Origin of the sequence: Anaerovorax sp. IOR16 (genome assembly GCF_017168145.1) — a bacterium.
Lineage (GTDB): Bacteria > Bacillota > Clostridia > Peptostreptococcales > Anaerovoracaceae > IOR16.
Map to the genome: position 1 here is coordinate 230,686 of NZ_JADQTL010000008.1, position 57,671 is coordinate 288,356.

At 37.0% G+C, this 57,671-nt stretch carries 59 protein-coding genes, 1 tRNA gene and 2 pseudogenes (2 of these 62 only partly in view); 8 read left to right on the forward strand and 54 right to left on the reverse strand.

What is annotated here, in order from left to right; all coding sequences use genetic code 11:
- The 5 genes from I2490_RS03085 to I2490_RS03105 all read right to left on the reverse strand — a co-directional run.
- A protein-coding gene (locus I2490_RS03085; RefSeq protein ID WP_206458311.1) for a DUF6809 family protein crosses the window boundary here: on the reverse strand, nucleotides 1–177 show its 5' portion. The gene continues 126 nt to the left of window position 1, outside the view; the window shows 177 of its 303 coding nt (coding positions 1–177); it begins with the start codon at nucleotides 175–177; its stop codon lies beyond the left edge, outside the window.
- Between the two features lie 109 nt (nucleotides 178–286).
- Entirely contained in the window at nucleotides 287–598 is a 312-nt protein-coding gene (locus I2490_RS03090) for a 4-oxalocrotonate tautomerase (protein WP_206458312.1), read from the reverse strand.
- 191 nt (nucleotides 599–789) lie between these two features.
- A complete protein-coding gene (locus I2490_RS03095; protein ID WP_206458313.1) occupies nucleotides 790–1,101 on the reverse strand; it encodes a YbjQ family protein in 312 nt (103 codons plus the stop codon).
- Nucleotides 1,102–1,106: 5 nt separating this feature from the next.
- Nucleotides 1,107–1,769, reverse strand: coding sequence for a GNAT family N-acetyltransferase (locus I2490_RS16975; protein WP_206458314.1), 663 nt, complete (start codon nucleotides 1,767–1,769; stop codon nucleotides 1,107–1,109).
- Entirely contained in the window at nucleotides 1,762–2,340 is a 579-nt protein-coding gene (locus tag I2490_RS03105; RefSeq protein WP_206458315.1) for a TetR/AcrR family transcriptional regulator, read from the reverse strand. The genes I2490_RS16975 and I2490_RS03105 overlap by 8 nt, the downstream gene beginning before the upstream one ends.
- A 316-nt stretch (nucleotides 2,341–2,656) precedes the next feature.
- On the opposite strand from I2490_RS03105, the pseudogene I2490_RS17140 reads away from it, so the two are divergent.
- The 3 genes and pseudogenes from I2490_RS17140 to I2490_RS03115 form a co-directional block, all read left to right on the forward strand.
- Nucleotides 2,657–2,908: pseudogene (locus I2490_RS17140) on the forward strand (helix-turn-helix domain-containing protein); the annotation flags it as partial.
- Between the two features lie 42 nt (nucleotides 2,909–2,950).
- Nucleotides 2,951–3,439 (forward strand): AraC family transcriptional regulator, encoded by a 489-nt coding sequence (locus tag I2490_RS16980; RefSeq protein ID WP_330634542.1) that lies wholly within the window; start codon nucleotides 2,951–2,953, stop codon nucleotides 3,437–3,439.
- A 75-nt stretch (nucleotides 3,440–3,514) separates the two neighbouring features.
- Nucleotides 3,515–4,852 (forward strand): MATE family efflux transporter, encoded by a 1,338-nt coding sequence (locus I2490_RS03115; RefSeq protein ID WP_206458316.1) that lies wholly within the window; start codon nucleotides 3,515–3,517, stop codon nucleotides 4,850–4,852.
- A gap of 61 nt (nucleotides 4,853–4,913) precedes the next feature.
- On the opposite strand, the gene I2490_RS03120 is transcribed toward I2490_RS03115, so the two are convergent.
- The 26 genes from I2490_RS03120 to I2490_RS03245 all read right to left on the reverse strand — a co-directional run bounded on the left by I2490_RS03120 (nucleotide 4,914) and on the right by I2490_RS03245 (nucleotide 29,661).
- Nucleotides 4,914–5,069: a DUF3852 family protein gene (locus tag I2490_RS03120; RefSeq protein WP_330634544.1), complete on the reverse strand. Its 156-nt coding sequence runs from the start codon at nucleotides 5,067–5,069 to the stop codon at nucleotides 4,914–4,916.
- A gap of 54 nt (nucleotides 5,070–5,123) precedes the next feature.
- Nucleotides 5,124–6,797 carry a reverse transcriptase domain-containing protein gene (locus I2490_RS03125; protein WP_330634546.1) on the reverse strand — a complete coding sequence of 558 codons (1,674 nt, stop codon included), beginning with the start codon at nucleotides 6,795–6,797 and terminating at the stop codon, nucleotides 5,124–5,126.
- A 725-nt stretch (nucleotides 6,798–7,522) separates the two neighbouring features.
- Nucleotides 7,523–7,780: a DUF3852 family protein gene (locus I2490_RS03130; RefSeq protein WP_330634547.1), complete on the reverse strand. Its 258-nt coding sequence runs from the start codon at nucleotides 7,778–7,780 to the stop codon at nucleotides 7,523–7,525.
- A 22-nt stretch (nucleotides 7,781–7,802) separates the two neighbouring features.
- The gene (locus tag I2490_RS03135; RefSeq protein WP_206458318.1) at nucleotides 7,803–9,491 is read right to left on the reverse strand and encodes a hypothetical protein; all 1,689 of its coding nucleotides are present in this window, start codon (nucleotides 9,489–9,491) and stop codon (nucleotides 7,803–7,805) included.
- Nucleotides 9,492–9,553: 62 nt separating this feature from the next.
- Nucleotides 9,554–10,084, reverse strand: a complete 531-nt coding sequence (locus I2490_RS03140) for a DUF6550 family protein (protein ID WP_206458319.1) — start codon at nucleotides 10,082–10,084, stop codon at nucleotides 9,554–9,556.
- Between the two features lie 97 nt (nucleotides 10,085–10,181).
- Nucleotides 10,182–10,730, reverse strand: a complete 549-nt coding sequence (locus tag I2490_RS03145) for a hypothetical protein (protein ID WP_206458320.1) — start codon at nucleotides 10,728–10,730, stop codon at nucleotides 10,182–10,184.
- Entirely contained in the window at nucleotides 10,730–11,134 is a 405-nt protein-coding gene (locus I2490_RS03150; protein WP_330634548.1) for a DUF4320 family protein, read from the reverse strand. The genes I2490_RS03145 and I2490_RS03150 overlap by 1 nt, the downstream gene beginning before the upstream one ends.
- A gap of 14 nt (nucleotides 11,135–11,148) precedes the next feature.
- Entirely contained in the window at nucleotides 11,149–12,021 is an 873-nt protein-coding gene (locus I2490_RS03155) for a secretion protein F (RefSeq protein WP_206458321.1), read from the reverse strand.
- An 8-nt stretch (nucleotides 12,022–12,029) separates the two neighbouring features.
- Entirely contained in the window at nucleotides 12,030–12,959 is a 930-nt protein-coding gene (locus tag I2490_RS03160) for a type II secretion system F family protein (protein WP_206458322.1), read from the reverse strand.
- Nucleotides 12,956–14,473 carry a CpaF/VirB11 family protein gene (locus I2490_RS03165; protein WP_330634549.1) on the reverse strand — a complete coding sequence of 506 codons (1,518 nt, stop codon included), beginning with the start codon at nucleotides 14,471–14,473 and terminating at the stop codon, nucleotides 12,956–12,958. The genes I2490_RS03160 and I2490_RS03165 overlap by 4 nt, the downstream gene beginning before the upstream one ends.
- Nucleotides 14,467–15,276, reverse strand: a complete 810-nt coding sequence (locus tag I2490_RS03170; protein WP_206458323.1) for an AAA family ATPase — start codon at nucleotides 15,274–15,276, stop codon at nucleotides 14,467–14,469. Before I2490_RS03170 ends, I2490_RS03165 begins: the two co-directional genes overlap by 7 nt.
- A complete protein-coding gene (gene cpaB / locus I2490_RS03175; RefSeq protein ID WP_206458324.1) occupies nucleotides 15,276–16,064 on the reverse strand; it encodes a Flp pilus assembly protein CpaB in 789 nt (262 codons plus the stop codon). The genes I2490_RS03170 and cpaB overlap by 1 nt, the downstream gene beginning before the upstream one ends.
- Nucleotides 16,061–16,507 carry a prepilin peptidase gene (locus tag I2490_RS03180; protein ID WP_206458325.1) on the reverse strand — a complete coding sequence of 149 codons (447 nt, stop codon included), beginning with the start codon at nucleotides 16,505–16,507 and terminating at the stop codon, nucleotides 16,061–16,063. Before I2490_RS03180 ends, cpaB begins: the two co-directional genes overlap by 4 nt.
- Nucleotides 16,508–16,518: 11 nt before the next feature.
- A complete protein-coding gene (locus tag I2490_RS03185; RefSeq protein WP_206458326.1) occupies nucleotides 16,519–20,226 on the reverse strand; it encodes an S-layer homology domain-containing protein in 3,708 nt (1,235 codons plus the stop codon).
- Nucleotides 20,227–20,238: 12 nt separating this feature from the next.
- A complete protein-coding gene (locus I2490_RS03190; protein ID WP_330634550.1) occupies nucleotides 20,239–20,490 on the reverse strand; it encodes a DUF6133 family protein in 252 nt (83 codons plus the stop codon).
- A gap of 17 nt (nucleotides 20,491–20,507) precedes the next feature.
- The gene (locus I2490_RS03195; protein WP_206458327.1) at nucleotides 20,508–20,849 is read right to left on the reverse strand and encodes a SpoVG family protein; all 342 of its coding nucleotides are present in this window, start codon (nucleotides 20,847–20,849) and stop codon (nucleotides 20,508–20,510) included.
- 48 nt (nucleotides 20,850–20,897) lie between these two features.
- Nucleotides 20,898–21,455 carry a YodL domain-containing protein gene (locus I2490_RS03200; RefSeq protein WP_206458328.1) on the reverse strand — a complete coding sequence of 186 codons (558 nt, stop codon included), beginning with the start codon at nucleotides 21,453–21,455 and terminating at the stop codon, nucleotides 20,898–20,900.
- 13 nt (nucleotides 21,456–21,468) lie between these two features.
- Nucleotides 21,469–22,206 carry a DUF3849 domain-containing protein gene (locus I2490_RS03205; protein ID WP_206458329.1) on the reverse strand — a complete coding sequence of 246 codons (738 nt, stop codon included), beginning with the start codon at nucleotides 22,204–22,206 and terminating at the stop codon, nucleotides 21,469–21,471.
- Nucleotides 22,199–22,678 carry a hypothetical protein gene (locus I2490_RS03210; RefSeq protein ID WP_206458330.1) on the reverse strand — a complete coding sequence of 160 codons (480 nt, stop codon included), beginning with the start codon at nucleotides 22,676–22,678 and terminating at the stop codon, nucleotides 22,199–22,201. The genes I2490_RS03205 and I2490_RS03210 overlap by 8 nt, the downstream gene beginning before the upstream one ends.
- A gap of 13 nt (nucleotides 22,679–22,691) precedes the next feature.
- A complete protein-coding gene (locus I2490_RS03215; RefSeq protein ID WP_206458331.1) occupies nucleotides 22,692–23,654 on the reverse strand; it encodes a DNA adenine methylase in 963 nt (320 codons plus the stop codon).
- 88 nt (nucleotides 23,655–23,742) lie between these two features.
- The gene (locus I2490_RS03220; protein WP_206458332.1) at nucleotides 23,743–24,480 is read right to left on the reverse strand and encodes a BRO family protein; all 738 of its coding nucleotides are present in this window, start codon (nucleotides 24,478–24,480) and stop codon (nucleotides 23,743–23,745) included.
- A gap of 84 nt (nucleotides 24,481–24,564) precedes the next feature.
- Nucleotides 24,565–25,758, reverse strand: a complete 1,194-nt coding sequence (locus tag I2490_RS03225; protein ID WP_206458333.1) for a hypothetical protein — start codon at nucleotides 25,756–25,758, stop codon at nucleotides 24,565–24,567.
- Nucleotides 25,755–26,036, reverse strand: a complete 282-nt coding sequence (locus I2490_RS03230; RefSeq protein WP_206458334.1) for a DUF4314 domain-containing protein — start codon at nucleotides 26,034–26,036, stop codon at nucleotides 25,755–25,757. Before I2490_RS03230 ends, I2490_RS03225 begins: the two co-directional genes overlap by 4 nt.
- Before the next feature lies 1 nt (nucleotide 26,037).
- Nucleotides 26,038–27,726, reverse strand: a complete 1,689-nt coding sequence (locus I2490_RS03235) for an antirestriction protein ArdA (RefSeq protein WP_206458335.1) — start codon at nucleotides 27,724–27,726, stop codon at nucleotides 26,038–26,040.
- A 36-nt stretch (nucleotides 27,727–27,762) separates the two neighbouring features.
- On the reverse strand, nucleotides 27,763–28,269 hold the full coding sequence (locus I2490_RS03240; protein WP_206458336.1) for an SLOG family protein: 507 nt from the start codon (nucleotides 28,267–28,269) through the stop codon (nucleotides 27,763–27,765).
- Nucleotides 28,270–28,485: 216 nt separating this feature from the next.
- A complete protein-coding gene (locus tag I2490_RS03245) occupies nucleotides 28,486–29,661 on the reverse strand; it encodes an IS110 family transposase (protein ID WP_206458337.1) in 1,176 nt (391 codons plus the stop codon).
- Between the two features lie 259 nt (nucleotides 29,662–29,920).
- Here I2490_RS03245 and I2490_RS03250 point away from each other — a divergent pair, with 259 nt between their 5' ends.
- Entirely contained in the window at nucleotides 29,921–30,163 is a 243-nt protein-coding gene (locus tag I2490_RS03250; RefSeq protein ID WP_245157071.1) for a helix-turn-helix domain-containing protein, read from the forward strand.
- 37 nt (nucleotides 30,164–30,200) lie between these two features.
- On the opposite strand, the gene I2490_RS03255 is transcribed toward I2490_RS03250, so the two are convergent.
- The 6 genes from I2490_RS03255 to I2490_RS03280 all read right to left on the reverse strand — a co-directional run bounded on the left by I2490_RS03255 (nucleotide 30,201) and on the right by I2490_RS03280 (nucleotide 35,948).
- Nucleotides 30,201–30,890, reverse strand: coding sequence for a hypothetical protein (locus tag I2490_RS03255; protein WP_206458338.1), 690 nt, complete (start codon nucleotides 30,888–30,890; stop codon nucleotides 30,201–30,203).
- A 113-nt stretch (nucleotides 30,891–31,003) separates the two neighbouring features.
- Nucleotides 31,004–31,774 carry an HNH endonuclease gene (locus tag I2490_RS03260; protein ID WP_206458339.1) on the reverse strand — a complete coding sequence of 257 codons (771 nt, stop codon included), beginning with the start codon at nucleotides 31,772–31,774 and terminating at the stop codon, nucleotides 31,004–31,006.
- A gap of 165 nt (nucleotides 31,775–31,939) precedes the next feature.
- Nucleotides 31,940–33,379, reverse strand: coding sequence for a 23S rRNA (uracil(1939)-C(5))-methyltransferase RlmD (gene rlmD / locus I2490_RS03265; protein ID WP_206458340.1), 1,440 nt, complete (start codon nucleotides 33,377–33,379; stop codon nucleotides 31,940–31,942).
- A gap of 236 nt (nucleotides 33,380–33,615) precedes the next feature.
- A complete protein-coding gene (locus tag I2490_RS03270) occupies nucleotides 33,616–35,232 on the reverse strand; it encodes a DUF4153 domain-containing protein (protein ID WP_206458341.1) in 1,617 nt (538 codons plus the stop codon).
- Nucleotides 35,233–35,275: 43 nt separating this feature from the next.
- On the reverse strand, nucleotides 35,276–35,488 hold the full coding sequence (locus tag I2490_RS03275; protein WP_206458342.1) for a helix-turn-helix domain-containing protein: 213 nt from the start codon (nucleotides 35,486–35,488) through the stop codon (nucleotides 35,276–35,278).
- Nucleotides 35,489–35,501: 13 nt separating this feature from the next.
- Nucleotides 35,502–35,948 (reverse strand): DUF2975 domain-containing protein, encoded by a 447-nt coding sequence (locus tag I2490_RS03280; protein WP_206458343.1) that lies wholly within the window; start codon nucleotides 35,946–35,948, stop codon nucleotides 35,502–35,504.
- 250 nt (nucleotides 35,949–36,198) lie between these two features.
- Between I2490_RS03280 and I2490_RS03285 the strand changes: the two genes are divergently transcribed.
- Nucleotides 36,199–36,897 carry a tRNA threonylcarbamoyladenosine dehydratase gene (locus I2490_RS03285; protein ID WP_206458344.1) on the forward strand — a complete coding sequence of 233 codons (699 nt, stop codon included), beginning with the start codon at nucleotides 36,199–36,201 and terminating at the stop codon, nucleotides 36,895–36,897.
- Nucleotides 36,898–36,901: 4 nt separating this feature from the next.
- Here the strand turns inward: I2490_RS03285 and I2490_RS03290 are convergent, their stop codons facing one another.
- The 7 genes from I2490_RS03290 to I2490_RS03320 form a co-directional block, all read right to left on the reverse strand.
- Entirely contained in the window at nucleotides 36,902–37,666 is a 765-nt protein-coding gene (locus I2490_RS03290; RefSeq protein ID WP_206458345.1) for an N-acetyltransferase, read from the reverse strand.
- 46 nt (nucleotides 37,667–37,712) lie between these two features.
- Nucleotides 37,713–38,348: a GyrI-like domain-containing protein gene (locus I2490_RS03295; RefSeq protein ID WP_206458346.1), complete on the reverse strand. Its 636-nt coding sequence runs from the start codon at nucleotides 38,346–38,348 to the stop codon at nucleotides 37,713–37,715.
- 124 nt (nucleotides 38,349–38,472) lie between these two features.
- A complete protein-coding gene (locus I2490_RS03300; protein ID WP_206458347.1) occupies nucleotides 38,473–39,369 on the reverse strand; it encodes a helix-turn-helix transcriptional regulator in 897 nt (298 codons plus the stop codon).
- Between the two features lie 215 nt (nucleotides 39,370–39,584).
- Nucleotides 39,585–40,241: a peroxiredoxin gene (locus tag I2490_RS03305; RefSeq protein WP_330634552.1), complete on the reverse strand. Its 657-nt coding sequence runs from the start codon at nucleotides 40,239–40,241 to the stop codon at nucleotides 39,585–39,587.
- A 155-nt stretch (nucleotides 40,242–40,396) separates the two neighbouring features.
- Nucleotides 40,397–41,086 carry a DUF4489 domain-containing protein gene (locus I2490_RS03310; RefSeq protein WP_206458348.1) on the reverse strand — a complete coding sequence of 230 codons (690 nt, stop codon included), beginning with the start codon at nucleotides 41,084–41,086 and terminating at the stop codon, nucleotides 40,397–40,399.
- Between the two features lie 223 nt (nucleotides 41,087–41,309).
- The gene (locus I2490_RS03315; RefSeq protein ID WP_206458349.1) at nucleotides 41,310–43,112 is read right to left on the reverse strand and encodes a M56 family metallopeptidase; all 1,803 of its coding nucleotides are present in this window, start codon (nucleotides 43,110–43,112) and stop codon (nucleotides 41,310–41,312) included.
- A 1-nt stretch (nucleotide 43,113) separates the two neighbouring features.
- Nucleotides 43,114–43,485, reverse strand: a complete 372-nt coding sequence (locus I2490_RS03320; RefSeq protein ID WP_206458350.1) for a BlaI/MecI/CopY family transcriptional regulator — start codon at nucleotides 43,483–43,485, stop codon at nucleotides 43,114–43,116.
- 196 nt (nucleotides 43,486–43,681) lie between these two features.
- On the opposite strand from I2490_RS03320, the gene I2490_RS03325 reads away from it, so the two are divergent.
- Both I2490_RS03325 and I2490_RS03330 read left to right on the forward strand, forming a co-directional pair.
- Complete coding sequence (locus tag I2490_RS03325; RefSeq protein WP_206458351.1) at nucleotides 43,682–44,158, forward strand: SAM-dependent methyltransferase; 477 nt, start codon at nucleotides 43,682–43,684, stop codon at nucleotides 44,156–44,158.
- Nucleotides 44,159–44,304: 146 nt separating this feature from the next.
- On the forward strand, nucleotides 44,305–45,066 hold the full coding sequence (locus tag I2490_RS03330; RefSeq protein ID WP_206458352.1) for an MBL fold metallo-hydrolase: 762 nt from the start codon (nucleotides 44,305–44,307) through the stop codon (nucleotides 45,064–45,066).
- Nucleotides 45,067–45,190: 124 nt separating this feature from the next.
- Here the strand turns inward: I2490_RS03330 and I2490_RS03335 are convergent, their stop codons facing one another.
- The 7 genes from I2490_RS03335 to I2490_RS03365 form a co-directional block, all read right to left on the reverse strand.
- Entirely contained in the window at nucleotides 45,191–46,468 is a 1,278-nt protein-coding gene (locus I2490_RS03335) for an amidohydrolase (RefSeq protein ID WP_206458353.1), read from the reverse strand.
- Nucleotides 46,452–47,957 carry an aminotransferase-like domain-containing protein gene (locus tag I2490_RS03340; protein WP_206458354.1) on the reverse strand — a complete coding sequence of 502 codons (1,506 nt, stop codon included), beginning with the start codon at nucleotides 47,955–47,957 and terminating at the stop codon, nucleotides 46,452–46,454. The genes I2490_RS03335 and I2490_RS03340 overlap by 17 nt, the downstream gene beginning before the upstream one ends.
- 100 nt (nucleotides 47,958–48,057) lie before the next feature.
- Nucleotides 48,058–49,362, reverse strand: coding sequence for an MFS transporter (locus I2490_RS03345; RefSeq protein ID WP_206458355.1), 1,305 nt, complete (start codon nucleotides 49,360–49,362; stop codon nucleotides 48,058–48,060).
- Between the two features lie 160 nt (nucleotides 49,363–49,522).
- Complete coding sequence (locus I2490_RS03350; protein ID WP_206458356.1) at nucleotides 49,523–50,191, reverse strand: DUF3885 domain-containing protein; 669 nt, start codon at nucleotides 50,189–50,191, stop codon at nucleotides 49,523–49,525.
- 185 nt (nucleotides 50,192–50,376) lie between these two features.
- The gene (locus I2490_RS03355) at nucleotides 50,377–51,210 is read right to left on the reverse strand and encodes a prenyltransferase (protein WP_206458357.1); all 834 of its coding nucleotides are present in this window, start codon (nucleotides 51,208–51,210) and stop codon (nucleotides 50,377–50,379) included.
- A gap of 148 nt (nucleotides 51,211–51,358) precedes the next feature.
- Nucleotides 51,359–51,988: a helix-turn-helix domain-containing protein gene (locus I2490_RS03360; RefSeq protein ID WP_206458358.1), complete on the reverse strand. Its 630-nt coding sequence runs from the start codon at nucleotides 51,986–51,988 to the stop codon at nucleotides 51,359–51,361.
- Between the two features lie 127 nt (nucleotides 51,989–52,115).
- The gene (locus I2490_RS03365; RefSeq protein ID WP_206458359.1) at nucleotides 52,116–52,640 is read right to left on the reverse strand and encodes a GNAT family N-acetyltransferase; all 525 of its coding nucleotides are present in this window, start codon (nucleotides 52,638–52,640) and stop codon (nucleotides 52,116–52,118) included.
- A 913-nt stretch (nucleotides 52,641–53,553) separates the two neighbouring features.
- Between I2490_RS03365 and I2490_RS03370 the strand changes: the two are divergent.
- Nucleotides 53,554–54,917: pseudogene (locus tag I2490_RS03370) on the forward strand (IS1182 family transposase).
- A gap of 137 nt (nucleotides 54,918–55,054) precedes the next feature.
- Here I2490_RS03370 and I2490_RS03375 read toward each other — a convergent pair.
- The 3 genes from I2490_RS03375 to trxB all read right to left on the reverse strand — a co-directional run.
- Nucleotides 55,055–55,141: transfer RNA gene (locus I2490_RS03375), tRNA-Leu, on the reverse strand.
- A gap of 217 nt (nucleotides 55,142–55,358) precedes the next feature.
- The gene (locus I2490_RS03380; RefSeq protein ID WP_206458360.1) at nucleotides 55,359–56,738 is read right to left on the reverse strand and encodes an NAD(P)/FAD-dependent oxidoreductase; all 1,380 of its coding nucleotides are present in this window, start codon (nucleotides 56,736–56,738) and stop codon (nucleotides 55,359–55,361) included.
- Nucleotides 56,739–56,757: 19 nt separating this feature from the next.
- On the reverse strand, nucleotides 56,758–57,671 hold the 3' portion of the coding sequence (gene trxB, locus I2490_RS03385; protein WP_206458361.1) for a thioredoxin-disulfide reductase. Its footprint extends 25 nt past the window's final position; 914 of the gene's 939 nt are visible here — the last part of the coding sequence; its start codon lies beyond the right edge, outside the window; the stop codon is at nucleotides 56,758–56,760.

The following is a 57,671-nucleotide window of genomic DNA, read 5'->3' on the forward strand; positions in this document are numbered from 1 at the left end:
TGTTACAAAGTCTTGCAGTTTTTCTTTGCCTTGTGCATCTAACAGCTTGTTGAGTTGTTCTTCAAGTTCAGCTATTTCATTCAGACTCTTTTGGTATTCACTGCCATGAACCACTTCCTTTGCTATGGGACACAGATTTCCGTTGTACAACTCGCTAAGTAAATTTTCTTTCTGCATTTTCTCCACCTCCTTCAAGCACAACACAATAGCACAACAAATTGATTTAAGCTATACACAGAAACCAACAAACTTGACATAAAAAAAACAAGGACATTTTCTATCCTTGCTACTGATTATTATTTTCTTGCAACTCAGCTTCATCTAGTGCTTTTATAATTAGTTCAGTGATGAATGCCTTTTGGGTTAAGTTCGGGTTCTTATCAAGGTGTTTTTTTATCCTTGCAAAGATTTCTTCTGATATTTGCAAGGCAAGTGTCCTTGTTTGTGCCATGTTTTTCATCTCCTTCATTTGATAGTATTCAATAATCAGCTTTTCTACATATTGATTTAGGGTAAGTCCGCTTTTTTCTTGGTTTGCTCTTACTTTATTGTGTAATTCGATAGGAATTTTGGCACATAAACTTTTGGTTTCTTCCATCACTTTTTCCTCCTGATTTTTATTTGCAAGCAAAGCATACCCCAAAGTCTAAGTTAAAGCTATACCTAATACCAACAAGAATTGAAGTAAAAGCCAAACAATATTTACTTCGCTACATACCCAATATAGTCCAGAGTATCCTCGGATAAGGGCGGTGAAAAAGCGACAACCAAATGATTGTCGCTTCAGTGTTATTTGAATTTTACCGCTGTGCCATATACAACCGTTTCGGAAACACCTTCCCAAATAGCAGTTGAAGAATATCTAACGCCAATAATGGCATCAGCACCCATTTCCTTTGCCTGTGCTATCATACGCTCTTTAGATATTTCTCTCGATTTATTTAGCATATCTACATACTCTTTAAGTTCACCACCAACGGCACTTTTTACACCTTGAAAAAAATCCTTCACAGCGTTTTTGTTTTGAATGCTGTTTCCTTCAACCAAACCCAGCATTTCAATTTCTTTGCCTTGCATATATTTTGTTGTTACTAATATCATAAACTTTACTCCTGTTCAATTTTAAAACAATATACAAATCCATTATCTTTTGATTTTTTGCCATCGGTCAATGACTTATCATGAAAGGTACTATATCTTTGAAACCCATATCTCTCGTAGAATGTGTATGTGCAGCTAAGCTCCGTCCACAAGAAAATACTTTTCATCTGATTTACCTTGCAAAATTCCACATAGTCATTCATGAGCTGGTAACCATATTTCTTGCCACGCAATTCCTTGCTTACAATAAATAGATTAACCTCACCATCAAATAAATCTGATTGTTCTTCGCCCAAGCAATCCACTCGCCTATGTGTAGCAGCAATTTGACGTGCTACTTTTCGATTTCCGAATTTTCCCAAACCCCAAAGGCTAAGCTGATACATACTGGTAAACAACGAAGATACTTTACATTTCATATTCTCAATTATGCCATTATTCTCAATACTACCAAACAGCAATCCGCACACCTCGTCATTTTCATTGACGATTATTTCTCGATGAATACTATAATCCAAACATTCCTTTACATAAGTGATATAAATATCCAAATTATCTTTTACACCAACAAATCCAGAATGAAAATCCCATGTATTAAGGACTAATTTTGCACATGATTTTAAATATTTTTTACTGTATTTTTTGATTTCGTACGAGATCTCACTCACCTCCAAGTACTTTCATGATTGCCATAGCCCAAACCTCTTTGCAATCAATCTGATAATGATAAAGCAATGCATCATCAATTCCTGTCTGCACGATAAATAGGTAATCTGCAAAGCTTAGGCTGTTTGTTTCCTGCGGTACTGCATCAATTGATTTTCCATATTCTATAATGCTACGCCATTTTTCTTTTTCTGCAAGAATATAACTATCCACATATTCTCGCAAGGCTGGAATTCTGTTTGTTTGTATATCTATTTCAGCAAATACTTTTCTTGCTGTAACATTGGTTTCAAATGCATCAACAAGGGAATATCCCTCATTCAAAAGATATTCACGAAATTCATTTTGTGTTTCGATTTTGTGAAGGGATTGTTCCACATTATCATGTACATAAAGATTTTTTACAAGCTCCACCAATATTTCTTCTTTAAATCTAAAATAATAGTAAACGGATGCCTTTTTTATCCCGATGGCGTCTGCCAGTTGCCCAATGGAGGTTTTATCATATCCCTGCTTAGCAAGCGATTCATACATAGCTCTGAGCAATTTTTCTTTTGTTGACATTTCTTTCATATTATCCACCTACCTATCGTATGGTAGAATAGCATATTTAGATTAGCTTGTCAAATGCAAAAAACAAAATTTTGATTACTATATTCCTAATATAGTCCAGAGCATCCTTGCAAAAGGATGGTCAATCAATCCCTTTTGCTGTTGTTCATATTTGGTTACTTGAAGATGTTACTTTGCTATGATAAAATCATACTGCAAATATCTATTAACCAAGCCCTCTTAGGCTTATTACTATCTATTGAGATAAAGACAGGAGTGAGAAGTCATAATAACCAACGAATCTATCAATCGTGCAATAGACTACATCTTAAATAACATAAGCGAAGACCTATCGGTTGATGAGGTTGCTTCTCATTGCAACTTTTCTAAATATTATTTTTCCAGATTATTTAAGGCAGAAACTGGTGAAAGCATCTATGAGTTTATTAAACGTCTGAAACTGGAGCAAAGTGCTTTTCGCCTAAAGGTTGAAAAAAATAAAAACATCACTGATATTGGCTGGAAATATGGTTACAGTTCATCAAATTACAGCTCCGCTTTCAAGCAGTATCATGACCTATCTCCTATTGAATTTCGTCGAAGCATTGTACAGAAATCCTTATCAAACCCTATGTTTTGCGTTGCTAATATCAGTTTAGAGTCATTTGAAGAATGTAACAAAAAAATCTCTATAAATACTCTTGAGGATTGCAGGGTAATCTATGAGCGATATAAGGGAAGTTATCGGGATTTATCGACCCATTGGTGCAACTTCCAAGAAAAGTATCAGCAATACATCGCCAATGAAACATTGCTGATTGAGCGCACCTATGATGACCCTTCTATTACCCATATTGATGAGTGTTTGTATGATCTGTGCATCACTGCACCGCAAGACTATGCCCTTGAAAACACCTATACACTAATAGGTGGCAAGTTCGCTGTCTATCACTTTAAGGGGACAGTGGATCAGATCTATACCGCTTATCAAAGCATCTTTAATGTATGGCTACCGAAAAGCAGTTTTGAAATTGACGACCGATACGGCTTTGATATTTACAGAAGAATTGATTGCAATACCATGTATATGGAAATTGATTTTTTTATCCCTATTCAATAGAGCACAAATACAGAAGTTTATTTTTGCTTCCTCTGCTATCCTTAGGTTGTGAACAAAGGATTGGAGGAAATGAATATGAATTTAGAAAACATCAAGAATAACAAAGTAAAAACCATTCTACAATTCTCGATTCCATCGATTATTGCTATGGTACTAACCTCTCTGATTACTGTAGTAGATGGCTTTTTCATCGGAAACTATGTGGGTTCAGAGGGACTTGCTGCGGTAAACTTAGGTTTACCGATTATTTATTTGTACCTTGCAGTAGGATTAATGGTTTCAGTCGGTGGTGTGGCAATCGCAGGAATTGCACTGGGCGGAAAAGACACCAAAAAATGCAACAGCGTCTTTAATCAAACAATGTTCACCTCAACACTTGCAACAATTTTGCTGAGTGTGATTGTCTGGTTCTGCCTTGACCCAATGCTTTATCTTTTACATGCCGATGGGCAGGTATCAGGATTTTTCAAAGACTATTATGGCATTCTGCTGTTAGAGCTTCCCGTTATGGTGATAAACGCATCCTTTGGTATGTTTATCCGAGGAGAAGGAAAACCGCAATATTTTATGCAGGTTAATATTTTGAACGTACTACTCAACATCTTGTTAGACTATTTATTTGTTCGCTGGATGGGGTTTGGCGTGAAAGGCATTGCAGCAGCATCACTTCTTTCAGCTATTGTTACATTTCTATGCATACTTTACTTCTTTATTAAAAAGTCATGTGTGTATAAACTCCATAAATTTACTTTTTCAAAGGATGTGCTTAAAAATACACTTCTTAATGGCAGTTCAGAGTTTATCGGAGAAATGTCCCTTAGTATTTCGATGTTTGCTTATAACTTTGTGATACTAAAGTATATCGGCGTTGATGGTGTTACTGCATTTACTATCGTAGGCTATGTGGCGTATATCTTTAGCATGGTGCTGATTGGTTTTGGGCAAGGAGCCAGTCCTCTGATTAGCTTCACTTATGGTGCCAAGGAATATCCTCTGTCAAAGAACCTGCGTAAAATCACCAACACAATGGTGTTGATTGCAGGAGTGTTGGTCTTTTTACTGGTATTGGTTGGGGATGATTGGTACAGTGGTCTATTCATAAAGAATGATTTGGTGCAACAGATGGTACATTCCGGTGTAGCGATTTTTGCTATTTCGTTTCTCTTTTCAGGAATCAATACAATCACTTCTTTTTACTTTACCTCTATAGGTAGGGCAAAAGAGTCTGCTATTATTTCTTCAGCACGAGGATTAGTTGTTCTACTCATTTGCATTTTCACACTTCCAGCATTTCTGGGGATGATGGGTGTATGGCTGGTTGCCCCAACTACAGAAACAGTAACACTATTTTTGACATTGTTCTTTATCGGAAAAGAAACTACTAAGAAATCTCACGGATTTGCCACAGAATAACTGGCATCTTATGAGACGATAGCCACTACACTTTAATCTTGTGTAGTGGCTATCTCTTTACCTATAATCCGAGAATAGTCCAAATATATAGCGGTGCTGTTAAGGTGAACACCAAACATGAAAAAAGGATTGCCGGTGCCGCCCACTCAAATTGACCATGTTTCCGATGTAGGCTAAGTACCCAACGCCTTGCCGTATTACTACGGTAGGTTTTCAAGCACTCGCCCCCGAACCGTACTTACACCTCTCGATGTATACGGCTCTCCATTTGTTAATTCAATCTGCCTAAATGCAAGTCAGAATGGCATTGTCTGCACAACGCTATTGTTTTTCTGTTTCTTGCAATCATAAAAGTTTCCAATCGACTTTTACCTTTTAAATCCTTTAATTTACGAACGTGATGTATTTCAATCATTTCATTTTCATTACCGCAATATTCGCATTTGCCAGCTTCAAGCCTTTGTTTTAAGCTTGTTTTTGCTGTATACATAATGGTTTTTGGAATAATGTCCACATTTTGCGAATATTTCAACTTCTTCCGTGAAAATCCCTCATTGTAAAACAGACGTGTTTTTGTATTGCCTTTCTTGTCTTTGTATCGTATTCCAAAGCCTTTGTCTATACGCAATTTCTGCGTAATTTTTCGTACAGAAGTCCTGTACTTGGTAGCAAATGTTTTGAACATACTATACTGCATAATGTAACCGAACGAACTTACGATTGATGAATTGTTTGCTAAGCTGTAAAAATTTCTAAACCCACGGATTTCACTGTTGTATTGCTCTAAGATTTCAAGGTCATCATTATCTTTAAGGTAGTACCTTGACTTGGGTTTAAAATTTTCTTTTCCGTATACAGTAGTTTCAATGCTCATAGCCTTGTATTCAAACAGTTTATCTCTGATAGTTTGCATAGATACCGATAGGCAAACTGAGCCATTCAAATATCGGCTTTTAACTCCGTTTTTGTTTGTTGTAACGGCATTTGTTTTTCTTACATAAATTTCATATCCTAAAAATTTTGCTCTATCAGAGGAGTTTGTTATCAGCGTTTTTTCTTCCGACAGCTGTAATTTCAAGCTATTTTGAAGATACTCCGCTATCTTGCTTTTAAGACTTTTTGCATCTTCTTTACTGCCCACAATTCCAATAATAAAGTCATCTGCATATCGAATATATTGCAAACGCTTAAAATCATTGTCCATTGGGTCACTATATGGTGTTTGATATTTTTCTCTTTGGATTTCTGTTATTTTCTGCAAAATCGCTTTTCGTTCGTTCTCGTCTGTTGTTACGCTGAGTTTTCTTCTAAGCCTTTGTAAATGACTTTCAAATTTAATTGCTTGCGATAATGGTTTTCTGCCTTTTCCTTTGTCAAATTCAGATTTTAGTTCTTGCATATATTTATCAAATCCATCAAGATAGATATTGGCGAATATTGGACTAATAATGCCACCTTGCGGTGTCCCTGAATAGCTATTGTGATATTGCCATTCCTCTAAATATCCTGCTCTTAAAAACTTATTTATCAAACGCAAAAACTTTTCATCTTTAATTCTTTTTGACAAAATACCAATCATTATTTTGTGGTCGATATTATCGAAAAAACCTTTAATATCTCCCTCGATAAACCATTTTACTCCAGAGAATGATTTTTGTATGCTATCTAAAGCTGTATGGCAACTTTTCTTTGGTCTAAAACCGTGAGAGGATTTTTCAAAATATCCCTCATAAATTGCCTGTAACATCATTCTTATAATTTCCTGTATTAGCTTATCGTCAAATGACGGTATGCCAAGGGGTCTCATTTTTCCATTTTTCTTTGGAATATATGTCCTCCTTGACGGATTAGGTTGATATCTTTCGGATTTTAGGCTTTCAATGAGTTTATCAATTCTTTTCAAACTCATTGCGTCAATTGTTTTGCCGTCTGTTCCTTTTGTCATATTACCCTCATTTGCATATATATTTTGGTATGCAAGCAAGTAAAAATCACGATTATATAGATTTCTGTACAATCGTTCATAAATGTATGACTTGTCGGAACTGTGTTGTTGCAGACTGCTTAACACATTGATTGGATTTCTCATAATGTATCACACATTATCCTTTCTTTTAATGTTAAGATAACAAACTGCCACCCTTCGCCACGTGCAAGGCTTTCCCTTGCTCAAACTACTACGGTGGCTCCGTTGCCATACCGAATATTCAGTGTCATCTTTCTTGCTTTTTACACTTGAAATTTATCACCCAAAGGCATTACACATAGCCAAGTTATTGGCATTTCGGGTTAGGCAATCCCCATTTAACTAACTAATAATAGCGTGAATGATTGTCGGATACCGTTTTCGTCCTTTAATGTTTATCCATTTTGGTTGCATATAGCTTTGGCTGTATCTACTCGACTAACATAGTACAGATATGCAATAAAACACCTATAGTTATCTTGTGTTTTAGCTCTTACATAAGCCCATCAGACTGCGGTTCAAGTAGTTTAACTTTTATCCTCATGTCACTCTTTTCATCTTGCCATTCAGTCGTGAGATGATAACTTCTCAACTTATGACGTTACCGACGTGCTATGTTCCTCGTTATTGGTTTCCCTCACGAGTAAGTCGGTTGATGACGGACATTAAAGCACAAGTCCGTTAGGTTGCTAAACCTACAATTATTAGAGAGCCTTTATGGGCGCACAATCAAAATAAGCAAGACCTAATTTGGCAAAGAAAAATACCGCAAGAATTAAATCAATGGCTGGGAAAACCACCTTATTGACTACCGTTTTAATCTGACTTGATGCATCTTTCCATGTGCCTTCAATGGCTCCAGCTACATCACCAGTTCTGGCTGCAAAAACAGTAGTGCTAAATAACAGACACATAAGCAATGCTGCTATGAGAATGAATGCAATTTTCTTGTGTTTATTCATATATTTATCCACCTTCCTTTTCTTATGGTTTTAATGGTGCAACGTGCCAGTCATCCCAAAGTGAGCCACGAATTACTAAACTATCGCTTAGATTTTTAGACATCATTCCTACGGGGGTCCAGCTGTCTATCGCCCAAGTATTCACTTCATACTTTCCGTTTGGCATCCAAATTGGTGTAAAGTGAGTTCGGTTTTTATAGGTAGAATACTTATTTTTTTGAAACTCAAAACGAGAATTACTTCCATTCTGAACTTGTTCCAATAACCGCCAATAGGTGTTGTAATTAAATTCCGGAAAGTAGCTTACCGCATTTTGTGGGTTGGTCACTGCCGAGAATTGATTACTGCTTACCGATGCAAATACTTGTTGATTAACACCATATCCAGACTTCATTGTCCTACCATTTGCAGTTGGATTCTTACCGTCGCAAAGTAACTTCATGTTTGCTGAAAAGACAGCATAATATTTGTTAAGATCAAACTCCCACCATCCGTGGTCGCACCAATATCCACTATTTTCACCTGTACTATGCCATACCAAATATTCATGCCACCATGGATCCCAAACAGTCCATTCTGCCCTTGCTTTTTCTGCTTTTTGAGGAATGGGTGATAATGAAAAGTCATCATTTCTATCATCAGCAACAGGGTTTGGTGGGGGATTTTTATCAAGGTCAACAATTTTGCAATGAATGGTGGTTTTATCTGTTCCTCCCGGACCTTTTACAGTTACATCTATGTTCATATTCTGTTCTGTGTCGGGAGTAGTCCATTTTACCCATGCAAGCTGACTGTCACCTTCGGGATAATATATATTACCTACATTATAGGTTTTACCATTAATATGAAAACTGACACGAGTCGGATTGTCGGGATCAGACTGCCCACCGCTGATCATAACGGAGGTAATTACCTCTGTGCTTACACGGTATTCATAATCATACGTTGAAACAACAGGTGGTTCCGGTTGTTCCGTAAAACGTACGACCCCAAGTCCAAGCGATGATTTAATATCCGCATTGGTTGCCGCCTTTGTTGTACTGCCATTCCACGCAGGATATCCTAAGTCAGATACTTCCAAAAACATTGCAAGAGGTAGGTTTTTGTGAGATAAAGAAACCATTCGCTTTCGCAGCAATCCACTGACCTTTTCATCATACATGGCCGCCTCAGTTGCAGTGGTTGCAATCATACCTCCCTCAAACTTGTAATAGGCTATTGGTTCAAGCAATAGCTTATACTCTCCGCCAATTAGCACATCGTAATTCATGCCTGTTATTTCTGCAATTCTTTTAATTATATATTCTGAGCAGAAATATTTTTTAATGGCATCAATATTACTTCTACCATTGGTACTGACTATTCTTGGTATTGCTTGTGCTGGGTTTTTATAACTATACCCTCCCTGTACGGGAGATAGCCCTCTACCATTGTTGTATTGTAGTTTGCTTATCTTTCCAAAATGATAAATCTCTGAGGGCGGTTTTTTATTTGTTAAATCAATGGGAGTTGTAACTACAGCGTGATCACTTGCTCTGACTGCTGTTACACGCACACCATCCATTCCTGGTGACCATACATTGTTACTTGTTCCGCTGCCCATTCCTCCACCTCCGCCATCAATATTTCCATCCCCAACAGCAAAAACAGATATGGAATAACAACAGACAATGATTAGAGAAATACATATTGTTGTTAATAGCTTTTTCATTAAGGCTCCTTTCCCCAAGAAAAAATGCACTGCTTTTGCAGTGCACTAACCTTGACTATTTTTTATTGTCCCATATTTCCTACTTGCTTATTGATATCTCCGTCACCATCTACATACTCACCATGATTTTCACCACCATTGGGTACATTATCGAATCCAGGTAACCCACCAGATGTTTTTTGCGTTGGTGCAGTTGGTTTTTCCACTTTATCATGTTCAACAGGCTTATCATCTACTGTTACCTTATCGCCATTTGGCTTTTTATTTGGATTTGTAAGCTGTTCTTCCGTATATGTAGGCTTTTCAGCATCTCTTTGAATTTTCTGTTCTGTACCTGTATCTACTGCTCCGTTATCCGTTTCCGTCTTCTGTGGAACGTCAACAGTCGGTACCTTAATTTCATCTTCTTTTTCTGAAGTATCGGGTGTTTTTGTCACCACATCTTGAACCTCACTGTTTTGAGAGGAAATATTGACATCCTTAACAGGAGGTTTCTGAAATCTTACTCCTATTATAACTATCAACGCAATGCTTATTACTATACCGCCTGTTATGATGAGCCACTTTTTGGTTTTATCATTTATGTTTTTCATAAACCGATGCCTCCTTATATATAAATTCATCTATTAAGTCAAACCGTATCACAAGGTTTTTAAAAAGTCTACTAAATATTTAAGAGTTATCATAAAGTTAAAATTTAGGTGTATATCCCGCACTGTTTTCCACCTTTATATGCATTGGTGGCAACAGTTTTCCGCCAAAGGATACTGGGACTTCTAAGTTCACAGAACTGTTTATTTTAAATCTTCGGCTATCCTGATCACCGCTTGCAAAAGGTGCATTTTTAATATCCACATCAAGATTCCAAATTTTAAACTGGATATTATTTTTATCATCTGTGACTTTTTTGTGATAGTCATTTTCCACTGTTAAACCAAGTATTGTATCCATTTTATTATAAATATCACCATAATCAATGGACTCTTTAAAGTCATCAAGGTTTGGCTGATAACCACCCGAATATCCTTCTCTAACTCCGTGATATACATCATCATAATTCTCTGTAACCGTAGAAATGACTGCATCTTGCATTGCATCACGAACTCCCTGTGCAACGATTAAAAGGCGAAAATATTCAGATATGCCAGTAAAAATCATTACAAGACATAGGGTAATGGCAACAGCTAAAGGATAACCGTTGCCATGATTGTTTTGTAATGGTTTTATTCGTTTTTTCATCACTTCCAATACACCTCACTTTTACCCATTGCTTCACCTCGTAATGTAACAGGAAATGAACCGAAACCACCAAATAACCCGATATCCATATCATAGGTAACTATAACAGAGACTTCCTCGTTTAGCTGTATTTTGCCTGTTGTTGACCAGTTAACCTTTGGATGAAGTCCTGTTTTTTCAATAAGCACTTGCTCTCGTCTTTCAGTTTCCGTTCCTACTCGGCCTGCAATTTCTGCTTCACGTACAAGTTCTGTCGCAAAAGTATCAACCTGCTGTTTGGCAATATAAGCAGGGAATACCTTAACTGCAACTGCAATTATGAGCATTGCACAAAGGACAAGGACTACTACATCAATGTATCCCTCACCACGATTGTTCCGGAGAGAATTTATCATTTTCTGCATAAAAGGCACCTCCCTTATAACATTGCACTGAGTGAATGAATGATTTCAGAAATGATAATGACAATATAAGTCATTAGGAAACACATGAGCATCAAAAAGCTGAATACACGGATTTTTGAAGGTATCTTCATCGCCTGTGCTTTCAGCCTTTGCAACTCCAACTGTTTCATATCATGGCTTAGCATTTGAAAATACATTGCACCATCATCGCCACGTAGCACACCAATTAACCCTCGAGTAATATCCGACAGCATTGTTGAATTGATTCTCGCCTCAAACCTTGTAAGTGCCGCTTCATAAGAAGATGACCGCATGTCTGCTGTTACAATATCCAACTCTTTAGCAAAGTCAGCACCTGCATTTTTCTTAAAGTTTTCAAGAATTGAAAGCACATCACGGCTTGCTTTTAGCTCCTGTGTAATAGTTGCCACAAACCTTGGAAGTTCTATTTCAATTTTCTCTCTCTTTGCATTTAGTTTTTCATCAGCCGTGCGGATTTCTTTAAAATAAACAATCACGGCAAGAATTAATACTACAGGAGCAAGCAGAGGAAAAAGTATAAGTGCGGGAATGATTCCAAGGAGAATGACACCTGATTTTACAAGTGCGTTTGCCATAAATTCTTCGGGGGTTTCTTTCATTCCTGCGGCATTTAAAGTGTTTCTCATACGAATTTTCTTGTACTCATCTATTGGCAGATATTTTGCAATCCTTACTGCAAATCCGTTAAGCAGAACCTCTATATTTTTAGTTTTTTGACTACTTTCCTTAACTGCAGAAAGCATTGCTTTTTCTGCGGCTAAGCTTGGGAGTTTCAGAAAATCTGCAAGGATAAAGAACAATCCCATTGCAAAGAAAACAGCAAATAGCATCATTAAAATTTGCATATTACTTTTCACCTCCTGTACTCAACGGGTTGTGTCAGTTTAATCACAAATGCCATAGATACAAACATTATGATAAAACAAACCGCAAGCACAATCTGTCCTGGGATGGTGTGTATTAGAGTGTGATACCAATCCTTGTTTAGAAAATACAGCAGAGGAATATTGCAAAGCACCAACATCTGCATCGTAATAAACTCTTTTCTTGGCTCAAATACCAAATTTTCAAGTTCGCCGTTTACTACCCGCATATCAGAAAGTTTTGATACAATCGGTGTCAATGTGCTTTTAAGACTTCTATCATGCTGACACGCAATTAACGCATCGCACCATTCTCGAAAGACAGCGTTGTCAATCTGCTTTCTAATATTTTGCAACCCTGTATTAATGTCTGGATTGATCATCTTAATCCCATAAACAAATCCTTTGAAGATGGAAAGCTCAGGCGGATTTAAGTAGTTTATGTTTTCCTCCACCGCTGTCAAAATGTCCTCATTTCTTAGATATGAGGTGGTAATGATAGACAGTGCTGTTTCAAGTTCTGCGGCAATGTCCTTTTTAAAATGAGTTTGAGTAAGTCGAACATACCAAAAAGGCAAAAGCATCATTCCCACTGCAAGAACAGGCACAAGGAAAAAGTTGCCCATCATAATCGCTATGGATGTTCCAACTGCAAACAAAGCAAGTGAAAGCATACAAAGCATTGGGAAACGGCTTGCTCGACCAGTTATTTTTAAAATTTCCTGTACCTCTTTTATCTCTTGTTTAAAGAAACCAACCTTTTTTCTATCCGTAGTTTCATTGATTTCTTCCTTTAGGCTTTTGGGACCGTTTAAAAAGGATTTAAAAACTCCATCTGTAAACTCCGAAAGAGATAGGGAAAATAAAATAAAAAAGCCTGTTATCATTCCGATACAGGCAGTTAATAAAATTATATTCAATTGTCGCTCACCTCAGCTTTCTGTAAGGTGTTAATCATTTCAAGAGGCATACCGTTTTCCAGCAGTCGTTTTGCTAAGCTGTCGGAAATGCCATGTATACGTTTGTGATTCCCTTCAATTACAAAATTACCGTTTTCATCAATTTTATTTTCCGTAACAATGTACTGATATAAGCTGCGAAAATTCCTCGTTCCATCGGGCATAATTTCACATTCCATAATCTCCATCATGCGTCTTTGCTTGTTTTCAAGCTGTTTACAGAATACCACGATTGGATATGCCTCTGTTACATATCCGTACAATGTCTTATCATCCATATCCACTGCACGTTTACAAAGTGATACCATTCTTGGATAAACTGCAACAGCTGAATTTGCATGAAGAGTTGTAATAACAGCAATACCTGTTCTTGCCGCCTCTTGACCTGCATTGGCTTCGGGACCTCGCATTTCTCCGATTACTGCAATATCAGGATTAAAACGAAGTGCCATATCAAGAAGTGTGATTTGATCAATTTTTTGCTTATCATTATCACTATCCCTTGTAATCGTGTGGATAACCGAATTCACAGCTTTACCATTTTCATATCGTGCAAGATTAAGCTCTCTTGAACCGTTTTCGATGGTATAAATTCGTTTTCCGTTTGGGATTGTTGTCAACAGCCATCCAAGCACTGTGGTTTTACCGCTTGAAGTTGCCCCTGCAATACAAACGGAAATACCGTATCTAACAAGCTGTGACAGCATATTCAGCATTTCATCGGTAGCCGTTCCACCTTGTACAAAATCCTCTTTCTTCATACTTTGTGGATTTACAATACGAATGGATGCCGAAATGCCAACATCTTCATCCACAAGAGGTGTCTTTAAGGCGGCAATACGGATATTTTTTGAAAGGTGCCCGAGAACTGCAGGACTTGCATTATCCAAAACCATTCCAGATACATGGAGCATTCTCCGAATCACATTGACAGCATGTTCCGGTGAATCAAAATGCTCATCAAGCTTTACCGTTCTGCCATCAGAATACTGTACCTCAATATCTTGCCAAGAGTTGATATCTATTTCCTCAATGTTTTTTCCGAAGATATATTTGGTTAAAAAGCCATACTCCGCCATTTCAGTATAGAGCGCATCAATTATCTCATTTTCATTCATTCCCTTAACAGCAATTTTCTCATCCATAACATACTTGCCGATATAGCGTTTCATCTGTTCTTTGGCATCTTCTAAATTGCTGTCGGTAATGAGGTTCGCATAGTTTTCCGATATATACTCCTGAACCTGTTTTAGTACATGTGAAAACTCCCTATACTCGCACTCTTGAGCAAAAAATAAAGAGTGAGTGTTCTTCTTAACACCAAGCTCCACAGGACTTGTTATTTCATTTGGTACTGCAAGCAGTTCATTGGCTCTATTACATATCGAGGCAGCTTTATTGTTTGGTTCATAAGCATTGTTCTTTGGATTTTTCTCTTTTCTTTTGAAAAAGAAGTCTATAATCTTTTTTAACACCCGAACACCTCCCTTGCGATTTTTTCAATCTCCTTGCGAAATTCTCGGCTGTCTTTTAAAGTCAAATCTGCAAAAAGATTGCCTTCCAAGTACTGCTGTTCCACCTCATCTGAATGCGGAATTTGAAAAGTAAGACTACCCATAGCACCCGCCATATGTTCGATACCGTGATTTGATTTCACATTTGATGCACATTTATACTGTTTTTCAAAGTCAAGTCCTGTAGTTTGCAAAATAGATAGCTGACTGGATAAATAACTGATAGATTTTAAATCACAATTTGCAAGCCTTAACATAGAATCACAATCTATCAAGGCAACAGCAGAGAGAATATCACTTGCAATATAACTTCCACAGTCAATTATGACAAAGGGTGCAATTTTTCTAAGACTTGCAATGAGTTCTTTTGCCTGTGTTTCGTTATAAGGTGCATAGGAATATTCGTTTTCTCCCTTTAGCATACCAAGACTGGTGAGGTAGTCCATCTTCTTATGGGTAATCATATGATATTTCACCAGTGATTCGGTAACATGTTGTGCGGCTAAGATGCTTCCCAGTGATTTTTCGCATTCTAAATCTGAGGGCGGGCATATACAGGGGAGCATGGGTGCGGTCGTATCACAAAGCACCAGTACTACATTTTTCTTTTTATCTGTAAGGTATTTTGCAAGCTTTACAGCAACAGTTGTTTTACCACTTGAAGGACTTCCCCAAACAGCAAGAACACCGCCATGCAATGCCTGTTCTTTTGGTACTTTCTGCGTTTGACCTCGTGAAAAAATGGAGTCTTTCATAAAATTCATTACTGCACCACCTCATTTTCTTGTGTAGACTCTGTGCTGATCTCTGAATGATAAAGTTTATAAAGCACTTCTTCTTGGATAGAAATAAACTTTTCCGCTTGCTTTGAATCACCACGATAAACAAGAGAAACATGGCTTTTTCCGTCTGACTCAAGTTCTGCTAAGATATTACTTTGTTCTGCTGTAGCAAGAAGAGTAACAGTGGTAGGTAGCTCCTTTTCGTCCTCTGCCGAAGGCGAATTGGGTCCAGCGTCACGCTGGTTGGCATCGTAACCGCTTGGAGCAGTAACCGAAATCACTTCGATATATTTTAGTTCGGGCGGAATAACGGTCATCCCTTGTTTTTTGTAATCAGGTGCAATCACTGAAACAATATCTCCGCTTTGAAGCTTGCCAGAAAGACCGCTTGCAAAGGTTTTAAGTGTCAGCGAAATTGCCTGCTTCTCACCATTTAAGCGATATAGATATGCGTTATCTTGTTCAGGTGTTTTGGATATCTTTGTGTTTAAGATATAATCCCCAACAGATAAATCAGCAGCTGCAAACCTGCCAATAACTGTATCTTTGTTTTTAATAACATTTTCGGGCAGGTTATATCCGCCTACTTCCACAGTCTGCACCATATCCTTTGTTATTTTATCGCCCAACTTGATTTCCTTTGCAACTCTCACAATTTCTGTCTTCTGACTGATTGTTTTATTGAAAAGCGGTGTAATTCCAAAGCAGATAAGCAAAGATATTACAATGCAGAGAATGCCAAGTGTTGTTCTGTTTTTAAAAATCTTCATATACTAAGTCCTCCCAAGTTTATAAAACATGTGGTTAAAAAACCAATGGATAAAAAAGGAGCAAGTGGCATGGAGTAATTCTTTGCCTCTTGCTCTGATAGCTTCTTTTGATGCTTTATCACTGAAAAACAAATGAGTTCCAGTGTAAAGCCAATAATGATTCCGTAAGCCGTGGCTGTAAATCCAAGAACAAGACTTACAGCGGCGGTGAGTTTAATGTCACCGCCGCCAAGCATATTGGGACATATAAATGCTGCACATACCCATAAAATAAGAGCAATGCCTAATCCCAACAGATTTTCCGTCTTAAAATCAAGCACCGAACAAAGTGCAATCGCCACACAATAAATAGGCGGGATTTCTCTATTTCTGACATCAATAACGGAAATGATTATAAGCAAAATACTAAATAAGATAGCTTGTATAATGCACTGATACGCCACAAAAACCTCCATTATTCGAAGAAATATTCTACGCTGTATGTGATGTTTGATTTGTTGTACATGCAATTATGATTGGTATAGTAGTAGAACTCCAGTTTGGAATAAAGTCCACTTGTTAAGCTTCGCTCAAAGTTGATGCCATTGCTTGTAGTTCCGTAATCAAGCTGGTCCCATTGCTTTGTTAGAATGTTGTACCCTTTTACTCTACCAAAATCATTGCCACTATGCCCACTGACAGGCGGAACAGTAAACGTGTATTTGGTGATGGTTGCACCCTCAATTCCGTTTTCCAAGATAGTAGAGTCGGGGCCTGTTAGTGTCATTCCACCTGATCCGTTTGAATCGGCAACAAAGAATACAATGGCTGACCATGGAGATTCAGCACCAGTGCTGTCAACTGCCTTTACTCTCACTACATTTTTCCCAAGAGGATAAGTACTTGTTTGGCTTGGTCTGTTCTCCCACACATAGGTAATGTTATCACCATCGGGGTCAGTGCTTTGTGCTTTAATAGTAACGGGTGTACCCGGTGCTACACTGTTACCATTTGGCGTTCTCGTTATGATTGGTCTTGTAGGTGCTGAGTTTGCAACTATAAATGACTTTTCTGACCATTCGGAATAAGTCCCCGCTGTATCCTTTGCACGAACTTTAACCGTATACGTTCCTACCGCATAATAACTGTCTGCATTTTTGCCTTGCCATTCAAGTATGGTTTCATCTCCATCTGCATCGCTTGCTGTAGCAGAGATGTTTACAAGAAACTTACCATCTTTTGCAGTTCTTGTTGGGGTTACTGTAAAATTTGTGATATTAGGTGCTGAATTTGCAACTGTAAATGACTTTTCTACCCATTGGGAATAAGTCCCCGCTATATCCTTTGCACGAACCTTAACCGTATATGTTCCCACCGCATAGTAACCGTCTGCATTTTTGCCTTGCCATTCAAGCACAGTGGCATCTTCATCCGGATCACTTGCTGTGGCAGAAATATTTACAAGAAACTTTCCATCTTTTGCAGTTCTTGTTGGGGTTGCTGTAAACTCAGAAATTTGGGGAGCCGTATTGGTTACGGTAATTTTCTGTGTACATCTGCTTTCTCTTCCCAAACGGTCGGTTGAAACAGAAGTAAGAGCAAATTCACCTGTATCAGAAATCGAGATTGAGCCGCCCTTATCTGTCAGCACTCCAGTGTAACTTACAGGAGCACCGTTTTTGCTAAGTATCCATGTAATCTTTGCATTTTCGATATGTTCGGATTTGCTGACTTTTACATTGAACTCCTTACCATAATGAATTTGATTTGGCATGGTAAAGCCAAAATCCAATACAGGCATAATCGTAATGCTTTCACTGTGAGAATACTTTCTGCCAAGTAAATCTATCATGTCTGCGGTTAATACAAACTCTCCATGCTCTTTGAATCTTACCTTACCTCCAAGAGCATTGAGGTTACCGTCAAGAACCATTTCAAGAGATTTCTTTTCACCATTTTTCATTACTATCCATTCCACGGGAAGTGTGTTGTTATGACCGCTTGTGCGAAGATCTATTTCCGTATCGGTATAGGCCGCTTTTGGCAGTTCAAATCCAATTGCAAGAATAGGCAGAACCTCTGTAGTTTTCTTTGGTTCAAAAAGAAATACTCTGCCTGTTTCATCGGTAACTCGGCACACAAGTTCATAAATGCCTGCTCTCTTGAAATAGATTAAACCACCATTATTATTAAGTTTTCCATTGACAAAAGTGTTCCAATCTTGGTAACCAAAGGTATTATCTACAAGCCACTCCAAGGTAAGACCGTCTAAATCTGTACTGGTTACCGTAATCTCAATCTCCGTATCGGTATGTGCATACTTCGGTGCTGAATAAGTCAAAGTAGGTACAGGGTATACTTTGATATTTTGCTCATAGGAATAACTTCTGCCACCGTCATCAGTAAATGAGGCTTTTAAAACATAGTTTCCTTTTTCTTTAAAACGAATATTGCCACCATCATTTGTCAAGCTGCCACTTAAACAATCAGTAAGAGAAACTTTCTGTTCATCTTTTGAGAGTGTCCATATGGCAGTTTTATCCCCAATTTCGCCTAAAGTGGTTTCCACCTTAACCATATCATCAGTATGCATAATAGTCGGAAGATAAAATCCTACAGAGCCTACGGGATAAACCGTAACTTTTGCGGTATTGGTGAATTTTCTGCCTGCTTTATCGGTTAATGTAACCGACAGCTGATAGACACCTTTTTCTGTGAAACGAATAATGCTGTCACTTAAAGCAAGGTTCCCTTTGATATATTTTTCAATCTCAACTTCTTTTCCGTCTTTTGTTAGTCTCCATGATGGTGACAAATTATCACTGTTTTTAATCTCTGTCGTAAGAATAATTGTTTTATCGGTATGTGTTACATTCGGTAAGTTAAGTTTTACCTCAGCCACAGGATAGACCGTGATTTCATGAGAAACAGTCACAACCTTTCCGATTTCATCAGTAATAGTGGCGGTTAGAGTGTAAATTCCTTTTTCTTTAAATTGCACCGTTCCACCAGTATTACTAAGCTCGCCTACAAGGGAATCTGTTATTTCTGCAGATTTACCATCTTTCGTAAGAGTCCATACAACAGAGTTACTGCTAAGGTTTTCAGCTTTTAAATCTACGGCAATACTTGTATCGGTATGTGCTGTATTCGGCAAAGTAAAATCTGCAGTTATAACAGGGTAGACGGATATAATCTGTTTACATGTAATTTTTCTGCCACGGCTGTTTTTAGCTGTTGCTGTAATAGCATAAGTACCTGTATCTTTTGCTTTGATTGTACCTCCATCAGCTTTCAGCTCACCCTCAAAGGACTTGGAAAATTCAATGGGAAGATCATTCTTGCTGACAGACCAAACGACAGAATTTACATATTTGCCTTGCGGTACAATGGTAATGGATTCTCCTACATACATTGTCTTTGGAAGAGTAAAGCTAAACTGTGGTTCAGGAACATAGGAGGAACTGCCGCCACTGCTGTTCCCATGGGAAGGTTTTTCTTCTGGTTTTGCAACAGGTGGCTGTTGATCCTCTTTTTTTATCTGTTCTTTTGCTTTTTCTTCTTTCACAAGCATTTGAAAGGCTTCCGCACGTGTAGCTGTATCATTTGGCTTTACTGTTTTATCAGGGTAGCCATTGATAATATAATACTTTCCACCAATGCAAAGATACAACTTATCCTCTTTGTTCAAAAGCTGAATGTCTGTAAAATCAAGCTTACAAGTACAATCTTCGCTGTGGCAGTTCGTACCTAATGCACGAACCAACATCTTTACAATTTCCATTCTGGTAATAGGTTCATCAGGCTTAAATAAATTCTCTTTGTAATCAGATTCTTCAATAATTTCCTTACTTACAAGAAATAAGATATTACCCTCTGACCAATGACTTTCAATATCCGTAAAAGAAGAAGCTGGATATTCCTTATCCTCAGCTATCTTTAACGTTCTTGCAAGAAGTGCTGTAAACTCTCCACGGGTAATGGTTTCATCTGGATGGCAAAGACCATCGGGAAAACCAGTAACAATACCTTGCTCTGTAAGTTTTTGAATTGCTTCTTCCGCCCAGTGTCCTTTTGCATCTTCAAAGTATAAATGCATAGCATATGCACTTCCTGCAAACATTGAAACGATAAGGCAGGCTATGAGCAGAAAAGAAGAAGTCCTTTTAAATTTCTGATTCATATTATCCCTCCGTTAACCTTGGTAGTTAAACATTTCTTGGATTTTGCTTTTTAGTGTCGGCATTACAACATCTCCGAATAAAGCATAAAGTCCTGCAAGAAGCAGACCGCCAAGTACAACTGCAATCAAGATTTTCACTGCACTGTCCACATAATTTTCACCGCTGTTATTTAAAGCGGCAGCTTTCATTTTCATTGTCTGAAACATAAAAAACGCTTTAGCCTCAGTCATCTTTTTATTTGCAAAACAAATAATTTTCTTCATAATCGTATCCTCCTAATTTACATTGTCATTGTTGGAGCAGAATTTTGCTCCCGTTCTACTGATTGTTCTTCTTTTTGTTTCTGTCCTTGGGTAAGAGTAATTTCATAAGCTTCAATGACCACATTCTTCAAATCATTTCTAGCTTCTGCAGTAATAGGAAAGCAGATGTCAATATACTCACCACGTTGTGTTTTGTAATTTGGCATAGATACAAACAATCCCTTTTGACCTTCCATAAGCTTAATTCCACGAATTGCAAATGCGCCATTTATATTGACATTTGCCATCGCTCTAAACTTACCGTCGGGGCGGATGCTTTGAATTTTCACATCATAGTGAAGTTCGTTGTTTTGTTTCATTTTCTTGTTCCTCCTGTTTTTTAGTCATAAGAAAAAGGAATACAGTTTTTACATCTGCATTCCCATTTCTTGTTGTAAGTTTGGCTCTATAAAGCCGATTTCTTTAAATCCAAATCTGTCCACATAGTAAAAACTTCTGCTTGTATCATCGTAAAGCTCCACTACATCAGACATAGAAAGAGAATGCCCATTGTAGCCTTTTGGATGATTTATGTTGCATACGGTATAGATAGATTCCAAATCATTTGTATCGAGTTCACCATCAAATAAAGCTTTGTAATGCTCAGCGGTCGGCTCACCGAACTTCTTTTGAAATTCCTCCAATGAGATAAAACGCATAGAAAAATCCGAATCAGCATTTAACTGCCAAATTCGGACTTTTTTAAGTGGCTTGTAATCTTCATTTAACTCAGCAATTTTTTCGCCTTTGGAAAGCTTATCAAAGATGCCCTCCATAACATTGATTTCATAATTTCTCTTTTCGCACCATACTTTCAGCTCCTCGCAATCAAACATGGTATCTACTGAAGCTTTGCCGTCCTTTATATATCCCGCAGGACTGCCATAGTAATAAATACAGCGGTTTTTGAGTTTAATACTATCCATAAAATCCTCCTCATTACTGCATTTTTATTCCTCCCATATCTTGATTTTCCTCCATGTTCACTCCTATCTCATTTAGCTTTTCCAATGCCCAATCTGGGAGGTGCTCGGTTTTCAGCTCTCCGATAAAGTCGCTGCGTTCATATTGGCACTTTTCGCCATCGGAAAGAAATCTGCCGAACACCTTTCTTCCACTTGCCGTAGGAGAGCAGCCAAAGCCGCCCTCACATAAAACAAGCTGGTCACGAGGATTTTTATACTCATCTTTGAGGTTTGTGGGACGAAGTACCATCACCTTACCCTCAAAGTTAAGCCCTGTTGGATCATTGCAGTGTTTTGGCTCCCACAAGTTTAAATCTTGGTAGGCTCGTATTGCTTGGTTAATAAATCCATCCAGTACAGCAGGGTGGCTATCCACGGCAAACTCCAAACGTTTATCAAATCCTTGAATCTTATCGGGAGAAATATAAAAGCTTTTTGCCCAATCCTTATTCTCACGAGAAAATCTGCCATCATGATTTTTTTGCTGTACGGAATTGGCAAGAACAAAGTTGACTCTGTCATATCCAAACTGTGAAATTACTTGTTCTGCTGTATTTTTTGCAAGCCTTAAGCCATTAAAATTCTGGGCAATGACTTTTTCAATGGCATTTCTACACTCTACATTTGCTTTATGGGACTCCTTATATAAATCAAGTTCTTGATTTTCCTTTGCAAACTGAAAGCTGTACGGATATACATAATTTTTATCCATGAAGAAGTTCCCCCTTTACAAGCAAAGCATCAAGTTCGCCCATACAAATTCCATAGTTATAAAGTAATTCACGAATATCTTCGGGAATATCTGCAATATCATGGTCGTATTCTGCTTGTTCCACACGCACAATTCCGCTGTCTTCCTCAGCATATGCAACCAGTTTTGTATCTTTTGGAATTCCTGCGGTTTCGAGCATATAGTCGGGGAGTTTGATATTTTCTGTATCCATTTCTTCACAATGGCCGCAATCCTCACAAGTACCACAATTTTTTGCTAAGACTTCGAGCAGATTTTGAGTGATATCCGTAAACGTTTCAATGGTTTTTACCATATCCATTGCCGTCATTTTTGCCTTTGTCAGTATAATAAGGCGGTCTACTGCGGTAAGAACTACTTCATCACCTAAGTTTGCAAATTCTATCATTTCATTTTCAACAACCAAGCCTTGCTGTTCATTTAATTTTTTCATGTACATATTCCTCCTAATCCTCTTTTAAGTAATATTCAAACTGTTCGTCCTCGTCCTCCAAATTAGAGAAAAGGTTCATTTGAAAGCTCAAATCCTCCATAATCATCTTCTTTGGATCATAATTTGTAATAATCAATTCACTGTACTCGGCACCTCCTTCATAACGCTGAGCCAAATTATTGATACGAACAGCAGAGCGAATATAAAAATCCTTATACAGTTCTCTGATGTACTCACAATCGTTATACGACACCATCCATAATCCCTTGCACTCTGAAAGCGTATCTCGAAGTCTTACATGGTTCTCTTTTGCAAATCCCACAGAATAATGCCCTTCTGTTCCAAAATAAGGCGGATCGCAATAGATGAATGCACCATCTCTGTCATACTGCTTGATTAAGTCCTCAAAGTCCTTGTTTTCTATAACAACGTCTTTTAATCTTTCTGAGGCTTCCCATATAATTCTGAAACACTTTCGAATGTCACAGGGTTGACCTCCAAAGGATGTTGTACTACTGCCATAGCTGTACTTAATAAGCTTAAAAAAGGCTGCTGCTCTTTTTACTTCGTATAACTCTGTTTTCTTTTCATATAGAAGTTTCATTTCTTCAGCAGACGGTGGAGCAATATATTTTTCTGCCAATTCCAGTTCTTCAACCATATATGCGTCAGTAAACTCTTCCTGCTCAATAAAATTTCTAAGAACTCCAAATTCATCTCTTGAACAGAGAGGCAAAAATCCAAGTTCTTTTAAAAAAGCAAGTGGACGTTCTTTCACACATAAAAAAAGGTTTACAAGATTTGAATTAAAATCGTTGTAAACCTCCATACAATTCTTTCTCTGCCTTTTGCCAAAGAGTACCCAACCGCCACCACCAAACACTTCTATATATCGAGTATGTTTTTTAGGAAACAGCTTATATAACAACTTCCTTAGAGACTTTTTCCCGCCAATCCATGAAATAAAGCTATTCACTTTTCTATCACCTTCTTTCTGAGAAACAAAAAAGGCCGACTGCTTTACTGCATTTGCAGTGAAACAATCGGCCTTTACTCTGCGGTGTTCATATAATCTCACACTCGATAAGAAGTTCCATAAAATACTGTCTGCCTTTTGGCGTGATAAGGGTTTGTGTGCCACTGTGTCCGTTTCTGCAAAACTCTTTGATTTCAAAAAGTCCGCTATGAACAAATGACTGCATTGGGTGAATGACTTGCTTTGTGTCACGAAACACAAACTTTTTATCAAGCAGAAATTGAGTAAATCTCATTGGTTTAATACCGAGTTCCTTTGCGGTAGTGCGGAAATTAACAAGCAAGTTGTTATCTACCAAGGTGTCAAAGTAATCTGCTTTGGGTTCTAACGTGTCAATTTCATCTTTCAGTCTTTCATTTTCTTCCGCTACCTTTAACATCTGTCTTAAAAACACCGACAAGTTTTCTGGATTATGGAAAATATCATCAAGCTTTGCTTTGGTAATATATCCACCATAGGCTCTAATAGAGGGGAGGACTTCAGAAGTTACCCAACGCTTAAACTTCTTAGCGGTAGGTAGTTTACTGGAGAGAATAAGGGAATAAAGACCACTTTCATTAATAAGAGTTCCTTTTGTTCCGTTGACGGTGAACGTTTCGTTCACCGTCCTATCATCCTCGTCAACATGATCTCGGATTGCCTTTTGGGGATTGCTATATTTTAAAATTTGTGCTACATCTTTTCCCACAAACCAAGGTTCACCATCAATGAGCAAGGTTCTTATCTGCCCGAATTCCTCGTATTCAAAAATCTTTAGTTCATGCATTCACATTCTTCCTTTCCGTACAAACAAAAAAGGCCGGCAAGTTGATGCTTTCACATCTTCCTGTCGGCCGTTATTGCTTTATATTCATTTCATTTCCATTGTCATGGTTGGTTTGTTTTGTTCAATCTGCATAGAAAGTGTCAATCCAGAGAAAGGCACTAACATTCCATAGGGTGTTTTCTCCACACCGTTTTTTTGCATCAATGCCGTTCCGTACCCATCCGTAGAAAGATAGAAAAGCAAGTCATCTTTTAAAGGCATATCAATATCTTTCAGCATTTTTATTGCATATTCCGATGGAGTTTCACATCCACACTCCAAGGTGAATTCACTTAGATATTCCGTAACCTCTACGGCAGTCTGCAGATTGAATTTATCAAATGTACTCAGCATTGCCTTGTATTTTGGAATATCTCCATAGGCTTTCATAGTTTCAATTTTTCTTGCAAGTTCATTGAGAGTGTATAAGTCACTCATATCATAAAACACTTCTTCCAGTTGTGGTATGGTGCTTTCATACTCATAAAACACACATTCTTGTGGGGTGCTTGCCCCAGCTTTCTTTACAGCAGTTATAATGTTCGTATTATTTGCTGGCAGTGTAAGTGTTACGGTATGTTCATCATTTGGAATATCTCCTATGGGTGCTTTGGCAATCTCTAATCGAAACACATAATTTTTAGGCTGAGGAACAGGGAAGTTTCCGTTATACAGCTGTTTCAGTTCTTCATTTACGACTGCATAACCTCTGCCGCAATAAATGCCGTTTTCTTGTTCCCGCATTTCTTTACCCACTTTTTCGCTGTCGATATGGGAAAGTAACCAATTTGCTTTTTCTGTTGGAAGATTATCAAGCTGTGATACAAACTCATTATCAATATAAAAATTTCCCAGTTCCTTATCATTAAGAACGGGGATATAGTGCATATCTATTTCATTTACATTCATTGCTAAATTGATGAGTTCACTTATCGTTACCGTATCATTTTTACAGGTAATAGCCGTCAAGGCTTCAAACCGCTGTTGATCCACTTCATCTAAATTTTCTACTAACGCTGCAAAATGATTGAGTTCATACAGACTGCAAGGCTCCAGTGCTTTTTCGGCAAGTAGGTCATATTCAATTAAACATTCCGCAGAAATAACCTTGCTGTCTTCAGATGTGCTGTGTATTTTTTCCAAGCAGTCCTTCATTTCTTCAAAAGTGGCTGGGAGTTCTATGTTTGCATATAACTTTCCGCTTTTATTGCAGAGTTCTGCTTGCATTACTTTTTTCATAGACTCATTCCTCCCATCTTAGGTGAATCCACTGTTTGTTCTTCCTGTGGCTTTGAAATCACCTTGAAACTATCTTCACCTACTACCACACCAAGGGAACGACCATTGTCCCACTTCATGTGCAGAGTTCCCATATCGTCAACTGAAGTTACTTCTCCTTGTGTACCGGGCGGTACAGGTGAATACGGATCTGACATACTAAGCAGTTCTAATCTCGTACCAACGGGATATTGCAGTTTAATTCTTTCAACTTGTGCCTGTGTCGGATATCCTCTCATTTTACATCCCTCCAAATTTCATATCATGATTTTGCTGTTCTATTCCCATTTCCTCAGGCGTCTGTAAACACCAGTTTTTTGCTCCCCAAAAGCTGACGTATACTTCTTTACCATTGCATTTAATCTCTCGTTGCTCAAAACCTTCGCCCCATCCATCACTCGCTTGACCCGTAATTTCGTCCTTTATTTTGACAAGCTCATTGTCATTAAGGGGAATTTTTAGTATAAGGTTGGCTACTCCCATTAGCTGACCATTTACTTCTTCTACTGAGAAATCATATCTTTTTACCTTTGCATTGATGCTGTCCTGTTCGCTGTAGTATTTCATCAATCCACGTTCCGTTTCTTCCGGCAAAGCATTTTTCTCAATCGCTTGCATAATTTCATCCTTATATTCCGCCAGTTCATCAGGATAAACCTCAATTTCAAAGTCTACTTGATAAAGGTCACCATAGTTATTTTCATCATAATATGTGGTCGCACGAAGTGGCATATACAGTTTTAACTCCTGTAAGTCTTGTTTTGGAATTTCAATTCCAAGGTGCTCCGATAGAACCTGTGCAAGTTCTGAATTATAACCGTGATAGAGAATGTATCCTTTTTCTGTAAATGCACCATTTTCGTTTGCAATTTTCTGCCGTCCATATGCCTTAAAGTCTATATATTCTTCAAGGTTTTCGTCATACTCAAAATGACCGCTGTCGCAGATAATGTACTTTCCGTATTCCTCAGCGGTATGGATATTAGGGAAGAGTTCAAACTCATACATACTGTCGAGAAGTGCTTTTAAGTCCTTTTGATCATGTGGCTTGACAAATTCCATCAGCTTTTCAAAATAGCTTTCTTCTTGTGTGCCAAGCTCTCGAAACTTACTTGCTAGGTGATTAATATCATCCATGTTTTCGCACAGTGGTTTTTCGGAAGTTATGATATCAAGCATTCTGTCTGAAAAGTGGTCACTTGTAAGGCTTAGACTGCATTTTGAAAGAGAATCGGCATCCAATCTCAGCAAGACATATTCTATCTGCATTTGGGTACAAGGCAGATAGAGAGATTGACTATATCCGTCTTTTCCCACTTCTAACTCTGCAATTTCATCTTGCCAATGATACAGGGGAAAGTGCATTCCGTCATAAATTGTCTGTATGGGGTTTTTGTTTTGATAAAGAATTCCGTAAGGAGTAACCTTTGGAATTTGGTTTTGAGCAAGCATCTTTTCAAAATACGATTTGCCGTCAAAGCTTTGCAATTCTTCCTCACTGACCGCGCCTTCCTCTGTTAAGTACATTTTCCTGCCTACTGCATCAAGGTCGCTGAAATCGGCTACAAGGCTGTAACAGTGCGTGTTAAAGGTGATATTGATGAGTTCTGCCGTAGTTTTCGCTTTTTCTGCATATGCCACTGCATAAAATGTTTGAAGTTCATCGTTATCGAAACTGTCCAATCTTTTCATTAGGTAATCTAATTCATGAATGTTGCAAGCCTTATCTTTTAGGAGAGTAGCTAACCTTTCATCGGATACATCAACAATAGTACAGTTGGGTTCTGTGCTTGGTGCGATTTCTAAGCCAAGACAAACTTTTTCAAAATCCTCAGCTTTCCAAGGAAACCATAAGGTTTCAGTTCTTTCATTTACAGGGTTCTTGATTGAAATTCTCAAATTCATTCCTCCAATTCTTGTTTTTGACATTAAAAATGAGCCACCTTTTAAAGTGGCTCAGATTCGTTAATTTTCATATAGGTTTGTAATTTGCAGATTTTTTTGTTCGGCATATTTTACGGTATATGCTGTACCGCCTTTACTGCCGTCATAGTAGCATATCATTTTACTGCTGTGGTCCACCATGTATCGGTTTCTTTGGTTATAACAGCCTGGGCGATAATATGTATTCAGCATTAACTCTTCATCACACTGCTCAAGGATGTCATAATACTTGTCCCGATTTGCCTCATTCCAATTTTTTGCTTGTTCTTCGAATGGTATCACAGCAATCAGTGTAATCGCTTTTGGATCATTGGGCTTAATCACTTTTTTTCGTTTCAGTACAGTATCTGCACATAGTAAGTCGAATCCATAACACGCTCCGAAGTAGAATGTGTTTGCTCCATTTGCGATTGCCTCATCAATTTCTTCCCATAGTCTTACCTTAAGTTTTTCAATTTGCTCTTTGCTTTGCGGTAGCTTTTCACTCCGATGACCGCTGAAGCATAGAGCGTTTTCTTTTTTCTGCATAGTTTTATGCCTCCTTTATAATACTATATACATAGTATCTATTTATATGTATATAGTCAATACGTAATGTTGCATATAGAATAGATATAGAGAGACTAACTATTAAAAGTCAAGCTAAAAATAAGTGAAAATATAAAAACTAATTAACCTTTTAAAATTGCACAACAAAAAGAGCATTGTAACAATGCTCTAAAAACAATATTAAAACAGAATAAGTTAAGCTGCTCTAATATATATTTGACCTGATTTCTCAAGCTGATAAATTACTCGAACAAGTTTTTTTGCTGCATGAGAAATTGCAACATTATAGTGTTTGCCTTCTGAACGTTTCTTTGCAAGATAGGCAGCAAAAGTAGGATCCCACTTACAAACAAATTTAGCAGCATTAAAAATAGCATACCTTAAATATCTCGATCCACGTTTTTCCATCTTGGCATGAGTGGAATAAAGCTGACCCGATTGGTAAGTTGACGGAGACAATCCGGCGAAGGCAAGGATTTTGTCAGGTGAACCAAAATTTGTAAAGTCACCTATTTCAGCAATAATCATAGCTCCTGTAGCTAAACCGATACCTGGGATTGAAAGAATGGGTGAATTAATTTCTTCCATTATGCGTTTGATTTCCGTTTCAATTTCTTCAATTTCTCTATCAAGCTCGGCTATAGATTTTATGGTATGTTTGAGTTCTAAAGATTTTGCAGGCATGTGAGAACCTATAGAATTTCTAGCGGTTTCACGAAACAAAATTGCCGTTTCTTTTGTAAAACGACCTCTTGAGGATTCAGAAAGTAGGTTTGTCAATTTTAATAAATGAGCATTTGATATAGCTTTCGCACTTGGGAATTCAAAAAGAAGTGCATAAATAGATACCATATGCAATGTTGCAACTAAGCCTTCAAGTTCAGGAAAGAGTATGTTTACCAGCCTTGAAATAGATTGTTTTAATTTTGCACGTTGATTTACCTTATCAAAGCGATAGCGAGTGAGTGATTTTAATTCTTCATTATGGTATAATGTGTCTGTGTAGGACTTTAAGTTCACATCAGACATTAACATACTTGCAATAGTGCGGGAATCAACTTTATCCGTTTTCGTCTTTCTAAGGCTTAGACTTTTTCTATAAAGATTGGTATGTAACGGATTGATGACAAAGGTGGGAAGACCTTTATCTAGGAGATAACCCAAAATGTTGTAGGAGTAATGTCCTGTGGCTTCCAGTCCTACTTTTATTTTGCTTAAATCCTTTGTGGTAGATGAAATCTTCTGATAAAGATCAATAAATCCCTCCATGTTGTTCGTGATGGTAAATGATTTAAATAAAACTTCCCCTTCACTGTTCATAATAAAACAATCATGCTTGTCCTTTGCTACATCAATTCCTACTAAAATCATATCATTCGCTCCTTATAAAAGTATTTGATACTGTTTTTAGACCACGGTTGCTCTTTGCAATTGTAACCTCGTTCTAAATTAACCGTCATGCGGTATCTAACTAATTAACAACTGTACAAAGAGACTGTGGTTAGAGCCTCTCTAAAAACCATCAAGTGGTAGGTGATTAACACTAATCCACAGTATCTATAACAGTATAGCATTTAGTCCTTGAAGAGGGACTTTAATAACTACGACTTTATTATACGAGGTGGTTAATATGAACAACAGCAACTCGATTTTTGAAATTAAGGATTATGGGAAAATTAGCTTTCATGTAAAAGAAATTATGGACAACAAAGATATGACCAGAAGCAAACTTGCTAAACTTGCAAATATCCGTTTTGAAGTAGCTGACAAATGGTACAACGGAAACATTGAGCGTATGGATATTGATGTCCTCACTCGCATCTGCTTTGTTTTGGATTGCAAGATTTCCGATTTGATGACATATGAAAAGTAAATCTCGCCGATACAGAGTCTGTTTTTACAGGCTCTTTTTATTTGCAGATACCCAATATCTCTGTTCCATACTTGGTAAGGAGTATAGCATGAATGATAGCTTGAAAGGTTTTCTCATCAATTAGGCTTTCATCCGCAATTTCATTCAGTTTAATATACTCTTTCCCTGTAGATATTGTCTTTGCGGTTTGGTAGACAGCGTATCTGTTGGTATCAATTCCTTTTAAATGAACAGATTTAAAATCAACCTTAGTTAAATAAACATGTGAGGAAGACCATTCCCATAGTTCATGGTCAGCTGTAAGCAAAAACAGAGTGGCAAGAAATTGATAATCAATTTTCTTTACCACTCTGTTTTTTATTTTGATAATACTTTCAAATCGCTGTCGGTGACTGCTGTCGCAAAAGAAATCGCCATTAAACTCTGAAACCAATTGACTCAATCTTTTTTTGAGATTATATTCTTTGAAATCCTTAAAGGTACTTTTTACTATGTTTTCATAACATACTGCGTTAGCTTTTAATCTTTCGGATAAGACTAAGCACTTACTTTCATCATTCCTGCATTTGGGGTATTCAGTACAAAACCGACAGGTAACATCTTCTTCGGTAAATGGAAAGCCTTTTAATACAATCAATCCTTTCCCTCTCTTAGTAAAGTTGGGCACAAGCATCATCATCTGCTCAAACTCCTGTAACCTTGTGCCGTACATAAATAATTTTGACATTGTAATCTTTCCTTTCTTTTTGTTTTTGAACATAAAAAATAGGCTAAGTCTGTAGGTCTTAAGTTGACCTAAGGCTTAGCCTATTAATAAAGACTCTATTTTATTAATATGTATTATTTGTTATTTGACGGAATCCAACCTTTTTTATAATTAGCAGAATGGATTTTAATCCCCTTACCAAGTATCATGTATATTTCGCCATTTCTTTCTATAAAACATCTATTGCCATTATTAATTTCTTCTATTTCTTGTTCCGTAAAACTAATATTAGGAGGAATTTCATACTTAAAATCAATACATTTTAACTTTTTAATATCTATTTTTTTATATAAATTATAGTCTAATAATATTTGTTCTGCATCATTTATTACTAATCTATAATCACAATCATATAAAAGAAATATTTCATTGACTGGACACATTTTTTTATTCTCTTCATCAATTAAATAGACAGGATCATTGCACCCTATAGATATTTGGTATAGATTAGTTGTAAAATCTTTAAACATATTTATAGCAATATGATTTCTCATTTGATTTGCTTCAACATCAAAAGTTTGCCCTTTTGCAACATTATGGCGTGAAGTAAGAAACTCTAAATTAGATATTCTACAATCAAAGCCATCGTTATTCATATGGTCAACAATCCAACCTCTTTTAGTCATTTCTTGAAAAATTTCTTCCCCATACCATTTTTTCATAATGTATCTATGTAACAAGCCAAATTTATTATTTTTTAGGTATCCATTACTATTTATCCAAGTAACCCCTGTAAGCTCTTCATAATAATCCTGGCGATAAGTTGTAAATCCAAGTTTGTCCCATTCCTCCCCTAAAATATGAATATCATCATTACATATCTCAAACTTGTTTTTACTCGACAATATAGTCATCTCCCTTCACTTAAAGATATGTTTATATGCTTTTTAGTTTCTTTAACCTCATGTCATCTATATTTTCCCCAATTTTCAAGGCTCAAAAACGGCACTTTTTTGCCCATTTTCAAGCCTCAAAATCGCTCCAAAACCACAACATGTTGTGGTCAAAGTTTACTTTTTGCCCTCCGAACCACATTTCGTCATCATTATTATCGTTTCAACGTGCCCTGTCGAAGGGAACATGTCCACAGGCTGCACTTCCTTTACGGAATACCCGCCTTCGCCCAACACCTTAATATCTCGTGCAAGGGTTGCCGGATCACATGACACATAAACAATACGCTTTGGATCTACTTTAAGCACTGCTTCCAAAAGCTCAGCATGGCAGCCAACTCTCGGCGGGTCCAAAATGACCACATCTGCCTTTACATCTTTTAATCGTTTCGGCAAAACTTCTTCACTCTTCCCACAGATGTATTCCGCATTTACAATTCCATTGATGACTGCATTACGATTCGCATCAATCACAGCAGCCTTTTCACTCTCAATACCGATAATTCGTTTAGCCTTAGACGCACAATATAAACCAATGGTACCCACACCACAATACAAATCAAGCACCGTTTCTTCTCCGGTTAAAGCTGCAAATTCAACAACCTTATCATAAAGTACCTTCATCTGTACCGGATTCACCTGATAAAAAGACTTCGGAGATATTTCAAAAACCAAATCCCCTACCTGATCTGTAATTGTTGGTTTTCCTGCAAGCGTAACACACTCTTTCCCTAAAATTTGAGATCCTTTATTTTTATTTATATTTAAAACAACACTCTCCAAATACCATCGCGGTTCTCCGCTTTCATTCAAAGGCAAAGCATTAATTGCTTCATCCATTAATTCAATGAGACGTTCTTCCTTTTTTAAATGGCTTCCATTTACAACCAGAATCGCCATAACTTCACCCGTAGCAAATGCTGATTTTACAATCAAATGACGCAAAAGTCCCATACCGTTTTTCGGGTCATAGACGCTGACGGTCTGCTCCTCCACATACTTTTTAACTGCAGCGGCAAGAGCTTCTGCAGGCTCTGCCTGAATCATACAATGCTCACAATGTACAACATCGTGTGTCTTTGGCTTATAAAATCCAATGCTGCACGGTTTATTGTTTCTCAATTTTCCTTCATGGTTTTTTACCAATCTTCCCGCTTGAATCGGAAACTGTGCTTTGTTTCGATAGCGGTAAGGCTCATTCATTCCCAAGGTTGGCTTTACTTCTACATCTGTAACTCCTCCGATTCTCTGCAAACGATCAGAAACCCACTTTTGCTTTAATGATAACTGGCCTTCATAATCCATACTTTGGAACGTACATCCTCCACACTCTTCAGCATAAGAGCACTGGGGCAAAATACGATGCTCGGATTTTTGTATCAGTGATAAAACCTTACCTCTTGCAAAGCTTTTCTTTACCTGTGTAATCTCAACCTCTGCCAAATCACCTACAATCGCACCCTCAACAAAAACGGCCATGCCATCTACTTTGCCGATGCCTTCGCCTTCCATTCCCATATCGATAATCTCTATTTTGTATACTTCACCTAATTTCAAATTTTTCTTCCTTTCAAGCAAAACTAAATTAAAAACAATTTAAATGATAATTACTATTTATTTTTATTAAATCGTTTATTTGTAATGCATTATATAGTATTATTTTTCTTTTTACCAAGTATACCATAATCGTAGAATTCTGTCGCCTGTTTAAGCTTTAACCATATAAGCTATTTTGGTATACTTAAATTGTTAAAAAGCCGCTACACCAATAGAAAGGCGCAGCGGCTAAAGTTTTATAGTCCTAATTCCTTAATCATCTTTTGAGCCCGATCACTCTGATAATTATAATTCTGCAACGTCAATCCATCGTATTCGGAATCATCCCAAGGCTGGTTTATCAGTATTTTTTTAATCTTCCATTTTAAAGTCTGATTGTCTGTTTCCAGATATAAATCGTGTAAATATGGTACCGAAGCGGCGGACAAGCGGTAAAGACTTTTTATATCAAGATGCTCCAGCGTTCCTTGCTCATAACGTTCAATGTTGTATTTTGTAATTTGCCCATCTACATTTCCATAAGCAAGTATCATAAAACAAACAATAAAAGAAATTACCATAGCTTTTCCTGCCCTGAAATTCACAAATTGTCGTACCAGGATAATGCAGAAAAAGACAAACAACAATAACATAAACCATGTTGTATATACCCGAAGTACAGTTAAACCATAATAATGAATGTACATTACCATTTTACTGATGCCCGTTGCTATCAAAAGCAAGGTAAGAATTGAAAGTATCGAAGTTTCCAGCTTCAATCCCCAATTACTTTTACCTAGTTTTTTTACTTCTTCCTTTTTTAGTTCTTTACTCTGTCCCGAATCATCTTTTGGCTCTTTGCTCTGTTCCGAATCATCTCTCTTCATAATTAAATAAGCAGCAGCAATCGTCACTAAATTAATTCCTGATACCGTACACAATTCAAAGAAACCACGGCGTGCATATTCTGCATATGTCATCGAATGCGGTAATACATTGTCAAATGCCGATAAAAGATATACCCCTTGAGAGAAGAAAAATAAAAGGTAAATGGCATTCAGTGCTGTCATTGCCGTAAAGATTGCGGCACTCGGTGCAAATTGAAACGCTGCAATCGATTTTTGCACGGATTCCAAAGATGTTTCCTCTGCATATCTCCCGGTTGCATTTCCATAAAACAGCCCATATAAATAACAGCTTACCGGGATTCCAAACAAAAACTTAATGGCATAATTCAGAAAATGATTCGACAAAGAAAATGACATTTTTCCAATCAGCATTTCAAACACGGCATCAGCATCCATTAAAAGCTGTATTACCCAAATAAGGATTGGTGCAAAGAAAAATAGCCCTAAAACTGACATGAAAATATTCTTTCCTCTTTGACTTTTCATTCCAATCTGCTTAAATCCGAAAAACTGACAAGTAAAATTAGCAAATGGTATAAAAATAAATTGTAAAATCAAATCCCAAAGAATATATGCAGACAAATGTCCCTCTAATCTTCGCTTTGTTGTTACACAGATCCAATACACTGCAAGCAAAGAAACAAATAATAGATTTAAAAACTTTAAAAATCCATTATCAAACAAAAAAAACTGCAAAGAACTAACTAAAGTCAATATTAAATATGGGATGTTTTGCTTTGTCTGTGAGAAGCCACTTTGACGCATATACAAACCTGCACTCAAACAAAATAACAGAACAAAGCAAGTCGCACTCAAACCCAAAGCGGAAAAACCAATCCAATGCCAGTATAAAAATCCGATCACCGGCATAAATAGTGCTAATTGAATGTCTTTTCCATCAAATTTTTTAGGCCGTGCTGCTGCAATGACCCGAATCTCTTCTTTTACCCCTAACGTATCGTCCATTTTTTCCCCCTACAACCAAAATCTCTAAACCAAATTTTAATAATCAATCCTTGTCTTTCGCATATTCTAAAATATCCCCCGGCTGGCAATCCAATGCCTTACAAATTTCCTCTAAGGTAGAAAAACGGATTGCCTTTGCTTTATTGTTTTTCAAAATAGATAGATTTGCAGGAGTAATACCAATGCGCTCGGAAAGTTCGCCAGCAGACATTTTTCGTTTTGCCATTATCACATCTATATTTACGATGATTGCCATTCCCTCTCTCCCTTCAAATCGTTAATTCATTTTCTTGTTTTAAAATAACAGCCTTCTCTATAACATTTTTCACCACCCTTAAAATTAAACCAAAGAAAGCAGCTGCAGCAGCGACAATAAGAAATAATAAGTAGTAATATCCCGATAGCAATAAGATGCCTGCCACTACAAAGCAGCACCAGGAAATCGCTCGAAGATCCTGCACGTTTTTATCAATAAAAATGCGGTCTTTTTTTATGTTGCTCAAGACACGATTTAAACAATAAAGTGCAATGAGCGCCGGTATACAGCATGCATAGATGGTAATTAAAAGTGGTACAATCAAATCGGGGTTTTTCCCGGTATAAGCCATATAATGTTTTACAAAGTAAGGTGCCCCTATCCCGAATATAACGATAAGTCCCATTACCAGCTTGGTACAAATTGACGAAAGCGTCACTGATTTCACTGCATTCCACATAATGTTCCCTTTCTTTTTTCCTGAATTTGGTTTTATTATAAAAGGAATAATATTAATTGTCAATATATTTTTATCGTTTATCAATAAAAATATATTGATTTTAAATATTTGGGTATACTATGAATCTATTTAATAAAATTATAAAAGACGATATATAGAATGGGTTTTTTTATGGTACATGCTTTCTTGATTGCATTCCCTTAATTTGATACAATACTTAGAACAAACAGCAAAGAGATAGGAGTATCTTATGTTACATGAATTTTCAAGAACAGCGCTTCTTCTTGGGGAAGAAGCAATAAATAAATTAAGCCATGCTTCCGTAGCCGTCTTTGGTGTCGGCGGCGTAGGCGGCTATACAACAGAGGCCTTAGCAAGAAGCGGTATCGGTCATTTCGCCTTATTCGATAATGATACTGTATCTCTGACAAATATAAACCGACAGATCATTGCGACCCATAAGACGATTGGAAGATTAAAGGTTGAAGTAATGAAAGAACGGATTTTGGATATCAACCCAAATGCAGTGGTTGAGATTTATCCGGTATTTTATACTGCAGAAAATGCAGATCAATTTGATTTATCCAGCTTCTCTTATATCGTCGATGCAATTGATACGGTTGCTTCTAAGCTTTTATTAATCGAACGTGCAAAAGCTGCGAAAACACCCATTATATGTTCCATGGGTGCCGGCAACAAACTTGATCCGACTCGCTTTGAGGTAACAGATATAGCCAAAACCTCAGTTTGTCCTTTGGCAAAGGTTATACGTTCTGAGTTACGAAAAAGAAATATTAAGGATGTGAAAGTCGTTTATTCAAAAGAAGAAGCAATAAAGCCGGCACCATCCGCCGAAACCGGAAAACGTCAAATTCCTGGAAGCATTGCTTTCGTGCCTTCCGTTGCCGGACTTATTATTGCTGGTGAAGTCATCAAAGATTTGGTATAAGAGCTTACCGTTCAAGGCGATCAAGAATTTTCTTTAAGTATCCCTCATTAAGCAAATGAACGGTTTCAAATTTTCCATTATAAAACACGGCCCAGTTATTGAATACACACGGAACCTCTTTCGCCTTTTCAAGTGTATCCACCGAAATCAAATCAATGGGTATATTGTTTGCATTACAGTAATCTTCCACTTGCATAATGCAGTTTGGGATATAAGGACACTGTTTTCCATAATAAATAGTAAATTTTTTACTTTCAATTATTTGTTTCTTTGCACCCTCTGTAAAATGCGGTTTTGTTCCGTCAAATGACAATGCTAAAAGTTCATACTCTTCTCCGATATCATCAACCGTTTCAAAACCATATTTAAGCATAAACTTCTTCTCGGAAAGATAAGGTTTTTTCTTCTTGGAGCTAATGATGCATATACCGGATTTTCCTTGATTTTTTGCATCGTTGAGACAATACTGAAGCAGCTCTTTTCCATAACCCTTCCCCTTAAAGCTTCCGGAAACCCATAAACAATAGATATAGATATAGATATAGTTTTCACCTATAATAGGAACCCATGCTTTTTCAAGTGGTGCATATTCAATAAAAACCTTACCTTTTTCGTTTAATTTTCTAAAAATATGCCCTTCGGACATCCTGTTTTTCAGCCATTCTTTTTTTACATTGACCCCACATTGATGCTTTTTATCTGAAATCGCACAGCAGAGATGTTCGTTTTCAAGATTTTCTGTAGTAATGTTGATGTATTCATGACTCATTGATTTACCTCGCTTTCATGTACAAATTTAATACTGCTATAAATATCTATTTTCTTATTTTAATCGGATGTCTCAAAACCGTTTTTAGCTTGCTTGCATCACATTTTCTAGGATCACTCAAATATATTTCGTGATGAAATCGAGTTGTCGTAATATCTATCTCATATCCATTGTCTAAAGCATATTGATCCATAGCCTGAATGGTTTGAGGTTCATCATCATAAGAACCAATATGCATGCATTGCACACAAATACCTTCATCATAGGTGAAAAACTCTACTTTTGAAAAGTCTTTTTTCTTCTTTTTCGTTGCTTCTTTTATCGCCCAATTAAAATCTTCTTTTGTCACAAAATCAGGTAAGCGAATTATAGAAATCCAATGAAATGTATCCTTGCATGAATAATCAATTCCTATTACATTATCTTGCCACCAAAAGCCTTCTAATGGCGGTACTACATATTCAAAATACCCGTCTATTTTATGATCCCCTTTATAACTCATTTTGATTGTAAAAGCGATTCCATAAAGCATTCCCATAGCTTCTTGGTATTCTCCATTTTCTTCATTTGGATTACCCTTACTTCTTACAGCAATGTAGTTCATCTTTGGTATTTCAACGATTACTGGTTTCTTAGGCGGCATATAATACTCTTTGTATTCTTTTTTATAGTCAAATGGCATAGTATGACCTCTCTTTCAAATTAATAGAGCTGTACATTCAAAAAAATTCTTTAAATTTTTGGTTTCAATTTCAAATGTTTTATAAGGTATTATAACCGCTTAAATAAGACAACAGCATGTCATATTATTTATAAAGGTTTAAAGTTTCTTGTAACTTCTTTTTTACTGTGTTGCGTATTTCGATCGGTTCTAATACTTCACAGCAAGGACCAAATGTAGCAATATAATAATACAGCCAATCGCCATTTGGGTAGTCAATTTCCGCAATAAAACTGCCGTCAGATTGTTGTTTATATTGCTCAAATTCTTCATAAACTCTATATGCCATTTCATGAGACACCCGTAATTTCAGATGTAAATATTCCTCTTGATCATATTTTTCTGTTGTCAAAATACGTTTTGGTGCTTTATTCTTAACAACTTCATCAGTAACTTCTAAATCTTTTATACGTCGTAATTTAAAAAAACGATAATCACAGCGTGTCTTGCAATATCCATATAAATACCATGCAGTGCCTTTAAAACAAAGCTTTAAAGGTTCTACATTTCGAAAGCTTTTCTCCCCTTTCATATTAAAATACTGAAATGCAACGGACTTTCGATTACAGATCTCTGTTTTTAATGTTTGAAAAAGCATAGCCTCATCCGTATGGTTATACCAAGAAGAAAAATCAACTTCAATCCAATCTGCATAAGATTCGCCAAATAAACTACTGAACTTTTTCAATGCAGTATCTTGTCCACTCAAATCTACTGCACTTACTGCACGCAGTGATGCAAGAATGTTTTCTTTTTCCACATCGGTCAATACCGTTTTATCTAAAACAAAGTTAGATAATAATGAAATTCCACCGCCTTTTCCTTTGCTCATATAAATAGGGATACCGGCAGAAGCCAGGGCCTCCACATCACGGTAAATTGTTCGTGAAGACACTTCAAAATGCTCCGCAAGCTGCTTTGCCGTAATGGTTTCTTTCTGCAATAACAAATATATAATTTCAAATAACCGATTAATCTGCATGTTCTCACCTCAAACTCATTGTAGCGTATTAATATGACACCAGCAAGTCATATTAATGCTGTAATAAGCAACTCTAGTTCTGTTTTTATTTCTACCTGTATGACAGCAAACATTTAATAAAATACCTCAATAATATAGACAATCAAAAAAGTCTACAAACACTCTTTCGTTTGTAGACTTTTTTCACACATATAATTGATTCATTAAAAATTTGTTTATTTTTGTTCGCTCTTGTAACACCACCACCAATCCTCACAAGTTAGGCCCATACCATCCGGATTATTTACACGTTCTAATAATTGATTGTATGTTCTTGGCGGCGGTACCAATACAGGCTGACCGGGTATCCAGTTTGCCGGAGTCACTACTTTATCACGATCCGTTGTTTGCAAAGCTTCCAGCAAACGCAAAATCTCTGTAACATTTCTCCCATTTGTTAACGGATAAATTAGAATTGCACGAACGATTTGGTCCGGATCAATAATAAATACGTTTCGTACTGTTTCCGAATTGCTGACATCTGGTGCTATCATTCCATACATCCTTGCCACATCACCCATACGATCTGCAACAACCGGGAACGGAATTTCAATACCAGTATTCAAATAAATAGAATAAACCCACGCCAAATGAGACGGATTGCTGTCAATACTCAGTCCCAATAACTTTGCATTACGTTTTTCAAATGCCGGATTTGCATTTGCAAATGCAATAAATTCAGTTGTACATACAGGAGTAAAGTCTCCAGGATGAGAGAAAAAAATAACCCATTTTCCTTTGTAATCAGACATTTGCATCGCACCCATCGTTGTATTTGCATAAAAATCTGGGGCTCTCATTCCGATTGAAATGTGATTTTCTTGCATCTCCATCTATTCACCTTCTTTCTTTACATCGTATGTTTCAGTCCCTTACTTCATTCTATAAAAAATGAGGACTAAGAAATCAAAAGATTCCTTAGCCCTCCGTTGTTATCGATTAAAATAATTTATTTTAGAATTTTTATTCTTATGGTAGTTTTTTGCTGTTAGCAATCACATAATCCTTGAGCAATAGCACTTATATCTGGCTTAATAACTCTGACTGCATCGAAGCATCCATCAAAATCTTTTCCTCGAACGATCATTTTATATTCACAGCAATCGGAACAAGCTCTATCACAGAAAGTGACTGTAAACGGTTCACTTGACACTACTTCAAGATCATCATTGCATTCAATTTCATATCTCTTTTTATATCTCCAGCTCTGAACCGTTTCTTCATTACCTTTGCAAACCTTTACTAATTCAAACAGCAAATCAATTTCTAGCTCTTTATCGCCACCGCCGCTTCTAACTGTTGTTTCAGTTTCTGCCTCAATTTCCGGTAACATTTCACCATCTGGCTCACCTTCAGCTGCTCTGCCGCCGCCTCCTCCACCATTTTTAGCTTCTCCTTTGAAGTAAATAAGACTGGAAAATTCGATTTTTACAATCGGTCTGCATAGACAAGTCGTATCAATAATTACTTTATCTAATACAAACTTTTGATATCTTTTAACCCAGCCACCATATATTTCAAAGTGTGCATCTTGTGGATTGCACCCGCATTCCATTAATATTTCTTTTGGCTTTGGATGTTTTGCGAACAAGCAGAAATTTTTTTCTTTGCCATTTGGTTTGCCTTGTTCATTATTTTCACTAGGCTCGCAATAATAACAATCTCCGATATATCCCATTTATATTAACTCCTTTAAATATACTTTATATCTATTTAAACTTTGAGATTAGTTATCTCATCTTTATATTATGAAACAATCCTTCAGACGGTTACCCTTTTTCAATAAGGTTTATACAATTTCACTTTTTCATTTTATACTGGAACTAAAAAACACATCCGCGGATGTGTTTTTTAATTTTCTATAGTACTAAAAGATGCAATATGTAAATAAATACTTGAAGTTAAAATTCATCTTTTAATACTTTTTGAGCTTCTTCTTCATCGATTCTTATATAAGAAATTCTATCCTCCAATGTTACAGAAAACGGCAAATTGATTTCTTTTATATCTTCCATTTGAATAGAATGCTTTCTTGCAATAGCAGAATATTTTTTTATCTCTTTTTTATCAATATTGGTTTCAATGTTATTCGATACTAAATCATATAGGGAACCTATATTTTTAAATATATCAGTCCCACTTTTCTGAGTTAGGATTGCAACAAGTACCTCCTTTTGGACATCAATACGGGTAATATCTCCCTCCGAATATCCCTTTCTAAAACGTACCAGCATTTCTGCTTTGTTACCATCCAAAACTTGTAGTCCCTTTTTTAGATCAATATGTAATCCTTGCATTGGATCATCATAATACATATCCTGTGGTACATCATAGCTTATTCCTCCGATAGCATCAATAAAATCTCTGAAGGCAGCCGTATCAATCTTTATATATTTTGATATATTAACCCCTAATATATTGTTTAACGCTTGAATAACCTGTTCCGGTGAATGTAAAGCTGCATAATTACCTAGTTTTGTATCTCTGGTTTCATCTTTAATCACCGTATCTCTTGGAATCGATAAAATGTTTAAGTTTCCCGTACTTGCTTCATATCCCATTAGAACAAAAGAGTCTACAGGTGTGTTTTCTCCCGAGTCTGCCTCGCAAGCTCCCATAAATAATACACTAATAATCTCATTATTAGACTCACTATCATCCATTGGATTTGATAACAGTACAATACCAAAGATAGCAATAATAAGAATAGATGCTGCTATAACCCACATTTTCGGTTTTTTATATTTCATTATATTTTTCACTCTTTCACCTATGTTACTTTCTCCAAAGCCAAGCAGCCCCTCTGCAAATAAATTATTTTGTTTCATTGAAATTTCCAGCAGTGTATTTGCATAGCTCTCTCTTTGATCTAATCGGGATATTTTAATTACTTTTTCATCACATGACATTTCCATGTCTTTGCTTGCTAGGTAAAACCAAAACCACATAACCGGGTTAAACCAATGTATAATTAATGCTATGTAAGCTAACGGCTTTAAAATAAAATCAAAACGTTTGATATGTACCATTTCATGCAGTAAAATATGCTGCAACTCTTTTTCATAGTCTTCTTTTAAAAAAAGAAAACTTGGCAAAATAATCTTGGATCTTAATATGCCACACACAAATGGACTCTCTATTTGGTCTGATACATATACTTCGAAAGGCCACCGTAGTTTAACAATTGCATTACAAGACTCTATAAGTTCTTTATTTTTCAATCGTGTAGCCGTACTCACTCTTCTAGTTATTTTTAAATACGAAATTATACTATACGCCAGCAATGCCGCTACTCCAATGATCCAAATCACTGTACACCCGATTATAATATAATTTCCTTGAGCTAATCCCTCTGATACACTTTCTCCGCCTCTAACTGCATTTTCAAGAGTGTTGCCTAGTATAGCTTGTGTTTCTTCTATCCCTTGTTGTGATAATGCACCATTATCCAAATTAGGCGTCAAATATGTTTGGCTAAGTGTTTCTCCATACTGCCCCACATTCGGATTGACTTTATCTAAAATACTGAAGACCGAGGAAAAAGAGAAAGGCAAAACTAATCGAAGCAGTACAATACCCCAAAGGGCATAAGAAAATAGTTTGGGAATCTTTTTTCCAAATATACTGCGGAAAACAAAGATAATTAGTGCTGCAAAAGTGGCAGTAATACTCATATTGACAACAGTCATAAAAATATTTGTCATTCTACACCTCTGTCTCATTCGCGCTTTCATCAATGATTCGTCTTAGCTCTTTTATCTCTTGCTTTGATAAGGATTCTTTTTTTAGAAAACTTGCTAAAAACATAGGAAGAGAACCATCAAAGGTTTTTTCTAGAAAAGCCTTACTCTCTTGCATTTGGATTTCTTCTCTTGGTACCATATAAGTAACCGTAGCATCTACATTCTTTGTAATTCCACGTTCACACAATTTACGAAGTACTGTATAAGTAGTAGACTTTTTCCATCCTAATTCTTCAGTGCAAAGTTTAACAAGCTTTGTGGAATTCACAGGTGAATGTTCCCAAATAAGTTCCATAAATTTGTACTCTGATTCAAATAATTTATAATCCGACATCTTTTATTCCTCCCTATATATTATCTTTTATCCTTATAAACCAAAGTGTGTGGTCTATCCCAATAAACCTCAGTCATTAGTCTATCGCAATAAACCTTTACTGTCAAGAATATTTTTTTTGCTCTTAACTCTCACATAATGTGAGAGTGTATACTGAACTTACAGATAAATTAATTCTATTATGGAGGTATTCACTATGCAAAATTTTCAAGTAAAATCGATTGGTAAAATCGACGTTAGAGATGATGGAATGTTCATTGCGCTTGAACCAAAGTATATCCCTGCTTTGCAAGCCTTGGATGGGTTCAGCCATATCAATGTAATCTGGTGGTTCAGTGACTTTGATAATGAAGATATGAGAAATATACTCGAAGCACCACAGCCATATAAAATGGCTCCGCCTTTAATGGGTATATTTGCGACAAGGTCGCCTATTCGTCCAAACCCTATCGCATTAACTACGGTACAGATTATTCATACCGACTTCGCAAAAGGTATCATTCAAATTGCTGATATTGATGCTAACGATGGAACTCCTGTACTTGACATAAAACCATATACACCAAGTCTTGACAGAGTAGAAGCTCCCGGACTGCCGGAATGGTGTAGCCATTGGCCAAAAAGTTTAGATGAATCGGAAGATTTTGATTGGAAAAATGAATTTAATTTTTAATCTACTACCTTTCTATTTTTTCATATGATTATATACAAGTCTGTGGGAATAATTAACAGTAAGTGGTATCCTATTTATATAAAAGAATTTATAAAATGCTTATTTATATCTTTAGATAAGTAAACAAGTTTTGAAAGGAAAAATTAATGAGTGATTGGTTTACAATAGATCAGATAGACAAGGAAACATATATCATCAGTGAATACCGACATTGGGAAGAAACACATTGTTATTTACTAATCGGTAAGGAAAAAGCACTTTTGATTGATACAGGTCTTGGTATATGCAATATTTATAACGAAGTGATAAAATTGACTGACAAGCCGATTACTGCCGTGGCAACTCATATCCACTGGGATCATATCGGCGGTCATAAATACTTCCCAGATTTCTATGCCCATAAGGATGAACTAAACTGGCTAAACGGAGAATTCCCATTGACCATGGATCAGATCAAGGAGATGGTAGTAGATCGCTGTGATCTGCCAGAAGGATACAATGTAGATACCTATGAATTTTTTCAAGGGACACCTAAAAGGTTACTAAAAGATCACGATGTAATTGATATTGGAGGGCGTGTTCTGCAGGTCTTACATACGCCCGGTCATTCACCGGGACATATGTGCTTTTTCGAACAGAAGCGCGGCTACCTTTTTACCGGCGATTTGGTTTACAAAGATACTTTGTTTGCCTATTATCCCTCTACCAATCCGACAGAATATCTGAAATCTATAGAGCAAGTCGCATCACTTCCCGTCAATCGAGTTTTTCCGGCACATCACAGTCTGGATATCCATCCGGAAATACTCACCAGAATGCAAACTGCTTTCCGTCAACTGAAAGAAGAAGGCAAGTTGCATCACGGAAGTGGAATTTTCGAGTATAAAGATTTTGCTATATGGTTGTAGTTTCATGCAAAAAAATACGCCTTGGAGATTTAAATCCAAGGCGTTTTTTTAGGTGCACCCAGCATGGACGTTCATTATTTCCTCCTAAAGGTTGGCATCCTTCCGGATCCAATCATTAGCATTTCTACATATTCAGTTCTTCAATCGCATAGGTCAGCATATTGATAGCTGCTGGGATGGCCTCCTCATCAATATCAAACTCCGGGTTATGAACTGGTTGCGTAGTATCAGTTCCAATACCTGCATAAGTGGCTATTCCTCCATTTTCCTGAACTTTGTTCATCATGACTGCTGCATCGTCGGTTCCGCCTATGCTGCCCTCAAAATAAATCTTCTCAAACCAAGGTACCTTGCCTGCAGCTCGCTGGATGACTTCCATCATGGTATCATCACTCTGCGAGGCTGGTATTTCACCTAAGTCATTAACGGAATATTCCAGATCATATGACCTTGAAGCGCCATCCAAAACATCGAAAACTCTCTTGCGAGCATATTCCGATATTTCCTTATTCTGTCCTCTGTACTCTACGCTCATAAACGCGTTAGGTGCAATCGTGTTGACTACAACACCTGCATTGAGCACACCCACATTGACTCTGCAGAGTCCCGCTTCGTGTGGAGCGATGGTATGCATGTTGAGTGCAGCTGTGCAGGCAGCAAGCAATGCATTTTTACCTTCCTGTGATGCACCGCATGGATGAGCAGCTCTGCCATTGAATGTCACATCCAGCTGGCAGTCACTAACGAAGTCTTTGCATCCACAACAAATTGTATTTGACGGTAGCGGGTTGCCACCACCGGTTAAAGCCACATGTACGGAAATAAAGTTTATCACGTCATCCAGATGACCTTTGTCTACTATAGACTGAGCGCCGTAGTACCTTTCCTCTGCCGGTTGAAAAATAATTCGTATCTTTCCCTTTAATGTATCCTTGCGCTCTATTAATGCCTGTGCCAAACCAAGCCCCATAGCAGTATGCGCGTCGTGCCCGCAGGCATGAACAGATCCTTCATTACAGGATATATAACCTTCGTCAAAAGGTCTGTAACCTTCTTTCTTTGGCTCCTGATACGGCAGGCAGTCAATATCAAAACGAAGAGCGGTTATCGGTCCTTCTCTGCCTGTGTCTAGCTCTGCGATTACACCTGAATAACCCTCTGTCCTCTCAACATATTCCGGCTTGGCACCTTGAACAATGGCACGTTCCTTCTCCACCTTCTTTTCTTCATCACTGAGCATTTCAAAGGAAAGCGTATTCACATCGATTACATCGGTTCCCATAAGACAAGTATATCCCATTTCCTCAAGAATCTCTGCAACCCTGGCGCTGGTTCTGATTTCTTTCCAACCAAGTTCAGGATAGCGATGAAATTCTCTTCTATACTCAATAAATTTGTTCATTTTCTTTTTCCTTTCTGTTTTTTGCATTTTTCTGCTGTCTGCATTCATCCAAAGCCTCTCCCAGAAGGATCACGCTTCGACAGATTTCATCATTTGTGACATTTGAAAAGCACATTCTAATATGCCCTTTTTTTCTATTAGAATTTTCGTAAAAAACCCATCCAGGCACTACTAACACGCCTTTTTCTTCGGCTAGCTTGCACAACTCACGTTCATTTATATCGTCAGGCAGTGTGCACCAAAGCAACAGGCCTCCAGAAGGTTTTTGATAAGTAATGCCCTTATCTGCAATTTTATCCAATTCACTACAGAGCAGGTTTAGTCTGGCGGAGTATTCGCTGCGCACTACTTTGACATGACGGTCATACTCACCAGAGTCAATATATTCATTTAGAAAATACTGGCCGATTCCGCTTACGATGGTCTCGTCCACGCTGAGGGCATACCCCATCATGTCTATGAAGTCTGATGGTCCTACTGCGTAGCCAATTTTCATCATATACGGAAAAATCAAGGTATAAGAATACACATATATTACTAATTTATTAGCATCCAGTGCATAGAGGCTTGGTAATATTTTTTCTGTGTAAGAAAACTCCTGCTGATAATCCTCCTCGATTATAGGTATGTTATAAGTATTTGCCAACTGCAGCAAAGTCTGCCGTTTCTTTAGAGACATCGTAATCCCCGTAGGATTGTGGAAGTTAGGCTGGGTATAGATGAACTTTGGCTTGTATTTCCTGATTGCATCCTCCAACATATCCATCCGCATGCCGTCCTCTTCCATGGGTACAGTGGCAATATTAATGCCGCGATTATAGAAAATACTGAAGTTATCCGGAACGATAGGTTCCTCCGCTACAATCCAGTCTCCTTCGCGTAGATATAGGGAGATCAAATAACTGATGGTTTGATTGCTCTCTGCCATAATCTGTACATTTTTCGGCATAACATAGATGTTCTGGCGAGTCAGCAGACGGCAGATATTTTCTTTAAGGCGCTCGGTTTCCCTGCCAAACTCAGTCATGTGGTCTTTCTCGCTGTTATTAAAGATTCTCTCTACTACATGTTCCATTTTCAAAACTGGGCTCAGCTTTCTATCCATGATAATACCACCAAAAGAAATCGCGTTCTTTGACTCCGATTTCCAGTAAATATCATTAAATCGTTTCTCTGCCCGTCGAAATTCATAGCGGAAGGCTTTTTCCAAAGGAAAGAATCTTTTACCAAAATCGGTAATTTCCTTTGGTGCACCTACAAAATATCCCTTTGGCTTCTGCCTGGATGCCGTCACCAGTTCCTCTGCTATCAAAACATTGTATGCTTTGACCACAGTGTTTCGGTGGACGTTCAACGCTTCTGCCAAACGACGCTCCGCAGGTAACTTGAGCCCTGGCGTCAACTCCTGAGACAGAATCTTATCTTTGATTTTAATGGCGATTTGCTGGTATACAGGTACATAGCTGTTTCGATCTATAGTCAACTCCATAATTATTCATCCTACAACAATTCTTGAATTATCTGAAAAAGGTTCTCAATTATGCTCAATACAGTAAAAAACCTTTTTAAAGATTCGCTTATGTTGAATATTATACTTCAGAATAGGCCTCATTAGAATAGGTCTCATTCTCCACGACTTTTTCTTTACTATTTTTTACTTTTTCCACATATTTATCCCATATAGTCAACATAACGATACCAATGACCATGATAATGGTGATGGCGATAAACATATAACGGTAACCTCCAGCTCCGAACGTATCCAGGAGTTTACCTGAACAGAATGGAACGATTACCTCTGGAAGGTAGCCGAGGGTACATACTAGACCGATAGCGGTTCCTGAAACTCTAATCGGAATACCGCCCTCTTCCATCATGGAGAATACTAGACTGTAGGCACCGTACATGCCTAAATAAATTAATATACACAATACGATAAATATTGCAGAACTCATGTTGCCCATGATAACCATCAACAATGTGCAGATTGCCATCAGTGAGAATGTCACATACATGACCTTGGACCTGCCAATCTTATCAGCAAAAATTGCTCCGGTGAAAGCAGCTACAGGTCTCACATACTGAGCTGCAATGGTAACGACTGCTCCTGCAGTAGCCGCCATACCAAATCGAGAGGTAGCATACGGTGTGAAATAGTAGAACGCAATATTCATCACATAGGTGCAGCATAGGATTATCGAGAGTATCCATAGAGCCGGCATCTTGATTACTTCAACGATCTGAGCTACGGAAAACTTTTCCTGTTTCTCAACTTTTTCAACTTCAACGGAAGGTTTGTTATCCTTCAATAATATGAAAACTAGAATGCCAAGCAAAACCGCAATAATAGAGTAATATGTGATTACACCGTTGAGTCCTGCTGCCTCACTTGATACCTTGCTGAAATAACCGAAGATAGCGACAATGCAAACCCCATCTATGGCGTATACTATGCCTCTGCCACCGTCCATGAAACCATATGCCTTGCTCTGTTCATTTTCATTGGCGATTTCACGTAGACTCTTCAAAAGAGACGGCCAAAATGCAAACAGAGATGTAAATCCCCACATGGCATAAATGGCAAGCAGCATTACATAATTTGGATGCATTAGATGAAGAAATCCGCCCACTCCAGTTAGTATTAAAGAAGTCGACATCAGTTTTCTGGGAGATACCATGTCTGCAACGACACCTCCAAATAAATAAGATATCATACCGAAAATACCGAACATGGATCCGAAGGTTCCCATCTGGGTATTAGTCAGATGGTAGGTGGTAAGATAAGCGTCGTAATAATACGATCTGAAATAAGGAAGTCCATAAATCATTGCTCCTGCGATGGTGATGACTACCAGCGAAAACAGGTTCTTTCTAAGTTTTGAAGTAGATTCCATTCTTTTTCTCCTCTCGCTTGTTGAATATTCTAATAATTTTTGTTCATTATATTTCAAGTCAGGGTACCAATAAAGTACCAAAAAAAAATAAAAAAGGGTTTGGCGTAGTCCAAAACCTTTTTTAATACTATAATTGTACCTTTCTAAGGTAAGTTATGATTTATAAACAAGAGGTAATTTCAGAAAATGTTCTATCAATTTCTTTTTTATCATAGTCCAATATCCAGTTGTTAAAGCGATTAAATATAGGACGGAGTTGTTCTTTATCAGCAGCTATTAAATCAAGACCCTTATCATCATAAAGATGAAACAAAACGGAATTGATTGTATCAACGAAATAGACACTTGAGACAAGCTCAATGCAGCCTCCAATATCAGCTTTTATAATTTCTTGTAATACCTTATCCGAAGAAAATGATATTGTTTTTAAGTCCCAATACAATTGAAGCTGTGAGATGACTTCATCATCTTCATCCCACTGAAAAGGCTCTATTACCTGTTCATGGGGCTGTGGTAATCCTACAGCTTTGCAGACAGATAAAATTATATCTTGGACGTTATTTTCATAATTAGGATATGCGTCAATTCTCAGTACGTTGGGATTTTGAGGCAGATTTTCATATATCGTTTTAGCTCTGTGTAAGGCAGCAGAAACATATTCAGGATTTACTGCAAGTTCATGAGAGTATGTATTAGTCAAATATACACCTTCATCTCCTCCAATTTCAAAACGAATGCCTATAGGTGCATTATAAAAAATGGGATGCTTTATGCAATCCATTCCTATTCTATGAAGTGTTTTAAAAAAAATATCAGCCAATGTTCCCAATCGATTCACCTCCAATATGATGTGAGTTATCTAAAACTTTAAAGAAGTTTAGCCATATAAATACGAGAAATATCTCCCCAAGGATGGTACCCATCAGCGATATATTCAAAATGATAATGCTCGTAATATCCTATATGATCTGTACATAAATAAAGATTATTCCTTTCTCTTATTTTCCCTGAACATTACTTTTTAAGGTTTTCTAAAATCTCATGATAGCGTTTTGTAGCCAACACACTCGGTGCACCCTTTTTACAGAAAGAGAGTTTTGCTAATTTGGGAACAACACGCTCAACTACGATTTGACCGTCTACGGTTTTTGTCTGCAATGTGTCTAATGCTTCCAGAAAGCGGCTATCTTTCTTTGCTCGATTATAGAATGACAAGACATACACATAATCAAACAGGTTATAGTTGCGAAATGGATACTCAACCTGCATAAACAATGTACCAATTCCGTAATGGCAAGGACCAATCGGTTTCCGAATCACCCAATGTTCCAACAAAAAATCCACGGCTCTATCAAGTGCCTGTTCTTTGTTTAAGTAATCGCTAAAGCGAAATGCATCAAGCGTATTCAGCGTAGGCTGTGGATTGGAGTATTCCGTTTCTTCTCCATGTCCAAAGGAAAACTTATTGCAGCGCCAACCACCATCTTTATACTGTGTGTCTAAAAAATACTGAAACGTCTTTTGAAGTCTGTCGTCATGAGCATACCCCATATGGCACAACACATTCGCTGCAATCGCCGTCTGGCATGGATAAATACTGCCTTTGGGATATATTTTAAATCGCCCATCTTTTTGCCACACACTGAAAATCAAATCAGCGGTATCTTTTAAAATCGGCTCATTAGGGAGCATTCCTAATTCCAATAAGTAAAGAGCGCTTTCAAAAGTTGAAAACGGCGAACCTTTTAGCAATCTTTTATCCTGTGTAGCCCAAAGGTCTGCCCCATTGTCATGCCTGTGTGATAAGATTACTTCTACATCAGATAAATATTGTTGTTCCACTGCCATTATTATTTTCCTCCATGAAAAAAACATAGGTTTTCTCTTATTGTAAATCAAAAATAAGACTAGCACTCAATTTCTCGATGTTCTTCGGACTTTGCTTTGCATCATTATATCACACAAAAAGAAAAACGGGATGTATGAGTTCAAACTCTCATACATCCCGTTTTCTTGGTGTTTTGTAAAGAAGTTTAATAGTGAATCCTACCAGCGTGAGCAGTCCAAGTGTCATACACCATGCAATGATTGCATGAATTACTAGGTCATCTCTATATATCCACGGTGTAAAGGCCCACCAAAATCGAATGCCTGTTGCATAGCGAAAATATGTGTAAACTTGTATATACAATGCCCACCCGCACCAAAGACCGAGGTGCTTCTTTATAAAGAAGCACATTGCACCTAAGGTAAAGAATGGAGAAGCAAAAATAAGTGCAGCCAGTAGATCTGCTAATATCAGAAATACAAGGAATATCACAGCAGCAGCAATCAGTAAAATAATGCCGACCATCCTGCTATTAGGTATCTGGCTGTGCGCAGTATGTCCATTCACCTCAGCCTGTTGCGTCTCTGATGGATTTCCGCACTCCGTTCCGCACACAAGTTCATCGAGAGATACACCAAATAATTTTCCTATATCAACAAGTTTATTTATTTCTGGTATAGAGGTATTTGTCTCCCATTTTGAAATCGACTGACGCGAAACGCCAAGTGCTTCAGCCAGATCACTTTGGGACATATTTTTCTTAATCCTAAGATCATGAATTCTTTCGCCTATATTCATGTCATATCCTCCTTTGGTTTCTTATACTGTTATTATATCGAATGACTTCATAGGCAGTCTACCAATCCTGCTTTGAATATTAGCAACTAATGGTTGCAAGTACAAAATACGATTTCTTTCAGGAAAGTTAGACGGAGATTTTTGTTCGACTATAAATCAAATGAGGCATATCAATATTATTATAATGTTTCACATATTCACTTTCAATTTTCATATTAAGTTTTTCTGCAATTCTACGTGATGGTAAGTTGTTGGGTCTGATTTGGGCTATTACTTTATCTGCATTTAATTTAGAAAAAGCATAATTCATGCAAGCTTCTGCGCCCTCAAGGGCATACCCTTTTCCCCAATATCTTTTATTAAGTATATATGCAATTCCAATATGTTGAGTACCATTAATGTCTTCAATTAAAGGACCTATCACGCCTATAAAATCATTTGTGCTTTTTACAATAACAGCAAAATAACTATATCCTTCATTTGCATAGCGAATAAGATTTTTATTAATCCATTCATTGACTTCTTCGTCTGTAAAAGCATGTTCCCACGCATACATCACTTCGGAATCCTGTAATATAGTTCTTAAACTATTAAAATCACTCTTGGAAATTTTACGGAAATTCAATCTTTTTGATTCTATAATCCAATTCATTAAAGTCACCTCACCAATATAAGTAATCCTTGCTCCAAGTTTAACACAGATAAAAACAAAAAGTCATGTATAAGTTGAACTCCTCATACATGACTTCTTACTGGTATAGGCATCGCAGAGCACTTTATATTGAATGCTCTTTACATGACAATTATCTCTAATAAAATGATTAATAATCAAAATATATTGAAAATACCAAAAAAATAATAATATAATAAAAATATAAATTATTTTTTAATTATTTTTATTATCTGTTATGGAGGTTTTTATGGATATCATCCCTATGTTCAAACAAATAAATATAAATAATAAAGTTTTTTTATTGTTTAGCTATATTTTTTTCATGATTTGTATCTATTGTTGTTTACTTTATCATAATTATATTGGAGAACAACATCGAACATATCTAATTGATTATTATTTTTTTTATGTATCCCTAATTTATATTACAATTGCAGTTTTACTATATTTATTGATTCATATTGGCGAAAAACTAATATCTTATGTTGTTTTCTTTTTTTATAATCTATTTTTTATAGCTGCATGGATTTTTCTTATGCTTTCACATAATTTATATATATCTATTATAATGCGGTATTATATTATTGTGCCTCATTATGCAATTTCAAATGTAGTTCTTGGAGTTGTATTAGTGATGTTTGTTCGATCAGCTATCTATCATATAAAAAGACGAAATTCAAATAAAATGATGCCATCGTAGATGGGCAATTTGACTCTCACCTCAGGAGGTTCGACTCCTCGCTCACAAAAACATAAAAAGACGCCCAAAGGGCGTCTCAGACTGTAGACAAGGATATCTCTATCTTTGCCTACAGTTTTTTTTACATAATGTAATACATTTTATTGTATTTATGGTAAAATATATGTATAAATACATGGAGGTATTTGCTTTATGATGGGTAAGAAAGATTTATTAGGTCGTGATCAATTTCAAATGGTAACCTTGAATTCTCTTGTTCCACAAGATCATATTATTCGTAAGATAGATACTGCGATTAATCTCTCTTTCATTTATGACCTTGTAAAAGATTTGTATTCTGATGTGGGAAAAGAAAGCATCGACCCTGTCGTCTTAATTAAAATTACCCTCATTCAATATACCTTTGGTATTCGATCCATGAGGCAGACCATTAAAGAAATTCAAACGAATGTAGCTTATCGATGGTATCTTGGTTATAGTTTAGAGGAAGAAATTCCTCACTTTTCTACCTTTGGTAAAAACTACTCTCGTCGGTTTCAAAATACTGACTTATTCGAACAAATCTTTCAAAGAGTCATTGCTGAAATTATGGAATATGAATTCATTAATTCAGAAAGCATTTTCATTGACGGTACACATATTAAAGCAAGTGCAAATAACCATAACAGTGAAAAAGAAACCGTTTTGGAATCCGTTAAATACTATGAAAAAGAACTAATGAAAGAAATTAACGAAGATCGCATTGAACGAGGAAAACAAGCTTGTAAAAAAAAACGGAAGCCAAAGAAAAGACAAAAGTAATCAAGAAAAGTACCGTAGATCCGGATTGCGGTGTATTTCATAAAGGAAAGCATAAGGTAGTATTTGCTTATGCTGCAAATGTAGCTTGCGATCGAAACAATTACATACTTGCTTTTCATACAAATCCAGGAAATGTACATGACTCAGTTGCATTCCCAAAGATTTATGAAAAAGTAAAAAGATATAAAGGTGTAAAAAATATTGTAATGGATTCCGGATATAAAACACCTGCAATTGCTAGAGAAATACTCAAAGATAAACGAATTCCTATCCTACCATACAAACGACCTATGACAAAAAATGGTTATTTTAAAAAACACGAATATGCTTATGATGAATACTATGATTGCTTTGTATGCCCAGAAAACCAAGTGTTAAACTATACTACAACAAATAGAGAAGGGTATCGGGAATATAAGAGTAAAGGAGAAATTTGCAAGAGTTGCCCTTCCTTATCAGAATGCACAGCAAGTAAGGACCATGTAAAAGTAGTCACACGTCATATATGGGAAAACTACATAGAGCAATGTGAGGACATTCGTCATACTCCAAAGTATCGAGATCTTTACAAACTACGGAGTCAAACCATTGAGCGAGTCTTTGCAGATGCAAAAGAAAAACATAATATGCGTTATACACAATATCGAGGGATTCAGAAGATAGAAATGGAACTGAATCTTCTTTTTGCGTCCATGAATCTAAAAAAACTAGCAACATGGATTCATAAATCTGAAAGAAGGAATCAAATGGCATAGAGATATCCTTTTATTTTTTCTTTTTTTAAAAGCTTTATAGAAAAAATAGAAAATACCTTGCAGAAATTATAAGAATATAAATTTAGCAAGGTATTTTGTCTACAGTCTGAGACGCCCAAAGGGCGTCTTTTTTATGTTGGTGCAGGCAAGAGGACTCGAACCTCCATGAAGAAACCTTCACACGGACCTGAACCGTGCGCGTCTGCCAATTCCGCCATGCCTGCGTATTGTTACGAAAATTATATTAGCACGAAAGGTAAGGAAAATCAAGTAAATAATAAAAAACCGTTAGTGCAATCGATAAGAAAAAGGGATTTGTCCTGTTCTTTATAGCTGCAAAAAAATATCGAAACAGCCGCTAATACGGTTGCTTCGATTAAATACTTGTTTCTATTCTTTTGACTCTTTGTTCATTTATTTCTTATTGTATTGCATTTTTTATTATTGATACTTTTCAATCAGTTTTCGTGCTACCCATACTCCGCTTGCTGATGCCTGAGATAAGGAATGTGTTACGCCGGAACCATCACCTAAAGCATACAGACCCTTAATCTTTGTCTCAAGGTTTTCATCCACCTGAACCTTAGAATTATAGAATTTTACTTCCACACCATAAAGCAGTGTATCTTCGTTTGCTGTACCCGGTGCAATCTTATCCAAAGCATAAATCATTTCTATGATAGCATCCAGCTGTCTCTTTGGAATTACTAAGCTCAAGTCACCAGGTGTTGCCTTCAATGTCGGATTTGTAAAGCACTTTTCCATTCTGCGTGCACTACTTCTTCTTCCCTTAACCAAATCACCAAAACGCTGTAATAAAACACCGCCTCCAAGCATATTGGAAAGCTTTGCAATTGATTCACCATATTCGTTGCTGTTCTTAAACGGTTCGGTGAATTTGTTTGATACCAATAAAGCAAAGTTTGTGTTTTCGGTACGCAATGCAGGATCAGAATAACTATGTCCATTTACAGTAACAATACCATTTGTATTTTCTGATACGACTTCACCATATGGATTCATGCAGAATGTACGAACCATGTCATTGTATTTTTCTGTCTTATAAACAATTTTACTTTCATACACTTCGTCAGTAATGTGCTTAAATACTTCTGCAGGTAATTCTACACGTACACCAATGTCTACACGGTTGGACTCTAATTCAATATCCATTTTATTGCACACATCCGAAATCCACTTAGAACCGGAACGACCTGTTGCAAGGACTAATTCATTGCACTGGAATTCCTCACCCTTATCTGTTGTAACAGAAAATCCTTCATCAAACTTTTCCACCTTAGAAATTGTAGTGTGGAACATGGTATCTATGCGTTCTTTTGTGTAATCAAAAATTTTACCTAAAATACGTACATTTCGGTCAGTACCTAAATGTCTTACCTTTGCATCTAATAAATGTAAATTGTTACGCAGTGCAGTTGTCTTTAAATCCGTACTTCCGGTCGAATAAAGCTTCGCATCCGCTCCACCCATATTACAGAGTACTTCATCAACATATTCCATCAGATTTAAGGCCTCTTCAGCTCCTACATAACGATGCAGATCGCCTCCAAACTGATTTGTAATATTGTATTTGCCATCCGAAAGCGTTCCTGCTCCACCATAACCATTCATAATATGACAAGGGCTACACTTGATACAATTGCTTACCTTACCCAATTTAATCGGGCAGATTCTCTGTTCTAAGCTTGCACCCTTATCGATCATAAGAACCTTTGCCTTATTCTCTCTTTTGGTTAATTCATAAGACATAAACACTCCGCTGGCGCCTGCTCCAACAATAATTACATCGTACTTTTTCATTCTTTCCTCCAGTATTCTTTTATTCCAAAGAATCTATATATTTTTCTGCTTGCACCGCACCGATCGCTCCATCCGAAACAGCAGTGACAACCTGTCTTAAGCTTTTCACTCTTACATCCCCTGCTGCAAAAACACCATCAATGGACGTTTTCATCATATCATCAGCTTTGATGTAACCGTTTTCTAATTCCAATTCTTCTTTAAATAAAGCCGTATTTGGTGCATAGCCTACAAAAACAAATACACCGAACGTCATATCTTCCGGACTTGCTATATACTCTGTCTTTTCCCCTGTTTTTAAATTCTTGATAACCATCTTTTCTAAAATACCGTCTCCAGAAAGCGACTCAATGGCAGAATCCCACATAAAATCAATCTTTGGATTTTTCTTTGCCTTTTCTTGAATGGATTTTGCCGCACGCAGCTGATCTCTGCGATGAATAATGCTTACCTTTCTAGCAAACTTCGTAAGGAAAAGAGCTTCCTCTACTGCCGTATCTCCACCGCCGACTACAAACACATCAAGTCCACGGAAAAAAGATGCATCACAAGTCGCACAATAAGAAACTCCGCGTCCAATGAACTGTTCTTCCCCTTCACATCCTAAACGCTTTGAAGCAGCACCGGATGCAATAATAATCGACTTTGCACGATAGGTCTCTTGTTGACCTTTTAATACCTTTACCTTTTGTGATAAATCAACCTCAGTTATTTCATCCGAAATTGTCTCTACTCCAAAATGCGCAGCCTGCTTTTTCATACGATCAATCAAAGTCGCACCAGATTCTTCTTCGACACATCCCGGATAATTTTCAATTTCCGATGTCATCATAATCTGTCCGCCTACTTGTTCCTTTTCAATCAACAAAGTAGAAAGAGTCGCTCTTCCTGCATAAAGTGCAGCAGAAAGTCCTGCAGGTCCGCCACCAATGA

Excerpts from the sequence above, each read along its gene's own strand:
- I2490_RS03090 (WP_206458312.1), bottom strand. The coding sequence starts at position 598 with ATGGAAGAAACCAAAAGTTTATGTGCCAAAATTCCTATCGAATTACAC.
- I2490_RS03095 (WP_206458313.1), bottom strand. The coding sequence starts at position 1,101 with ATGATATTAGTAACAACAAAATATATGCAAGGCAAAGAAATTGAAATG.
- I2490_RS03105 (WP_206458315.1), bottom strand. The coding sequence starts at position 2,340 with ATGAAAGAAATGTCAACAAAAGAAAAATTGCTCAGAGCTATGTATGAA.
- I2490_RS16980 (WP_330634542.1), top strand. The coding sequence starts at position 2,951 with ATGTTTTGCGTTGCTAATATCAGTTTAGAGTCATTTGAAGAATGTAAC.
- I2490_RS03115 (WP_206458316.1), top strand. The coding sequence starts at position 3,515 with ATGAATTTAGAAAACATCAAGAATAACAAAGTAAAAACCATTCTACAA.
- I2490_RS03125 (WP_330634546.1), bottom strand. The coding sequence starts at position 6,797 with ATGACAAAAGGAACAGACGGCAAAACAATTGACGCAATGAGTTTGAAA.
- I2490_RS03130 (WP_330634547.1), bottom strand. The coding sequence starts at position 7,780 with ATGAATAAACACAAGAAAATTGCATTCATTCTCATAGCAGCATTGCTT.
- I2490_RS03135 (WP_206458318.1), bottom strand. The coding sequence starts at position 9,491 with ATGAAAAAGCTATTAACAACAATATGTATTTCTCTAATCATTGTCTGT.
- I2490_RS03140 (WP_206458319.1), bottom strand. The coding sequence starts at position 10,084 with ATGAAAAACATAAATGATAAAACCAAAAAGTGGCTCATCATAACAGGC.
- I2490_RS03145 (WP_206458320.1), bottom strand. The coding sequence starts at position 10,730 with ATGAAAAAACGAATAAAACCATTACAAAACAATCATGGCAACGGTTAT.
- I2490_RS03150 (WP_330634548.1), bottom strand. The coding sequence starts at position 11,134 with ATGCAGAAAATGATAAATTCTCTCCGGAACAATCGTGGTGAGGGATAC.
- I2490_RS03155 (WP_206458321.1), bottom strand. The coding sequence starts at position 12,021 with ATGCAAATTTTAATGATGCTATTTGCTGTTTTCTTTGCAATGGGATTG.
- I2490_RS03170 (WP_206458323.1), bottom strand. The coding sequence starts at position 15,276 with ATGAATTTTATGAAAGACTCCATTTTTTCACGAGGTCAAACGCAGAAA.
- cpaB (WP_206458324.1), bottom strand. The coding sequence starts at position 16,064 with ATGAAGATTTTTAAAAACAGAACAACACTTGGCATTCTCTGCATTGTA.
- I2490_RS03185 (WP_206458326.1), bottom strand. The coding sequence starts at position 20,226 with ATGAATCAGAAATTTAAAAGGACTTCTTCTTTTCTGCTCATAGCCTGC.
- I2490_RS03190 (WP_330634550.1), bottom strand. The coding sequence starts at position 20,490 with ATGAAGAAAATTATTTGTTTTGCAAATAAAAAGATGACTGAGGCTAAA.
- I2490_RS03195 (WP_206458327.1), bottom strand. The coding sequence starts at position 20,849 with ATGAAACAAAACAACGAACTTCACTATGATGTGAAAATTCAAAGCATC.
- I2490_RS03200 (WP_206458328.1), bottom strand. The coding sequence starts at position 21,455 with ATGGATAGTATTAAACTCAAAAACCGCTGTATTTATTACTATGGCAGT.
- I2490_RS03205 (WP_206458329.1), bottom strand. The coding sequence starts at position 22,206 with ATGGATAAAAATTATGTATATCCGTACAGCTTTCAGTTTGCAAAGGAA.
- I2490_RS03210 (WP_206458330.1), bottom strand. The coding sequence starts at position 22,678 with ATGAAAAAATTAAATGAACAGCAAGGCTTGGTTGTTGAAAATGAAATG.
- I2490_RS03220 (WP_206458332.1), bottom strand. The coding sequence starts at position 24,480 with ATGCATGAACTAAAGATTTTTGAATACGAGGAATTCGGGCAGATAAGA.
- I2490_RS03225 (WP_206458333.1), bottom strand. The coding sequence starts at position 25,758 with ATGAAAAAAGTAATGCAAGCAGAACTCTGCAATAAAAGCGGAAAGTTA.
- I2490_RS03230 (WP_206458334.1), bottom strand. The coding sequence starts at position 26,036 with ATGAGAGGATATCCGACACAGGCACAAGTTGAAAGAATTAAACTGCAA.
- I2490_RS03235 (WP_206458335.1), bottom strand. The coding sequence starts at position 27,726 with ATGTCAAAAACAAGAATTGGAGGAATGAATTTGAGAATTTCAATCAAG.
- I2490_RS03240 (WP_206458336.1), bottom strand. The coding sequence starts at position 28,269 with ATGCAGAAAAAAGAAAACGCTCTATGCTTCAGCGGTCATCGGAGTGAA.
- I2490_RS03245 (WP_206458337.1), bottom strand. The coding sequence starts at position 29,661 with ATGATTTTAGTAGGAATTGATGTAGCAAAGGACAAGCATGATTGTTTT.
- I2490_RS03250 (WP_245157071.1), top strand. The coding sequence starts at position 29,921 with ATGAACAACAGCAACTCGATTTTTGAAATTAAGGATTATGGGAAAATT.
- I2490_RS03255 (WP_206458338.1), bottom strand. The coding sequence starts at position 30,890 with ATGTCAAAATTATTTATGTACGGCACAAGGTTACAGGAGTTTGAGCAG.
- I2490_RS03270 (WP_206458341.1), bottom strand. The coding sequence starts at position 35,232 with ATGGACGATACGTTAGGGGTAAAAGAAGAGATTCGGGTCATTGCAGCA.
- I2490_RS03275 (WP_206458342.1), bottom strand. The coding sequence starts at position 35,488 with ATGGCAATCATCGTAAATATAGATGTGATAATGGCAAAACGAAAAATG.
- I2490_RS03280 (WP_206458343.1), bottom strand. The coding sequence starts at position 35,948 with ATGTGGAATGCAGTGAAATCAGTGACGCTTTCGTCAATTTGTACCAAG.
- I2490_RS03285 (WP_206458344.1), top strand. The coding sequence starts at position 36,199 with ATGTTACATGAATTTTCAAGAACAGCGCTTCTTCTTGGGGAAGAAGCA.
- I2490_RS03290 (WP_206458345.1), bottom strand. The coding sequence starts at position 37,666 with ATGAGTCATGAATACATCAACATTACTACAGAAAATCTTGAAAACGAA.
- I2490_RS03295 (WP_206458346.1), bottom strand. The coding sequence starts at position 38,348 with ATGCCATTTGACTATAAAAAAGAATACAAAGAGTATTATATGCCGCCT.
- I2490_RS03300 (WP_206458347.1), bottom strand. The coding sequence starts at position 39,369 with ATGCAGATTAATCGGTTATTTGAAATTATATATTTGTTATTGCAGAAA.
- I2490_RS03305 (WP_330634552.1), bottom strand. The coding sequence starts at position 40,241 with ATGGAGATGCAAGAAAATCACATTTCAATCGGAATGAGAGCCCCAGAT.
- I2490_RS03310 (WP_206458348.1), bottom strand. The coding sequence starts at position 41,086 with ATGGGATATATCGGAGATTGTTATTATTGCGAGCCTAGTGAAAATAAT.
- I2490_RS03315 (WP_206458349.1), bottom strand. The coding sequence starts at position 43,112 with ATGACAAATATTTTTATGACTGTTGTCAATATGAGTATTACTGCCACT.
- I2490_RS03320 (WP_206458350.1), bottom strand. The coding sequence starts at position 43,485 with ATGTCGGATTATAAATTATTTGAATCAGAGTACAAATTTATGGAACTT.
- I2490_RS03325 (WP_206458351.1), top strand. The coding sequence starts at position 43,682 with ATGCAAAATTTTCAAGTAAAATCGATTGGTAAAATCGACGTTAGAGAT.
- I2490_RS03330 (WP_206458352.1), top strand. The coding sequence starts at position 44,305 with ATGAGTGATTGGTTTACAATAGATCAGATAGACAAGGAAACATATATC.
- I2490_RS03335 (WP_206458353.1), bottom strand. The coding sequence starts at position 46,468 with ATGAACAAATTTATTGAGTATAGAAGAGAATTTCATCGCTATCCTGAA.
- I2490_RS03340 (WP_206458354.1), bottom strand. The coding sequence starts at position 47,957 with ATGGAGTTGACTATAGATCGAAACAGCTATGTACCTGTATACCAGCAA.
- I2490_RS03345 (WP_206458355.1), bottom strand. The coding sequence starts at position 49,362 with ATGGAATCTACTTCAAAACTTAGAAAGAACCTGTTTTCGCTGGTAGTC.
- I2490_RS03355 (WP_206458357.1), bottom strand. The coding sequence starts at position 51,210 with ATGGCAGTGGAACAACAATATTTATCTGATGTAGAAGTAATCTTATCA.
- I2490_RS03360 (WP_206458358.1), bottom strand. The coding sequence starts at position 51,988 with ATGAATATAGGCGAAAGAATTCATGATCTTAGGATTAAGAAAAATATG.
- I2490_RS03365 (WP_206458359.1), bottom strand. The coding sequence starts at position 52,640 with ATGAATTGGATTATAGAATCAAAAAGATTGAATTTCCGTAAAATTTCC.
- I2490_RS03380 (WP_206458360.1), bottom strand. The coding sequence starts at position 56,738 with ATGAAAAAGTACGATGTAATTATTGTTGGAGCAGGCGCCAGCGGAGTG.